The following is a 57,671-nucleotide window of genomic DNA, read 5'->3' on the forward strand; positions in this document are numbered from 1 at the left end:
AGCGAGTAGTAGCAGTAGTAGTGATACTTCATCACAACTGAGTCCGCCGCCAGAGTCGAATACAAATACAAGTACGCCAGGTCTTGGTGATCCAACAAATTATGATAAAACGTCCAGCAGTTCGAACAGTGGGAGTGGTCAATCCTCTGGCTCAGGCTCATCTTCTGATGTTCCGACGCCCAGTCAGTCTATGCCTGGATAGATGGTAAAACAGACTGCCCGGGCTGGTGAGTTATCCTTCCAATAATTTGTGGGGCAAACTTTCTATGCGCCCAGCCTGGGTGACAATCACATAGTTTAATTTTCTTTGCAATTCACTGATGGAGTCAGCACCCGCATAGGTAAGGCCAGAGCGTAACCCTCCCACTATATCAGCAATAATGCCATCAGGATTCTCTTTAAACGGCACTTCAGTGGCAACACCTTCTGCTGTTTTCCATTCATGCATTTGTCCAAGGAATTCTTCCTGTGCTTCCCTGGATGCCATGCCTCGATAACGTTTGACTTTGGTTCCGTCATCCTTTTGAATAACTTCTCCTGGTGTGGGGGCAGAGCCGGCTAACATGCCACCTATCATCACAAAATCAGCACCAAAGGCCAGTGCTTTGACAATATCACCCGAGGTTTTGATGCCACCATCAGCAACGATGGAGCGATCAGCACGTGAACAATCCTGAATACAGGTTAGCATCGGTACGCCAAAGCCGGTTTTAATTCGTGTGCTGCATACCGAGCCTCCTCCAATACCCGCTTTAATAATATCAGCACCACAAGACGCAAGATAATCTGCCCCGGCATAAGTGGCGACATTCCCGGCCATAATGCAGCGACTTCCTAATAACTGACGTAAGCTTTTTAAGGTTTTGCCAACGTATTTGGCGTGTGCGTGCGCCACATCAACACAAAAAAAATCGGCTCCTGCATCTCGCAGTGCTTCGGCTCTTTGTAATTCCGTTTCAGTACATCCAACCGATACAAAGACAGGCCCCTTGCATTTCTTAAATTCCTGAATATTTTCTTCTATGGTCATGAATCGGTGCAAAGCGCCCATGGCTCCTTTACTGTGCATAAAATTGGCCATATTGCTTTCGGTAATCGTATCCATATTGGCACTAATGACAGGAAGATTTAAAGTGAGTTTGCCTAACCGGTCGGTACTGGTTGTTTCAACAACCCGTCTTGATTCATGATGGTTGTATGATGGGACGAGCAGAACATCATCAAAAGTGATCGCTTGATCAGTCATTATTAATCCTCATAAACAAATACTATAAATGCTCAGCCGCATAAAATGCCAGCCTTGAGCGCTCTCCCCGAGTCAACGTCATATGAGCGCTGTGTTCCCAACTTTTAAACCGATCTACAGCAAAAGTGAGTCCGGAAGTGGTTTCAGTTAAATAGGGGGTGTCAATTTGCTTGATATCCCCCAGACAAATAATTTTACTACCTGGGCCTGCTCTTGTAACCAACGTTTTAATTTGTTTTGAAGTCAGGTTTTGCGCTTCATCAATTATAATATATCGATTTAAAAAAGTTCTTCCCCGCATAAAATTTAATGAGCGTATTTTAATTTTATTTTGCAGTAAATCCTGGGTTGCTCCACGTCCAAAACTGCCGCCTACTTGCGAGCTGTGGAGTACTTCAAGATTATCCATTAAAGCGCCCATCCAGGGAGTCATTTTTTCCTCCTCGGTACCCGGTAAGAATCCTATATCTTCGCCAACAGGAATTGTTACTCGGGTCATTAATATCTCACTGTAGCGATTTTGATCCATGACCTGGGTTAATCCTGCGGCTATGGTTAATAATGTTTTACCTGTACCGGCTGAACCCTGTAAACTGACAAAATCAATATCGGGATCCAGTAACAGGTTTAAGGAAAAATTCTGTTCCCGGTTTCGTGCTGTGATACCCCAGACTGAATGTTTGGGCTGAGTGTAGTCACGAATGAGTTGAACTATCGCATTAGAACCATCAATTTTTTTGACCAAAGCTTGAAACTGATCATCTTCCGTACTAAGGCAATCGTTTGGATTCCATTGACTGACCAATGGCCCGGTGACTTTATAAAAGGTTTTACCACTTTCTTGCCAGGATCCCATGTCTTTGGCATGACTGTCCCAAAAATTGTTATCCAGAATATGTAATCCTCTGTGCAGTAAATTAACATCATCCAGCACCTGGTCATTGTAGTAATCTTCCGCATGAATGCCTAATATCCCTGCTTTAATACGTAAGTTGATGTCTTTTGAGATAATGATAACTTGTCTTTTGCCATAATATTTTTTTTGCAGACCCAAAGCGGTTGCCAGTATTGTATTGTCTACTTTATGGCCCGGCAGAGTTGAAGGAACCACTTGATCAAATTCATCAGTTTGAAAAAACAATCTTCCACTGCATTTCTTGTTACTGCTATTGATATAAGATGGGATAGGCAGTCCTGAGACAATTTGATCGTGAGTAGCATTACTCATTAGCTCTACTAACATGCGGTTCGTTTGTCTCACGTTTCTCGCCAATTCGGATGTTCCTGTTTTATGACTATCCAACTCTTCAAGCACCACCATTGGCAAATAAATATCATGTTCATCAAAATGGTAGATGGCAGTAGGATCATGCATCAAAATATTAGTATCAAGCACGAACAGCTTAAGTCCGGTATTGGTATTATCCATAGGTTCACCCTGTCAGCTAAAGTATTCTTCAATTCAAGTGGAATCAGTCTCCTGCGTAGGCAAGGAGTGCATTGAAATCCTTGAATTCTATGTTCATTGTGCTGAGCTATGCTGGTTCCGTCAAGAACTATATTATGAAGAGTTTGTTTTTAAGTTAAATGGGTATGCCTTCCATTTCCCGTTCTGTTTTCAATTCTTTATTATTGAAAACAATCAATGCAATGAAGGCCATAAAAAGTAAAAATAATCCAACGGGGAACAGGCTGTTATGATTAACCAGGCGACCTGAATAAGTGCCAAATGCAGCAAAGCACAATAATATTAAACTGCGAATAGCAGACGCTGAGCCTCTGTAATCATCGAAACATTGCAGGGCTCTGGATGTGGTTGCGCCCCATAGCAGGGCTGAGCTTAGAATATAGACACCGATGGTTATGGCATTATAGAATTGGTATTTGCTCCAATGAAAGTATTCTCCTATTAACAACATCAGGCTGCTCATTAAAGCCAGTTGAATTCCCAATGCTATGATTTTATCAATCCCAAAGCGATTAAATAAGCGGGAGGCCAGTAAAGATCCACAGACAAACCCCATGGAAGCAATCATTAACAAGATCCCCATTTTGTCAGGGGAAATATGGGCATGCGAATAATAAAATGGAGCTACAGTCAGAAAGCACCATTCACCACAGTTTAATAACCCAAATAGTGCTATGTAGGAAATAAACGTTTTGTTTTTTATAATTCGAATGTAAATGCCTAGTGTTTCCCTCAGGCCAGGAGTTGTTGTTTTTTGCACTGGGATATTTCTGGGTAAAAACAGCATAATGACGCATAAGATGGAAGAGTAAAATGCGATACAATAAAGATTTGAACGCCAACCATATAACACATCCAATTTTCCTCCCAATGCGGGTGCAAAGAGTGGAATCACTGCAGTCAGTGTCCCAATCCAGGTCATGATGCGGGCTCCCTCATCTTTGGGGAAAAGATCCTGGACTAAAGCCCAACCTGCAACAGGGACAACAACCGCTCCTGTACCCTGCAAGAATCGACAGACCAGCAACCACTGAATTGAATCGGCTTTCAAACTGAAGATTGAGCCAATAAAGAAAATAAACATCCCAAGAAATAATGTTTTTCTTCTGCCTAACTGGTCGGCAATAATTCCCCAAACAAGAACCGTAGAAAATTGCCCTGTCATGAAAATAGAAATGAGCATTTTCGCTTCATTTGATGACACGGCGAGTGAGTGAGCAATGTGGGGCAAGCTGGGTAACAAAATATCTGTACTAATTAAAATTAGTACGCAAGAGGCAACAACTATAAAAAGTTGCAGGTTGCGGATAAACATATTGAACTCTTTGGAAAAGGGTGAATTTGATGTATTTATCCGCAACAATAATAGCAAAAACTAATTAAATATTCTATAAAAAGTACTTTTTTAAAACATGAATCACCAACAGGGATAGTTCTTGTTTATCCTGCCAAAGATCGCACTGCATTTAGAACTTCTTCTACGTGCCCTTTAACAGCCACTTTACGCCATTCGTGTGTCAAGATGCCTTGTGTGTCTATAATGAAAGTACTACGCTCTATCCCCCTGACTTGCTTGCCATACATGGATTTCATCTTGATCACATCGAACATTTGGCATAATGTTTCATCGCTATCGCTGATTAACTCAAAAGGGAAATTCTGTTTGCTTTTGAATTGTTCATGAGATTTTAAACTATCTCTCGAAATACCAAAAATAACCGCATTTAAATCTTTAAATTGTGAGTAGGCATCTCTAAAATCTTGACCTTCAGTCGTACATCCAGGGGTGGCGTCTTTGGGGTAAAAATAAAGTATAATGATTTGTCCTTTGTAATCTTTAAGATGTCCTTGCACGTTGTTCGTGGCGTTAAATGCAAAATCGGGGACAACCTCACCTATTTTCATAAACCATCTCCTCAAGTATTCTTTTTCATTATTCGCGAACGATCTCTTTGCCATTCTCTGTCTTTGATTGTGTCTCTTTTGTCATGCTCTTTTTTTCCTTTAGCCAGAGCGATTTTTATTTTAATTTTATTCTTTTTCCAATACAAAGAAAGAGGCACTATGGTATAGCCTTGTCTTTCAACACTTCCGATGAGATGGTTTAATTCTTTTTTATTCATCAATAGCTTGCGTGTCCTGACCGGATCAGGAATAAAATGAGTGGATGCAGTAGGAAGAGGCTGTATTTGAGCTCCTAACAGGAATGCCTCACCGTATTTGATTATCACGTGTGCATCTGACAAATTGATTTTTCCTGCCCGCAGACTTTTTACTTCCCAGCCTTCCAAAACCAAGCCTGCTTCGTATTGATCTTCAATAAAGTAATCAAAACCAGCTTTTCTATTTAATGCTATGGTGGAATCTGGTTGTTTTTTGGTAGTCATAATTCATCTGATTTATTGAATAAAAAACAGTATAACGGATGTATTATCCCATTTAACTGCTTTTCTTAATTTTGTTGCTTTGAACAGCCTTTGGCAAAATAAATATATTCTATATTATTTCTGTTCTCTTTCGTACTTATAATCCTGAGGTAATTGCGGGTAAACGCGGTCTAATTTTTGATCCACTGCGACGCGGTCATCAAAAACAAAACATTGACCTTCCCAAAGTGATTCACTTTCAGGAATAGATTCCAGATAGTTTAGAATTCCGTCATGAAGCTGGTAAACATGTTGAAAGCCCAGCTCTTTCATATAGGCTGTCGTTTTTTCGCAACGAATTCCTCCAGTACAAAACATGGCTATTTTCTTGTCTTTTTTATCGATTAAATTGCGCTGAACATAGTCCGGAAATTCCCTGAAATTTTCAATGTCGGGGTTAATTGCATTCTTGAAAGTACCCAGCTCGTATTCATAATCATTGCGAGTGTCCAATAAAATAACATCAGGATCTTGAATAAACTGATGCCATTCCTCAGGGTCTAGATAGGTCCCTGCATTATGAGAGGGATCAACTTTCTGAACGCCCATTGTCACTATTTCTTTACGGAGTTTCACTTTCGCTTTATCAAAAGGATTTTTGCTATCAGAGGTTTCTTTAAAATGCAGGTCGGCAAAGCGTGAATCAGAACGCAGGTAATGATAAAAAACAGTCATTTGTTCCCTACTCCCGGCAAATCCGCCATTGACGCCCTCATGAGCCAGGATGATGGTTCCTTTTATGCCTGTTTCATGCATTTTAGTGAGTATGGGTTCTCTCAGAGATTCAAAATCATTGAGAGGAATAAACTTGTAAAATGATGCAATAATAATGTCTTTCACGTTGTAACCTACAAGATTAACAAAAAATCAATTCGCAAAAATTATCATTTACTCACAATTTAATCAATAGGAATGAATTAAATGCATTTCTGGGCAGTTGGGATTGTAACGGTGCAAAGAGCACCATAATTGCAATTGGAGCATGGGCTTCGATTCTTTTTGCAACAGGTAATGTTGCATTTTTGCATATTGGAACTTAAGTATTAAAGAATCGTTGACAATAATTAAATTCTGATCATACTCTAAGGGTTAAGCTGCTATCTTTTGTTTCGCTGGCTTTGATATAAGGAGATTTTTATGGTCCAAAACAACAGGATTTGTCGCTGGCTCTTTATTTTACTACTGTCTCTCCCCTTGGTTGGTTTCACGTCCATTCCAGTAAAATCAATCGTGGTGTTTGGAGACAGCTTGTCTGATAATGGTAATACCACTCATTTGCTTAAAAGCCTGCGTCAGGAAGAGGACCCCGCGTTTTTAGTGGCTCCTTTCAAAATTTTTGTTATCAACAAAATGATAGAGTTTGCTAACGATTATTACGTTCCTCAGATGGTACTTGATGCAGGAATCTCTGCAGTGACTGATTTTTTTGATCATGATTTGGCTCCTTATGTTGCCAATTTGGTGAGCAAAGTAAAATTAGTCCCGGTTCTGCCTGGCAAGCCTTATTGGAAAAATCGATTTTCTAATGGCCGTGTCTGGATTGAGTACTTGGCAGAAATGCTATCCATACAAAAAAGTGATGAAGAAGTTTATCTCAACAAGGCATTTGGAGGGAGCTGGTCTGCCACTTATGATTATCAATTAACGGTTTGGAACTTGATACGGCATCCATTAGGAACAATCAAAAATTTGATAGTAGGAAAGTTGATTCCTCCAAGTCTTGGCTTGATAGTGCAAGCTTATTTGCTGGAACATGAGCAATTAAGTGATGAAACGCTCTATTTTATTTATTCAGGAAGCAATGACTACATTAATGTCCTGTTTTTTGAGGACAATTACAATACTGAAGTAATGAGTACCTATATTGACAATGTATTGGATGGTATGAGTTCTGCAGTTCTGAAGCTGGCTAATGCCGGAGCGAGACGTTTTGTTATTATGGGAATTCCTCATGTGGGGGATACTCCCAAGTTTGTGAAAACTACGGATCGTGACGTGTTGAATGCAGCGGTAGACCTTCATAATGAGCGTCTTGCAAAACGAATTGATGCATGGAAAGAGCGATACCCAACAGCGGACTTCTTGTTTGTGAATACAGAACAATATCTGAAAAAAGCGTTTGAAGATCCGGAGAAATATGGTTTTTACAATGTGAAAGATGCCTGTATTGATGTGAAGTTCCCCATGTTCAATGCATTCATTCACTCACCATTTGCTCGCAACTACGTATTGCAATACACGCAGGTTCTTCAATATCGAGATAAGCAATTTGCACCAGGTGAAAATAACTATCACATGTGCAATGAACCAGAAGACTATTTATTCTGGGATGAAATTCATCCAACCACGCGAGCACATAACTATCTTGCTTATGAGGTTTGTTTGGCGATGGAAGAACATGGCTACGAGGTAACTTGCAAAATGCCAGAGTCCGCATAATAAAATTTGGTATCATCACCTGAATCATATTATCAGTGATTCAGGTGATTTCATGATGAAGTTGTCAAAATCAATCATTATTTAAGTAAATTCAGAGTGGTTTTTAAGAAATCCTGGACTCTCTAAATGATAATGAAAGTTAATTTGCCTTAGTGATTTGTAAAACTTTATGTCATAATTCCCCTTTTTTATTGATATACTTCATTCATATGAGGGAATATTATTTATAAAATTTAAGGCACCAGGTATTTAGGAAATTAGCTCCATTCTTATGCGCTTTACTCTTTATCTATATGCAGTAGATCAACTAAGAATGAAAAAAGCTTATTTCTACAAAACAGTTGCTGAAAAGAGGAGCAGGTTATGTGCGGGATTATGGGGGCTGTTTCAGAACGGGATATTAGCAAGATTTTATTGGAAGGCTTGCGCCGGTTGGAATATAGAGGATACGATTCTGCAGGTATTGCTGTCATAGATAATCAAGATCGTTTAAAACGAGTAAGAATTCAGGGAAAAGTACAGAATTTGGCGGATGCTATGCAAGAGACAGCTATCGCTGGAAATACAGGTATAGCTCATACTCGTTGGGCGACGCATGGTAAACCCTCTGAACAAAATGCTCATCCTCATTTATCTCATGGAGAAATAGCATTAGTTCACAATGGGATTATTGAAAATCATGAACATTTGCGTCAACAGCTTATTACTAATGGTTATCAATTCACCTCTGAAACTGATACAGAGGTTGCTGCGCATTTGATTCATTATCATTACCAGCAGCATGAGAATTTATTACTGGCTGTACAGAAAGCTGCAGCAGAAATGCAAGGGGCTTTTGCTTTGGGAGTTATTCATCAGAAAAGACTGGAAGAGTTGGTTGCTATTCGCAAAGGGAGTCCTTTGGTTTTGGGATTTGGAATTGGTGAGAATTTCATTGCCTCTGATGCCTTGGCACTCCGATCTTTTGCCCAGTCCGTTATTTACATGGAAGAGGGAGACAGTGCTTGTGTAACCGCACAGGATATTAAGGTCTATGATTCCAATCGAGTACTTGTCGAAAGAGTGGTTCATCCGTTGAATAGTGATTCTGAGATAGTGAGTAAAGGGCCATACAGGCATTTTATGCTGAAAGAAATATTTGAACAATCGAAGGTAATCACAGACACGTTAGAAAGTCGAATTAATAGCATTGATGTGCTAAGGGCTAGTTTTGGCGAGAAAGCATCCCATATTTTCCCAATGGTAAAAAATATTCACATTGTGGCATGTGGAACCAGTTATCATGCTGGAATGATTGCCAAATATTGGCTTGAATCACTTGCCGGGTTACCTACACAGGTTGAAATTGCCAGTGAATATCGATACCGAGATGTTGTTGTCCCAGACAATACCTTATTTATCACTGTATCTCAGTCAGGAGAAACGGCTGATACTCTTGCAGCCCTATTTAAGGCAAAGCAATCGAATTATTTGGCTAGTTTAGCGATATGCAATGTGGCAACCAGTACTTTGGTTAGAGAAGCGGATTGTGTTTTTTTAACTCGGGCAGGTGTTGAGATTGGTGTAGCATCTACCAAAGCGTTCACTACTCAGTTGGCAGCCTTTTTGATGTTGGCCGCAGCGCTTTGTAATGACACTCGCGCACAGGAAGTTTTAAGACAATTACAAGAGTTGCCAGCCTGTTGTGAGCGTGTCTTGCAGATGAATGAAGAAATTGAATCATTGGCTTCTTTGTTTGTAAATAAAGTTCATGCCTTATTTTTAGGGCGAGGGGTGCAATATCCTGTCGCTTTGGAAGGCGCATTAAAACTTAAGGAAATATCTTATATACATGCTGAAGCTTATCCTGCCGGTGAATTAAAGCATGGTCCATTGGCTTTGGTTGATAAGGATATGCCTGTGATTGCGGTAGCCCCCAATGATGAGCTTTTAGATAAGTTAAAATCTAATTTACATGAAGTGAGCGCAAGAGGCGGGCAGTTATTTGTATTTGTTGATGATTCACAAAATTGGAAAGCAAATGGTGCTCGTTTAATCAAAGTTCCATCTTGTGGTGTTTGGCTTGCGCCTATTGTTTACACTATTCCTTTGCAATTGCTGGCGTATCATGTTGCTGTAGCTAAAGGGACTGATGTGGATCAACCTAGAAATCTTGCAAAATCGGTGACTGTGGAGTGAACAAAGGCCAATATTTTTGGAATGAGTTATGGTGCGAGGGACGTATTTCCTTTCATAAAGAAGAAGTAAATCCGGATTTGATTGCCTATGTTTCTTCCTTGAATATCCCTGATAAAGGAAGGGTTTTGGTGCCTTTATGTGGAAAAAGTCTCGATATGCTTTGGTTAGTTCGTCAAGGGTATCATGTGACTGGTATCGAATTGGTTGAAAAGGCTATTTTTCAGTTTGTTCAGGAACACCAAATCACTGTTCAGAAGGAAACGATAGGTCAAGCAAAACTATACCTTGCAGATAACATGAATTTATGGGTTTCTGATATTTTTGCTTTAAACTCAACTTTAATAGAACCAGTTGATGCCATCTATGACAGAGCAGCTTTGGTTGCTTTGCCAAAACAATTGCGATCAACTTATGTCGATATTTGCCTCAAGTGGCTTAAGCCTGAGGGAAGTATTCTGCTAAAGACTTTGCAATATAATCAAGAGGAAGTGCAAGGGCCTCCCTATAGTGTTTCCCCGGAAGAAGTGGCTTCATCCTATCAGCAATGTGCCATAATAGAGTTGTTGAAGTCGCAAAAACGAATTCAGGAGCCTAACGATCATTTATTTAAACAAGGCATTAGTGAAATGAATGATTATGTTTGGTGTATCAGGAAGGGGTAAAACGTAGTGAAGTGGTATACATCAGGACAGTTTGTTTAGATATTAGGTCAATTTCTATATCGCATTATAGTATGTGATGAGTATATAATGAGACGATTTTTATCATGTTTTACGGGGATATGAATGGCACAAGTGATGTTGGCGTCAGCCGCAATTATTGCAGATGAACTTAAGGTCAAAGTATCGCAGGTAGAAACTGCTATTCGGTTGTTAGATGAGGGAGCAACAGTCCCTTTTATTGCTCGTTATCGTAAAGAAGCAACGGGGGGGCTTGATGATGTGCAATTGCGGTATCTTGCGGAAAGGCTAATTTATCTGCGTGAATTGGATGAGAGACGAACAGTCATTTTGCAATCCATTCGTGAACAAGAAAAATTAACACCGGAATTGGAACAAAGCATATTAGCTGCTGAAACTAAAACACGCCTGGAAGACTTATATTTACCTTATAGGCCTAAACGTCGTACAAAAGCGCAAATTGCTATTGAAGCGGGATTAGAGCCATTAGCTCATGCTTTATGGAAAGATCCTGCTTTGGATCCTGAGGAACAGGCTTCCCAATTTATAAATAGCGAAGCAGGCATTGAAAACACTCAAGCTGCATTGGATGGTGCGCGACATATTTTAATGGAGCATTTTGCTGAAGACGCTGAGTTAATTAATGAATTACGAGAGTATTTATGGCAACACGGAATAGTTAAATCAGTAGGAAACAGTAATAAAAAGGATCAAGCGAATAAATTTTCTGATTACTTTGATTATTCGGAAGCGATTAAAAAGATTCCATCTCATCGCGCACTTGCCTTATTCCGGGGGCGGCGTGAAGGTATTCTGCAAGTAAGTCTGGTTTTACCCGATCAGGATGCCAATTATGGAGAGAATAAGGTTGCGGCTTACTTTAATGTCATTGACAGGCAAAGAAAAGCGGATGGTTGGCTTATAGATACGGTCAGGATGACTTGGAAAATTAAGTTATTTACCAAGCTGGAGCTTGAGTTATTAACTCGTCTGCGCGAAATAGCAGATGAGGAAGCCATTAAAGTGTTTTCCAAGAATTTACGTGATTTGCTGCTGGCTGCTCCTGCGGGCCCTCAAGTGACAATAGGTCTTGACCCGGGAATTAGAACAGGTGTTAAAGTGGTTGTCGTGGATGCGACAGGTAAACTGCTGGATTATTCTGTTATTTTTCCATTTGCCCCTCAAAATGAATGGCACCAGTCCATTGCGGATTTGGCAAAGCTTGCTGTGAAATATCAGGTTAATTTAATCAGCATAGGAAATGGCACCGGCTCACGGGAAACAGAGCGATTGGTCGCTGATTTAATTAAAATGTACCCTGATTTGAAATTAACAAAAATGATTGTCAGTGAAGCCGGTGCATCCGTTTATTCCGCTTCTGAAATTGCCACCAATGAATTTCCTGATTTGGATGTCTCTCTGAGAGGTGCTGTATCTATTGCCCGCAGATTGCAGGATCCCTTGGCTGAACTGGTAAAAATTGAAGCCAAATCAATTGGTGTTGGCCAGTATCAACATGATGTGAATCAGGCAAAGTTGGCGCGTTGTCTGGATGGTGTTGTTGAGGATTGCGTGAACGCTGTTGGAGTAGATGTTAATACTGCCTCCGCGGCCTTGTTATCCCATGTTTCTGGACTAAACGATACTTTAGCTAAAAACATTGTGCAATTTCGTGACGAGCATGGTGCTTTTACAAACAGAAATCAATTAAAGAATATCAATCGCATGGGGGAAAAGGCTTTTCAGCAAGCAGCCGGTTTTTTACGCATTATGAATGGAGATAATGCTTTAGATGCTTCTTGTGTTCATCCCGAAGCCTATCCTTTAGTGGAAAAAATTATTTCAGATCAAAAAGTTAGTATTAAGGAAATAATCGGTAATAGAGAATTATTGCAGAGTATTAACGCTGAACAATATGTGGATGAGACTTTTGGTTTGCCAACAATAAGAGATGTTTTACGTGAATTGGAGAAACCGGGGCGCGATCCAAGACCAGAATTCAGAACGGCTCAATTTAAGGAGGGCGTTGAGGACATTAATGATTTGGAGCAAGGAATGGTTCTGGAAGGTGTTGTGAGTAATGTGACTAATTTTGGTGCCTTTGTTGATATTGGCGTTCACCAGGATGGGTTAGTACATATTTCCGCAATGACCAACCGCTTTATTACAGATCCTCGTTCTGTTGTTAAAGCCGGCGATATTGTAAAAGTTAAAGTGGTTGAAGTGGATAAAGAACGCCGAAGGATTGGTTTAAGTATGAGGCTGAATGATGAGCAGGCTCCTGGAGTATTGCAGAAAGCAAACAAACCACAGTCGGCTAGAAAACAAGTAGAACAAAAACAGCCTGAATTTAAAAAGAAGCAAGAACATAAGAAAAAACAAGATAAGATAAAAAAATCGGAGCCGGTCAGAAAAACCGTATTCAATACAGCCATGGCAGATGCTTTGGCCAAACTAAAACGAGGTGGAGAATAAGGATGCAAACACCTAAAGGAGAGTTGACTATCCAAACTTTAGCCATGCCTCTAAATACTAATGCCAATGGCGATATATTTGGTGGGTGGATAGTATCCCAAATGGATTTGGCAGCAGGTGTTTTGGCAAAGAGAATTTCCCATGGACGAGTCGCTACCGTTGCAATTAATTCAATGACTTTTTTAAAGCCCGTGCATGTAGGGGATGTAGTGAGCTGCCACGTTGAATTAGTAAAAGTGGGTAATACTTCTATGACTATCCAGGTTGAGGTATGGGCTTACTCATCGATCAAAATGGAACAATACCAGGTTACTGAAGGGGTATTTGTCTTTGTTGCGATTGATGAGAATGGGAAGCCGAGGCAGGTACCAAAAACATAATGACTAATAAAACTCAAGAATTGCAGCGAGTAATTGCTGATATGGCTGTATTGATTGAGCAAGATGCAGAACCTGATCCTCAATTATATGCCTTTTTTTTTCAACACCCGGAAATTAGCCTTGAATTAATACACCTTATTAATAATTTGAGCGAAGAATTAGTGCATGATGGCCCTCCTATATACTCAGCCTGTGTTTTCGCTCTGGACATTTGTATTGCTCAATTGCAAGCAGCTGCAGAGGCAAATAATAAAAATGCCGCAAAATTATTAACTCAACTAATGAATCATTTAGCCGAGGTTATTGATACACACAAGCATAGTTTAAGCTTTTGGTTACCCGTACTGAATGCATTTTATGAAGTGCATGTTGAGCTAACTAACGATTTAAAAGAGGCATATTATGGCCTGGCGAGCCAAGATGATGATGCGGTAGAAGTAGATGAGCAATTTAATCATTTGGATTCCATAAAAGATTTGATCCATGAATTATCTGATTTAACCTTATTTGATATAACAGAGAATTTTTTTGCACAAAGCTATGCTATGCCGCCCGATTTTTTTGCAGACTTGATTGTCGATTTATATAGTATTGAAGAAGGAAAAGATATTGCATTACTGGCCTTACTCCATCCTAATGTCGAGGTACGAGAGATAGCGCTCTCTACTATCGATCAATTAATGAATACAATTACTTTGACACCAGCATCACTGTCAAGATTACAAATAATCAAACATTGGTATCCAACTCATGACCATGGAATTTTTGATCGTTGGATTAAAACGCAAAGAAAAAAGGGAGTCACATTTGAAACAGAGGCTATTCAAGCAAGAATAACAATTAAAGCAACTGAAGTGGATGGAAGCGGTTCGCAAGGAGTTTTTATCCACGGGAGAAAAAATAAAAAAAACAGGTTATGTGGCTTATTATTAAAGTATGATTTGGGCATTAAAGATGCCTGGATAACTCCAGAGATTTCTGCAGCAGAAGTTACAGATTATTACCATAAAGCTTTTGAAGACAGCGTAACCTTGCGTGAAGTTGATTTCTCTTATTTTCAAACAATAGTGGAGCATTTTTTAGCCATTACTGTTGAAAAAGGTGATATACCTAATTTGCATTTTTTAGAAATACTGGAATTTCTGGGTGTTCGTTTAAAACCTGATAAGCTTGATTTGGACTACGTATTTGAACAATTGAGTGTTCAGATTATTCCTTTTACTCAGGAAAAGATAGCAGAATCTTTAAAACGCTCGAAAATGTGGCTTAAAAACAAGCAATTTACAGAGTCATGGTATATTGAAAATCCCACTATTGATAAAATTGTCAATCATAACAGCAGCTTTGTGGAAGGAGTTAAAGTTTGTCGTTTGGCTGATGCTATGGAGGCAGTATTTTCCGAGGAAATGGAGTTACATCGGGATAAATGGCAGTTTCATTTTTTATGGATAGCATTATGGGTTAAGGCAAAACACAGGAAAAATGAAAAAGTTTGGCAGGATAGTTTTTTGATAGCTTATGCTATCCATCAAGGATATCCATTGAAAGATATTCCAGTAATGAAAGAGATATGCTATCAAACGGTTATCAACAGCATAGAAACCATGCAGGAAAGAAGAACACACTTAAGCCAGGAGTAAATAGCAGAATGATCGAGAAGGATTCTTTTTACCATATCTATGCGTTGAGGTGAATTAATTTTGATTTAATCAGACACCATTTTTTGATTTTAATCAAAACAACAATTAAATGTAATTAATTTCCTGGTAAAGTATAAGGCGGTATTTCAAACGCCTTGGTCAGTGTTTTTAATCTTCCTTCATTCAAGGCCAGGTTTTCGAAAAATCCAAATCTCACTGGTTTTCCCAGTATCTCCTGCTGTTTTTTTTCAGCTGCTCGGCATTTTGTTTCTCCTGAAAGTGAAAAGGGAGTGCACCTCGGACGCGGGTCTTCTTTACGATGTTTTATATATTTATCCAGGCAAAAGACATAGAGCGCAGAATGTACTATTTTTATTTCTCTTTGGGTTAAAATGCTTGCTTGTTTTTTGACGGCATGAGCAAACTCCAAAGCAGCATGATAGGATTTATCTTTTTCAGTTGCAAAATCAGTGTCTAACCAATTGACTGTATCATTCAACAAATCGTACTCTGATTTTGATGTATTTGTTCTGCTTTGAATAAAGGGGTATAGCCAGTGTTCCTTAGTAGTTAATTTAATAAAATCACCACGTGCAGTCGGGATGAACGAGCGTAATTGCGCTAATTCATTAATTTGTCTCAATGATCTTGTATCAATATAATCTTCATTGGTTTTAAAGAATTCAAGACAATCAGCTGGTTTTTGGATTAACCAGTTAAAAATGGCTAACTCAGATCGTCTTTCTTCATCTGTAGTGGGATTACGGAAATAAATAAGGTAAGGGATTAAAGCCAATTGTTCAATGGTGCAACAATGATGAATTAAATAGAAGCCGGATCTTAAAAGGCAGAGGATGTCTTTTAGCTTGGCGAGTTCCTGTGGCCTTCTCGCTTCGATTTGTTTATTTAATTGTGCATAAGGATAAGTATCAAGAGATTGTGGATCTTTATTAGCATAACCTGTCATGCGGCTGCTGCGGATAAGCAAGGGCAAGAGTTGGTCAATTCCTAATGGACTGTGCCCCAACTTTTCATAGTGCTCCTTTAAGTGCTGGTACAAAATGGGATGGTGAAAATCCGTAGGCAGTAATCCGATTTTCGATAATGATCGTTGTATTGTAAGCCAGGGAGTAACTTGAATACCGTTTTGCCATTCGTCATAAGGCGATGAGAGACTAACTAATTTCCAGAATTCACAAATGACGGCTTCTACTTGGTGCATAAGTTCTGGACCAACATCCTCTTTCTCATCAAAATGCTCAATGATCCCTGATAAATTGGAGGCTAATCTAATTATTTCCGCACGGCTGACATTCAGTAAAATCTCTTTATTTAATTCAGCGACCATTTTTTTTAATTCACTAATTTTCATGATGATTCCCTGCCTGAATGATTAGTTTTCTACAGGACTTACGTAAATCCCCGATCTTTTTGTCTTGACCTTGGGGTTTTTCGTAAGTCTCGTCCTAGAGAATATCTGAAAGGAAATTAATCTGGTAGCAAAATTTTTTGAACTTTTAATAAAAAATTTCAGCCATCATGCATCGTGCGCTTCCACCTCCAATGGCTTCTATTGTAGGGATATCTGTTGATATTAATCTGGAGTATTGCTGGATGATTCTTAGTTGCTCATGAGTAAAGTGTCGTTTGGCTTGCTCGGACAAAATTAAAAGGCTCTCGCCTTTTTTGTTATAAAGTTCCAAAACATTACCGCACATGTGCTGTGCTTGATTCCAACTAATGTCAATAATTGTTTTGCCTGTTTCTTTGAAACTTTTTGAAAGTATTGTTTTTTGTTGAGCATCGTTAATAGAGTCTAGGCAAATAATAGCGTAGTATTTGCTTAAACTCATTATGACATTGGTATGATAGACGGGTTTGTTCTGCCTATCTACACTATTAAATACAATAGGAGTGTATCCCAGAATATCAGCTACTTTGTTGACCAGGTTCAGGGATGTTCGTGGGGATAAGGACGCATAAAGAAGGAGGTTTTCTCTATCTAAAACCAGGCTGCCAGTTCCTTCAAGGATTTCACCCTTATCGTTTCTTAAGTCAATTAGTTCATTAACTTCAAATTGAGCATTGTTCAGTACTTCAATTAATCCTTTGATATTGACTTCTGCTTGTCTGTTTTTGGCTAATAATGGATAAATAATCAGGATATTATTCCCTTTTGTATCGGTATGTGTTGAAAACCAGTTATTGGGAAAGACGGCATCCGGTAAATCCTGGCTTTGCGAGAGGGTTAATACTTTTATCTCTTCTTTTTCCAGTTGCAAGACCATAGCAGTAAATTCTGCTAATGCCTTAGTGCTTATGTCTTTGATAGACATGAATGATTGGAAAGAGTTGCTGGTTGATGTTTCATAATTAAAGCAAAATCCTTCCGGTGAAACCATTAATACCGTAGATCCTTTACAAGTCATAAATAAGCCAGCGGGAAATCATGTTGCCTAGAATACTGAGAGTATTTGCAAAAATCCATATCCAATTATTTCATTTTAAATAAAACCTTATTCTTTTCCACCTGACTCGCTGTAAGACCAAGTTTTGCCAATTGATTATAATCAAGATCTATATTGTATCCCATGGTATCAAGCCGAAGATCATAGCTCACTGTTTCAAATAACTTGCTTTTATCCAGAATGCCTTTTAATTATTCAGCCTCAGCAAATAATTGCCTGAAATTGTCTGGTTTAGAAATAACCAGGGTCAATTCAGTGCCACTGCTGTCATCATCAATTCCTGGTAAGCTAGTATCCCAACTCCAGACATGAGGATCCATAAAGGAAGGCCTTAATTTCTCAACAATCTGATTAGCAGTTCGATGACATTGAGAATAATTCTATTAATTTATCCAATCCAGCCGCTTGGCTCTTATTTCTGTTATTCGAAAAAACAAATAAGATCACAAATGGTCTGGTTTTTCTATAGGTTAACCTCTTTAAGTTCATTTTTTAGGCAGTTATATCGAATTCACGTTATTCTAATAAACCTCCTAAATACAATTAGCAATCCTCGTTCACTGATCTCAAAAAACTATTAAATAAACAGGGCAATCCAATAAATTAGAATATTTAAATTGATCAAAAATTATCCAATAAATAAGGATCCCTTAATAATGATCATTTATAATATCATCTGCTCATTCAAATATACTTATGATCATGGCAAGAATAATTGTTACCTATAGTCCTGAAGTTGGTGGCAGCAGTGTTCTTTCGTTGAAAGAATCATTTACATATGTCGGTTCCGAAGTTATTGACGGCGACTACAGAAAAATGATGGAAGACATACCTAAAGAAGCATTTGATAAGTTGTATTCCACTAAAGAAGGCCGACAAAGATTATTTGCACACGCCAAAGCAAAAGCAATGGAATTACTTAAAAATGTTGATGTGTTAGCATTATCTGGTAATAATTCAATGATTGATCCTGAGCTTTTTAATCAAACAAGAGATCCTGATCAAAATTATGATTTTTCCAGAACAATTGCTGAATTGGCATTAGTGCATGTAGCGACAGAAAAAGGTATGCCTATTCTAGGTGTTTGTGGTGGACATCAAGTTATTGCAGTATATGGCGGTGGAGAAATATGCGATTTAAATTCTGACAAATTAAATACACAAAAAGTCATGAATTATGATGCAATCAAACTGCATAAGAGTTCATTAATAGCTCAAATTATTGGTGGAAAACAAGTCCAGAAAGAAATGGATACAGCCAGAAAAGCGTTTAATGAAAGAATGAACCAATATAATAGATTATCAGAAAAAATAAATGCATTGGAAAAATTAAACATAGTACAGGAAGCAGGGAAATTAGATGCATTAGGAAAATTAGAGGAATTAGATAAATCTGAAGTGCAGCTTTTATTAAAGTTGACTGGATTAAATATAGAAGAAGAGTTATTTGATTTAAGAGAATTAGTAGAAGAAATAGGCGAGTCTGATCAATTAAAAACAGAATTACACAATATAAAAACGAGTTTAAATGGATTAGAAGATTCTCATTCTCTTACTTCCCCTCATTATGAAACCGAGTTTTTTGGCGCGCATGAGCAAGTTGTTTCCAAATTAGCAGCGGGCTTTCAACATACAGGTACTGCAAGTGATAATGAATCCATTGAAGCAGCAGAATCAGAGTTTGGTGTTCCGATTATAACCACACAATTCCATCCCGAAGTTGGTGCTAAAGGATTGCCCGAGGCTCATTTCTTTTATCTAAGAACAGAAGCTGAACAAGAGATGAATCTTAATATATTTAGATACCTTGACAAAGCAGGTGATGCTTACAATAAAAAGAAAAACCTAATGGTTGAGCTAAAACAAATCAATCCGAAAAATCAAGACGCATTGCTTCAACCCTCTCAAATTAAAAAAACAAGAAAAGAACGTCAGCAAGAGAAGGAAAAACAAGAGAACAAGCCTTCATCAACAAGACAAACAGAATCTTACTTTATTGAGAGTATACTCTCAATAATTGGTTCATATTTAAGTGCCTTAGGAGAATTCATAAAAGAAGGAATTGGTAAATTTTTAAGAGACATCCTATCAAGTATGTTTACATATGATTCCGTTTCAAGATTGAAAAAAAAGGAACAAAAACAATCAAAACCTGAGGGTTCGAAAATAGATCTCATTGATAGCAAAAATAACTCATATTCTACTGTGTTTCATGATATGAAAGTTAAGTCACCTTCTGAAATATTACGAGAAAATTCTGCAAAGTTATGGGCAAAAGAAGACAATAGTCATGAGAAAACCATCACTAACCAAACTAACATGGATAACTCTAATAAGATAAGAATAACAACAGAACTGGTTCAAGAAGAAGTTGTACAAGAGCTTGATGAGAACCATACTAGTTTGTACAGAAACAATTAATACAATTAATAATAGACAAAATAGGACCCAACGTCTTTATGAAGTCTACCAGAAACGATGGGGGATTGATATTTATCTACTATGCTGCCTCCTTTATAACCAACGTATTGTGCTTTTGCCAATTCTAACACGCTTAATGAAAGTGGTAGATTTTTTTTAAGATCTGGGGTTAATTTTTGCAATAAGAGTCCCCTTTGTGACTTTTTGACCTGTTGGGATAAGGGTATCCAGCATCCCAGATTCTTTGGCAATTAATGTCGCCGCATGTTTTGGATGAATGGTGCCTAATAAATGGATTGTTTGTTGCAAGTTATGTCTTTGAGTTCTATTGAATTGGCTTCCTAAGACGCTTTTCTGCAATTGAATGGAACGATGGCAGAAACTTTATCATATAATTGAGCTCGCTTTAACCAATATTTGCTAAAGTAGCTGCTTGAGCAGGATTTTTCTATAATGCAGAACAGAAATATTAAGAATATTTCAGATAAAAAAAGCCCTGTTTTTCCAAGGATTAAATTATACTTGAAAAAACAGGGCTAATATTAAAAAATTAGACTACTTCAACTTCCTCAGCTTGAGGTCCTTTTTGACCGTTGCAAGCTTTAAACATTACAGTAGCGCCTTCAGCCAGGGTTTTAAAACCACTGCCTTGGATCGCACTAAAATGCACAAAATAATCTTTGCCGCCACTTTCTAAAAAACCGAAACCTTTGGACTCATTAAACCACTTGACTGTACCACGAATTTTTTCTGACATGTTAATTTCCTAAATTGTTACGCATCCATTGTAGCATTATTTTATTAATTGTGCTGTTTTTTTATTAATTTTTTTTTAATTTTTTGAATTAATTTAGATTTTGTATAAAAAATAGGAAATTAAATCAATAGATTGGTAAAATTTCACGCGAAAATGATCGACGTGTTCACTCATTGCTCAGCGATATCAGCTCTTTCGCATGAGAAAGTGTTTGTTCTGTTATAGTGAGCCCACCCATCATGCGAGCGATCTCGGCAATTTTATCGGATGCTTTAAGCAATGAAATATGAGTAAAAGTTTGATTGTTATTACTATGTTTGGTGACTAAAAAGTGATGGTGTGCCGAGGCAGCAACTTGCGGCTGGTGGGTAACACAAAAAACCTGCAATCTTTCTCCAAGTTTTCTCAGCATTTTTCCAACTAGTGCAGCAGTTGAGCCACCAATCCCCACATCGACCTCATCAAATAATAAGGTAGGAGTTGAACCTTTTTGTGCTGTAATCATCTGTATTGCAAGACTGATTCGGGATAATTCTCCGCCAGAGGCAATTTTGTTCAATGAATCAGGTTCCATCCCAGGGTTAGTACATACCTTGTATTCCACTTTATCCAATCCGTGAGCTTGCATTTTTTCTAAAGGAGTGATTTCAATTTCAATCCATCCTTTTGGCATCCCTAACTGCTGAATGCTGGCCGTTATTTCTTGAGCCAGTTTTTTTGCGTGAATTTTGCGTGATTCTCTTAATTTTAATGCGGCGCTTTCATATGCCTTATTGATTTGAGCCAATTGCAAATGCAGATGTGCTAATTTGCTTTCTACATTTTGCAAACTTTCCAATTCATTTTGTAATGTTTTTTCATGCTCCTGAAGCGATTTGCTATCAAGATGGTACTTCCGGGCTAGTTGATGAATAGAGCTGATTCGCGTTTCCACCTCTTGCAATCTTTCCGGATCCAGCTGAATTTTATCTGCGAATTGCTGCATTTCAGTGATTGCTTCTTCACATTGAATCAAGGCTGAATTAATTAACTCAGCCGTGTTTTTTATTTGCGCTTGTTCTTGAGGGAGTTGCTGGATGAGTTGAAAAATCTGGTTTAAACCAGAGCAAATATTCGGTTGATCATCACTATTCAATACCTCATTGATCTGTTGACTTAACTGCAGATACTCTCTGGCATGATGCAAAATTTGATGCTCTTGATGTAAGGCTTCCAGTTCACCATCCTGGATATCCAGCGCTTGTAATTCATCAATTTGAAATTGTAATAATTTAATACGGTCTGCTTGTTGCTCCTGACTTTGTAATGCATTTATTTCTTGTACTATTTGTTGATGTTGTTTATAGAGTGTATTGACATCATTTAACAAGAGGTGGTTATTGGCATAGCGATCAAGTTGTTGTCTATGTGTTGCATGTTGCATCAGTGTTTGATGCTGGTGTTGCCCATGGATATGCACCAGTTTTTCACTTAATTCCTTTATTTTTTGTAAAGGGAAAGGTTGGCCATTAATATAAGATTTGGAACGACCTTCTGCGTAAATAATACGCCTTAGATAGATTTCACCATCATGGCAAGAAATGTCGTGTTCTGCTAACCATTGAGCGGGTTCTGATGATTCATCGAAACAAAATCCAGCTGTGATATCACATTTTTCTTCGCCGGGGCGGACTACAGAAGGATCTGCTTTTTCACCTAATGCTAACAGCAAGGCGTCAATCATGATGGATTTGCCAGCGCCTGTTTCGCCCGTAAAGGTGGTCATGCCTTGTGTAAAATCGAGTTCCAGTTGTTTAACAATAGCAAAATGTTCAATGCGCAATGTCGTGAGCATGTTTTATCCCTGATGCTTTGATTCCCAACCAAGTTTGCTTCGTAATGTATCATAATAATGATAATCAAGAGGGTGTAACAAACGCAATCGATTACCGTTTTTTTTGACTGCTACTTTCTGTCCCGGTTTAACGACACGGGATTCGTGACCATCACAACTGATACGCAAATCGGTTTCATTTGATTTGCTGATATACAATTCAATTTCTGCTTCCCCATCGATAACGAGTGGTCGGGAACTTAGGCTGTGTGAAAACATGGGTACCAGGACGATGGCATTGAGTTGAGGATGCATTATCGGTCCTCCTGCAGACAAGGCATAGGCTGTTGAGCCAGTTGGAGTGGATAAAATCATTCCATCTGAACGATAATGGCTAACCAGCTGCTGATTGATGTAAACGTCAAATTCTATCAAATGCGTTTCACTTCCTCTGCCTAATACGACATCATTGAGTGCATCGCCTTCAAAATAACTGTTTTCCTTATCATATATTTTAGTATGCAATAAGAAGCGTTCTTCTTCATTATATTGTCCATTAAGCACAGGGCCTAAATGGGACTCAATGTCTTGGGGTAAAATATCCGTTAAAAAACCTAACCTCCCCCTGTTAATCCCGATGACCGGTGCATTAACTTTTATCGCCATGCGTGAGGCAGAAAGCAAACTGCCATCACCACCCACGACAATGATCAAGTCGTGTTTTGCCCCCATCTTTTCTCTAGGCAAAACAGGAACTTCTAATTCAAAACTGGCCGCAGTATCTGTGTCCTGAAAGATTTCTATGTCTTGCGTGCTTAAAAAGTCAACCAGTCGATGCAAACTTTCATTCACTTCCTGATTGGCTCTGTGTTGGCGGGCATACAAGATGGCTCGTTTAAATTTTTGTTTCATAATATTTATTATTCTTCATTGGTGGCAGTACGAGAAGCTTTTTTTCTATCGTGTTCCTTGAGAAATTTTTTACGTAAACGGATAGATAATGGGGTGACCTCAACTAACTCATCATCATCGATAAATTCCAGTGCTTGCTCAAGAGATAATTTGACTGGAGGGGTCAAGATAATATTTTCATCTGAACCTGAAGCCCTGATATTGGTTAATTGCTTTTCTTTGGTGACATTAACAACCAGGTCGTTATCTCTGGCATGAATACCTACAATCATTCCTTCATAGCAGACCGATTGGGGTTCTAAAAATAGTCTTCCACGTTCTTGCAAGTTGAACAAGGCAAAAGCCCGCGCAGTTCCAGGGCAATTAGCTATCATGACGCCATTGATACGCTTTCCGATGCGCCCTTTAATCAACGGGCCATAGTGATCAAAGACATGATACATTAATCCAGTACCTGAAGTGCAGGATAAAAATTCATTATGAAAACCGATTAATCCCCGGGTAGGTATGATGTAATCCAGGCGTACTCGGCCTTTGCCATCAGGAACCATATTTTGCATTTCCCCTCGGCGTTCGCCTAATTTTTCCATAATGGTGCCTTGATGGTTTTCCTCAACATCAACGGTTAGATGTTCATAAGGTTCCTGTTGTTCACCATTGACTTCGCGAATAATCACTTCCGGTTTGCTTATCGCCAATTCATAGCCTTCACGTCGCATCGTTTCAATGAGAATCGACAAGTGTAATTCCCCACGTCCAGAAACTCTGAATTTGTCAGGGTCATCGCAGTCCTCTACGCGAAGCGCCACATTATGCAGTAATTCTGTATTTAAGCGTTCACGAATTTTTCTTGATGTGACGTATTTACCTTCTTGGCCAGCCAGTGGCGAGTCATTAACCTGAAAGGTCATACTGATTGTAGGTTCATCTACCAAAAGTGCAGGTAATGCCTCCACCTGATTTGGGTCACAAATTGTGTCGGATATATTCAGGTTCTCAATTCCGGTTATCGCGATAATATCACCGGCACTGGCCTCTTCTACTTCAACACGTTCAAGGCCTTTAAATCCTAGTAACTGGAGTAGTCGCCCGCTGCGCATATTACCGTCTTTATCAATAATTTTTACCGGAGATTTTGCCTTAATTTGCCCTCGAGTAATACGGCCAATACCGATAGTGCCAACATAAGAAGAATAATCGAGAGAGCTGATTTGCATTTGAAACGGACCATTGGCATCGACGCAAGGTGGCGAGACTTTATCTATGATCGTTTGCAGTAAAGCAGACATGTCTGACGAATGGTCTTCCAAATTAAGTTTGGCATAGCCATTTAAAGCGGAGGTATAAACTACAGGAAAGTCCAGTTGGGTGTCATTGGCGCCTAAGTTATCAAACAAGTCAAACACTTGATCCATCACCCAATCAGGTCTTGCTCCTGGGCGGTCAATTTTATTAATAACGACAATGGGGTTTAAGCCACGAGCAAATGCTTTCTGGGTGACGAAGCGGGTTTGTGGCATGGGACCGTCAACTGCATCGACCAGTAACAAAACGCTGTCGACCATAGAAAGAATACGCTCCACTTCACCGCCAAAATCCGCATGCCCTGGTGTATCTACAATATTAATTTGATAACCTTTCCAGTACACGCACGTGTTTTTGGCTAAGATAGTAATGCCGCGCTCTTTTTCAAGCGCATTGGAGTCCATCACGCGTTCAACTTTTGGAGCTCTCTCATTCAGCGTTCCAGTTTGTTGCAAGAGCTTGTCAACAAGAGTAGTTTTGCCATGGTCAACGTGAGCAATAATGGCAATATTGCGAATTTTTTCAATCATAAAAAACCTTTAGTTGGGGAATAGCGAGATTTAATAATTTAAGGTAATAACTGGCAATTGTTCATAGATTTAACATTATACACGAATCGCTCATTAAAGAATATCTACTCGTTAGTCGATGCCGAATTGCCAGACTTTTTGCGTTTTATTGCGGCACCAAATTTTTTTGGGGAAGCCAGTAGAATTATCAAGCAAGTCGGGCTCTTCTATACCTTTGACCTGTTGATAAATTGTTTCAGGTGCCAGTAAATCATCGAATGCCAATTCCCCACTATAAATTCTACCATCATTTATTAATAGCCCTAATTTCATACACAAGAAGGTAATAGTCGCTGTCGCAGCCAGGGCATTGCCCGCTATTTCACCTGTGCTGGCATTGATTCCTGTAGGTACTTCGACGGCCAGGATGGGTACAGTGAATTGTTGGAGGCGTTGAAGAAGAGAGGCTATTTCCGGGCGAACATGGCCACACAACCCTACGCCAAAAAGGGCGTCGACAATTAATTCAGGATTGCCTAAATCAATGTCAGGCGAATAAGGATGTAGAACAATTCCTTGATGATGGCATGAATTCATTTCGTGCCATACCTCTTTATGCATTTGAGGTGGCTTTGACTTACTCAGCTGGTGTCCTACTTGCCATACTGTCGGATTCATTCCCATTTTTTTTGCCTGCTGAGCCAAAACATAGCCTTGTCCACCATTATCGCCACGGCCGCAAAAAATACTGATTTTTTTAACTTTTGGCCACCGGTGCATCAAAAAGTCACAGGCTGCGTTACCTGAGCGCTGCATCAGTTCAAGACAAGACACTTGATATTGGTTTTGCATTAAATCCATCAGTTGTTGAAATTGTGTTACAAGATAAATAGGCGTTTTCATGTTGACCAGATGTCATTTTCCCTTAGTAGAATAATAGCTTATGTAAAGAAATCTTTTCTCAATTGGGTAAGCCTTGTTTTTAGAGCATTGGAGAACTTATCGACTCAGAGTGAGGATAACATCATTCTCCTATGCTATTCACACAGAGATTATTCTCTTAAATGAAAGGCTGCCATCAGTTCCTTGGATAATCGTTTCCCAGCAACAGGATTATTTTTGTAGGCATTTTCCAAATCCTCCATTTGCTCAGAGGTTAGAAAGATATCAATCGCTTGCATGTTTTCTGCTAAATGCTGTGGATTGGAGGTTCCTGGAATGGGAATAATGTCTTCTCCTTGTGCTAATAACCAAGCTAATGATAATTGCGCTGGTGTGTAACCTATTCTTTTTCCAATGACCTCAAGATCATTGACTAAACCGAGATTTTGATCAAAATTTTCGGCTTGGAATTGCGGAACATTAACTCTGAAATCAAAGCCATTCTTCCCTAAAAGATTGGTTTTCTTAATTTGACCACTTAGGAAACCACGTGCTATGGGGCAATAGGCAACAAAACAAATGCCCAATTCGCGGCAGGTCCCCAAAACTGCTGTCGCCGGTGCCCGAATTCGAAGGGAATATTCGGTTTGAACAGCAACCAGTTTGTCCTTGACTTCGGCATGAGCTGCCTGAATGGTATCGGCATCAGTTTCAGACAATCCAATGTAACCAATTTTCCCTTGATCAATCAGATCCTGCATTGCCCTCATTACTTCTTGAATTGGTGTTTGATGGTCATAACGATGTAAATAGTAGAGATCGATGTAGTCGGTATTTAAGCGCTTTAGGCTTTTCTCGCAGGCTGCTTTGATATAGGCAGATGAATTATTGACACTCATTTCATCATCAGAACCTGTCCTTACTACTCCGCATTTCGTTGCAAGTATAACCTGGTTACGGAAAGGTTTTATGGCTTTGCCAACTAATTCTTCATTTTTACCTTTTCCGTAGATATCGGCCGTATCAAAGAAATTAACCTGGTATTGGTCATGAGCATTGCGAATAATTTTAACCGCATCATCAAAGTGGGCGGGTTTGCCATAAAACTCTGATAATCCCATGCATCCAAAGCCCAATGCAGAAACATCAGGACCAACCTTTCCCAATTTGCGATATTTCATGGTCTATCCCCAACGGACATGGTTTGATTTGAGCTGTTCAATAAAGTATAGAATGATTTGGCAGGAAAATATTAAGGATTGTGATTTCATTTCTGAAATGGTAAAGCAGCTTGAATAATAAAAATCTTTTACATAGAATGCATCCGTTCATCTATAGGGATTTGGAAAAGGATTTATTATGAGCTTTAAAGGATTTAAAGTGGTAATGCTGATGTTATTATCAATACAAAGTTATGCCTCTAAATTAGCTTCCTCCAGTGTTTGCGATTCAACTATTGAAAATCCGTGTATTGTTCAAGACAGTAAAACCCAATTTTCACCTGTCATTAGATATAGAGAGGTTTCATCAATCGCTGACGTTTACGGTGGCAATGTCACAGGAATTAACAAGTTTCATTTGTCAGGAAGCGAACAACCAAGTGAAAAGGGTTGGGAGGCGATTGCCGAGTACATTTCCAGAAAAATGGGGGCTGAATCAAAAAAAGTCATAGTGCTTGATCTTCGCCAGGAGAGTCATGGTTATCTCAATGGCAGAGCAATTACCTTGGTTAGCGCATATAACTGGATAAATTTGGCCAAGTCCAATAGCCAGAGTACTTTCGACCAGGAAAACTGGTTGGCTAGCTTAAGATCCAGAAAAATTGTTAACGGTGTTTTAACAGTGCCGCAATATGTGGCCAAACAATATTCTCACGGCAAATCGATGGTGGTGAGCACTGTAAAAAATGAAGAATATTATGTATATAAAAAAGGATTTGATTACTATCGCATTTTTATATCCGATCACCGTGCTCCTTTAGATTCTGAAGTGGATGCTCTTGTGGCACTGATAAAAAATAATCCGGAAGACACTTGGTATCATGTTCATTGCCGGGGGGGAAAAGGGCGCACGACAACCGTTTTCGCCATGTTTGATATGTTAAAGAATGCAGACAGGGTTAGCTTTGAGGAAATTATCGCGCGACAAGCTTCCATTCCGCCTTTTTATAATTTGATGGTGACCAATCGTGAAGTCCCTGAATTAACTCCTTATTATGAGCAAAGATTGCAATTTTTGATTCATTTTTATGAATTTGCTCGTCAATCTCTCATGGGATATTCAGGTACCTGGTCAGAATGGAAGAAGCTTAATATTTAGTGTCCTTTGCAACAAGGACATGTTGAAGGCCTTCATTTGAAATGCAACGAATTTCATGAAGGCTTGGCACTCAATCGTTTTCGGCAAATACCATATCAATCTTAAATTAAGTGTTGGTTTTCTTATGATTTATCTACCCCAAGATAAGAAATCCTTGATTTAATCATAAAAATGCATTAGGAATTATTATATTAGTCATGGAAAACAATTGGTATTTGTTTGCTAGACTAATAGTAAGAGGTAAATATGGGGGGTATTTATGAAACAACTAATATTACATCCCACTGATATTAGCCAATGGCATGCCCTGGTTAATGAAGCGCAAGCAGCTACCAGGCTGATATTGAATGAAAACACCGAAAGTTATCTGGTTTTTTTGCTGATGCGCTTTTCTCAGGGCACAAAACTTATCGAATCTGTTGTTGCACTTGATTTTCTTGAATCCATGCGCAAACCTCGCCAGCTACAAGTCGAATTATTAAGGGATGTGGGGGATAAAAGCTTATTGTTTTGTGGATTATTTCCAGGTATCGCTAAAAAACGCCATGTGAGTTTGAGTTATTTTTCTGACATGGGGCAAGCGGCTTATTTGACTGTTGGAGAGCTTGAGGAGAATCAAACGGCCAATTTGTATTTGCAGTTAAGTGAGCAATTTATTACTTTGCAGCAAGTACTACAAGCCATGAGAGGGGAGTATATGCAGTTTAGTCAGTCAACATGTGGAGTTCTGGCAGATACTGATTTGACTATGCAGTAAACACAGGCTCGTTTTATTTGCGAAATAGCAAAGTAACGTCGATTGAATCAAAAGTGTATTTTTGATTGCAAAAATCGCAAGTGATCTCTATTTGTCCTTTTTCTTTAATTAATTCATTCGCTTCTTCTTCTCCCAGGATAGCAATGACTTGTTTCATTTTCTCCTGGTTGCAGCGGCATTGGAAACGAGTAGTGCGGCTTTCGAATATTCTTAATTCTGTTTCATGATAAAGACGATAGAGTAGTGTCTGATTGTCTATGGTCAGCAATTCATCTTCAGTAACTGTTTGTCCCAGCTGAACGGCATATTCCCAAAATTGCTCTCTTTGAATGGTATCTTGACCTGGCATGAGTTGTAATAGCATACCTGCAGCCATCTCTTCATTGACAGCCAACCAGACGCGAGTAGCAATTTGTTCTGATTGGGCAAAATAAGCCATCAGATTTTCGCTCATGGAAGTGGATTGAATAGGTATCAGGCTTTGATAGGCTTGAGTTTGGTTGTCCTGACTTATAGTAATGACCATTCGACCTTGAAGAAACGCGGTCGCATAATCAGCAATTTCAAGACCCTCTGCACATTTTGCAAAGCCTCTTATATTTAAATTATGATCGCATTGAACAAGTAATAGGGATAATCTTTCGTCACCTTGAAATTGCAGGCTTAAATTTCCTTCAAATTTAATACTGCTTGTCAGGAGTAAACAAGAAACTAACGCTTCACCTAAAAGGTTTTTTACCATCGGTGGGTAATCGCGTTGGTTCATAATATTTTGAAATGTTTTTTCAATATGAACGACTTCGCCACGGATATTCGCATGTTCAAAAATAAAACGCTGTAAGGTGTCTGCTTCTTTCATTTCAAACCTATAACACAAATTTGCCTATTCTATCATAAAATGTTCATCTCAGGCTTTTTCTGAATCCAGTTATTTTGAACAAAATCTTATAGGGGAAGTAGTAGTTTCTATAACCAGCGTATCTTAATTATTTTTCAATTTTCCTGGAGAAATTGATTTCATCGACTATCCTTAAAAAACCCCCTTTTTAAAATTGTAAGGAGTTATTATGAAAAATAACAGTTTACTTTTCCCCTTGTTTAAAACAATAGACAAATTACTGTTTGGTATAGAAGAAATTAAAGAAATAGAAAAAGAACCAGAGTATATTCTGTGTGACAACGAAGACGAGTTTGATGTAGAGCGTTCTATCAATTAATTCTTGCCTGAAAAAGAAAGCCTGGGTGATAATGCCTTTTTTTTGAACGGGAATAGGTATGTTGAATAGCCAACAAATGGCTGCGGTGAAATATATTGATGGGCCTTTGTTGGTACTTGCTGGGGCTGGAAGCGGTAAGACCAGAGTTATTACCCAAAAAATTGGTTATTTAATTAATTCATGTGGTTATAATGCCAACTCCATTTGTGCCGTTACTTTCACAAATAAAGCTGCGAATGAAATGCGTGCGAGGGTTTCTGCCTTTTTACCCGCTGCAAACAGGCGGGGATTAAAGGTTGCGACATTTCATACACTAGGCTTAAGCATCATCAAGCGTGATGTTGCTCGATGCGATTTGAAACCAGGATTTTCTATTTTTGACAGCGAAGATTGTTTACAAATTTTGCGGGGTTTTTTACCTGTTAATAAGGCAACCGATAGAGACTTTATCCTCAAAATTCAACAACAAATTTCTCTTTGGAAAAATAATTTATTAAATCCTGAATTAATACTTCAAAATCCTCCGGAAACTCTTTTATGTGACGAGGCTTTAACAATTTATCCACGCTATCAAGAAGCATTAAAGGCATATAATGCAGTGGACTTTGATGATCTTATTCGGTTACCTGTCGGTCTATTGAATGATCATGCTGATGTGTTGGAATATTGGCAGAATAAAATTCGCCATTTGTTGGTAGATGAGTATCAGGATTCAAACACTAGCCAGTATCTTCTGGTAAAAAAACTGGTAGGGGTTCGTGCTCACTTTACGGTGGTAGGTGATGATGATCAGTCGATTTATGCCTGGCGTGGCGCCAAGCCAGAGAATTTGGCACAGTTACAAAAAGATTTTCCTCGGTTAAAGATTATTAAATTAGAACAGAATTACCGATCAACCAGCCGAATTTTACATGCTGCCAATCATCTGATTGCGCATAATCAACATTTATTTGAAAAAAAATTATGGAGTGATTTGGGGCATGGGGAATTATTAAGAGTTGTTAGCTGTAAGGATGAGCAGGATGAGGCGGAACATGTGATCGCGGATTTAATAAGCCATAAATTACGTAACCGGACAAGTTATAACGATTACGCTGTCTTATATAGAGGAAATCATCAGGCGAGAATATTTGAAAAGGTGTTAAGACATCACGGTATTCCTTATCACATTAGTGGAGGCCAGTCCTGGTTTGCCAAGTTAGAAGTCAGGGATATTTTTGCCTATCTTAAATTGCTTTGTAATGAAGCAGACGATGCCGCTTTTTTACGAGCGATTACTACTCCCAAACGTGGTATAGGAGAAACCAGTCTCGATGCTCTGGGGCGCTATGCTCAGTCCAGAGGAATAAGTTTATATCATGGGTCAGATCATTTGGCCTTGTCTGAGTTCGTTGCAGAGAAACAGAGAGTTATTTTCCATGATTTCAAATTGTGGATGGAAGACATTAAAAAACGCATTAGTTCGGGTTCCGTTCTGGAGCATTTAAGGCAAATGGTGGAAGATATTGGGTATGAAGCTTATATTTATGAACAATGCGATTCTCCCGCCAAGGCACAAAAAAAAATGGACAATGTATGGGAGCTTTTAGAATGGGTTAATCGCTTGTTGAGTAAGGAGCCTGAACAATCCCTCATTGATGTGGTGAATAAATTAATATTAATCGATATACTGGAGCAATCCGATGAATCTTCAAGTGATGTAGTCCAATTAATGACATTGCATGCCTCCAAAGGTTTGGAATTTCCTTTTGTTTATTTGGTCGGGATGGAAGAAGAATTATTACCTCATCGAGTGAGCATTGATGATGATCAAATTGAAGAAGAAAGACGATTGGCTTATGTAGGGATCACACGTGCGCAGAAGGGGTTATGCTTTACTCTAGCCAAGCAGAGACGTCGTGCTGGAGAACTGCAAGATTGTGTTCCAAGCCGATTTTTGGATGAATTGCCTCAAGAGAGTTTGGAGTGGTTTGGGAAAGGCGGCGAGCGTTGTGAAGAGCAATCAAAAAAACTGGCCAAATCTCATCTGGAAGGACTGAAAAACTTGTTGAGTTAAGAGTACATCATATTTTATCTCTGGTAAGGAGTATCATTAACTGAACTCCTTACTGCTTTTTAAGGTACTTATTGGTAATCACTATCATTGGCCATGAGAGAGATTGACGCGTTCTGGAAGTTCTTCAATGAAAATTTGTGTGCGGGTTTTTTCCCCTTTTTGGCTAAATAGTCTATGTTGATTGTAGTCTGATTGCTTTTTAGCTTGTTCCAGAGTTTCGCTCAATGTTTCACCTTTTTCAGGATGATGTATTTTTTCTTTTAATTGATTGAGCGCGACGATCTTTTTATCGGCCAATTCGCGACCTATAACGATGTCTTTAAGATGCTTTCTTTGAAATTTCTCTATTCGAGCAACCGCATGCTCAACTTGCCATTCCTGAGATGGGCGTTCGGCATTAGCATTTAATTTAACATCGAATTCTTTGGCGACTCCCCATTGTTTATTCCATGCTTCTCTAAGACTTAACGTGGGAGGTATTTTGGCAGAGGGCAAATTCCTGGTATGATTTTCCTCAGAAGGATTGAGTTTGCTGGCAGAAAAATCCCAGAGTGCTGCCAGGCCATATAGGGGTGAAGCAACAGTTTTTAATATCCAGGTAGGAATATCCATATTATGATCATGTCCTGACTCAGGATCCAGGCGATCTTTCAGGAGTTTTTCAAATCGCTGACGGTTATGGTGTTCGTATTCTTCATCATGTTCTTCTTCATGACTGTGTCCAATAAAATAGTGGGCATCTTCAAAACCTTCGCTAATAATGGCAACGAGTGCGGAGAGAATCTGCGGTACTCCCGGCATACGATCCGATGTGACTGCAACGCTGATCAAATGCCCCATAAACAGAAGAATACGCAGAGGGGTGATGGTTAATTTTAAAAGAATGCGAAAGGGGTTAACTATTTGTAACCAATTTTCGGTTTCACGTAAGTGTTGATATCCATTGCTTATTGTTTCGTAAATTTTTTGGAATATGTTCTTATTGCTACGAGTTGCTTCATCGACCATATCCAGTGATTCAGCCGTGTTTTGTATGTTAAAGACGATAGCCGAAGCACCAGTTATAATCGGATTGATAACCCCCATAATAAAACTGGGCATTTTTTTCATCCAGTCAAATAAAGGGCGGGCGTTTGTAGCAATCGTCCACCATGTTCCAGCAGTACAGACGGTTAGGGCCAGTGCCAGTCCAACAAGAAAAACAGCAGTAGTTGCTATAAACACATTGCGTAAAGTTAAACCTTGACTTAAGTCATCGCGAATTTTGTTATACCATTTGACAACCGTATTATTGTTGATCATATCGGTAACAGCATTATAGGTCAGCATTCCATAAGCAGCCCCTGCGACGATAGCCATTGGAAGGATTATAATGGGCCACAATGCGAATGGAATGGCGGCAAAAAACGGAATTACTGTAAAGGCTTCAACAATAAGATAGGTGCTTCCCAGCCCCATGAAAAGGCCAGCAACCACACTAAAACCTTTAACAATATGAAATTGAAAATGACGCTTTTCCCATCGTTTTATCCATTCGTCTTGCTTATTTAAAGCAAGCCAGTCAAGTAGGTCCTTCGTGTATTTGGATGGGGTTGGGGATGGATTGTTTTTATCTGAAAACAATTGCAGGGCAAACCACTTTTCCATGTCCGAGAGTGTTTTTTCAATTTGGCGCTTTCTTTTTTTACTGTCTTGATTGAGTTCTTTATGACCAAATTCGCCCAATAATTCTAACTGTCTTTTATAATCTTTGAAAAATTGCGGGCAATTTTCTTCGTCGGTCTTTGGAAAATGAGTGAGCAAATACTCTTTGGCCAGGTAATTCTTAAGATAGTTAAATTTAAACAGTTTATTAAGAGCGCCTTTTATGTTTTGTAAATAGATTTCACCCTCATAAGCTACTGATAATGCAAAACCGGCGAAAGCTAAAGGCAGCGCGGGCAAAAGAGCATACATGCCTCCAAAGCTTAAAAAGCCAAGTATCAGGCTTGCTCCTGTCGTCAGTAAAAGAAGAAACAAGTAATAAGGGATTTTTTGGGGCTTGATAGGTATATTTTTTATATTCATTGTAGTATATTTGCTCATTGATGCGTAATGCAGAACTTTATACCAAATGAAAATGATTATCAATAGCATTAATGTCAAAAAAGATATTTTTTGTCTTTGTTGCAATTCAACAATAAAGTTTGTTTGCAATATTCGTTTCATCAGGTAGTATCAAAAACGATTTAAATAACTTAGGAGAGGATATGCGTTTTAACCAATGGATGACCTGTATCACATCAGGATTAATACTCGCCAGTAATTCATGTTTTGCAACGACGTCGCCTGTTCATGAGCAATTGCAAGTTCCACAATGCCTTGCTGCAAAAATAACCATACCCCATAAGGTTTTAGCCGAGAACAAAGAGTTCAAAATTATTGATGTCTCATCATCTGATGTAGAGACTCTGACTATTCTGGCTGATAAAGTAAATTGTGGTCATTTTGTGAATGTGAGTCACAAATTAACAGGAACCTTGGCGGCAAACCAACAGCAATCTGCTCAAAAGTTACTGCAAAAAAAGCTCATTAAACCGTTTGGTGTATTCAAATTACATAAAGACGTTTATGAAATCAAGCATGAAGAAGAAGTCAATGCAGCGTTAAAAGAAGTAGTCTCTGACAACATATGGCAAACTTTGACTCATCTGACTTCCTATTATAATCGCTCTGCAACCAAGGATACAGGTGTTGAAACGGCCAATTGGTTAAAATCCAGATTTGAACAGATGGCAGTTGAGTATGGCAGAACTGACACTTCGACCTTTTTTGTAAAAACCGGGTGGTACAAACAACCTTCTCTGGTTACCGTGATTGGCAAAGACATCCAGGCTCCCGCTATTGTCATTGGTGCTCATATGGATACTCTTGATGGTCGTATGCCTGGCGCTGGTGATGATGGTAGTGGCTCATCAAGTATTATGGAAGCAGCACGGGTTATCATGTCATCTAAAGCGACATTTAAGCGCCCCATCTATTTTATTTGGTATGCTGCTGAAGAAAGAGGTTTGGTTGGTTCACAACACGTCGTTCAACACTTTCAGGAACAATCAATTCCAGTGAAGGCTGTAGTGCAATTTGACATGACAGGCTATCGAAATGATGCCAATGATCCAACGATGTGGGTATTTACTGATTACACAGATAAGAATTTAAGTAATTATTTGGCCAAATTAATTGATCATTATATTCACGTACCGGTAGATTATTCACGATGTGGTTATGGCTGCAGTGATCATGCTTCCTGGAATGAAGAAGACATCCCTGCTGCTTTCCCATGCGAAACCAGTTTCGCTGATCACAATCCATACATCCATACTTCTTCTGATAAAATGGATTTATTGAATTTGGAACATATGACCAACTTCTCCAAACTGGCTGTGGCGTTCGCTATTGAACTCGCTTCCGAGTAACTGTTTTAATGCCTCTCATAAATTTTAAATATTTTTGAGAGGCTATTTTTTAAAGTTAGTTTATTGATATCGATTGATGTTTATTTCATGCCAGGCTGCTGTTTACTAACTTCTTCAATGTTATCGGAGAGAGCCTCGCCATGGCTTTTCCAAAATTTAAAAGTGCCTTTGGTCAGTTTTGAATAAATACCCAGACTTATTATGTGCAGGATACTTTCTAGAAATCTAGCACCACTAAATGAATCTCGGCGATCTTTTAAGGTTGCTTTGTTTTCTTCAGTCAGTATTTGCTCCATATTTTTAATTTTTGTTGCGCTATTTGGGGCTGTGCTGTCAGTGAGAGCGGCTAGCATGTTTGTAACAATCGCATGTTTTTTATTTACTAAATTATTAGCGTCGTCGGTTAGAGAGGGTTTCAAGTGCTCTTTATAATCCGTGCATAATTTGATTAGTTTTTCTAATTTTTCATCGGTTCCGGGAGGCGATTGGAAAAAAGCAATGATTGGGTTCAAAATAACTGCTTTAAGATTGTCTATATCATTTTCGCCTGGGAATTCTGTTCTCACTCTTGTCGAGTTGAAATGCTCCTCTGCTTTTGTTGGGTAGTGAGCCATTTCAAAAGCTAAGAAAGCTTTTTCTAAACTAGAGCCTCTCATAAATGTGTTTCTATCTCCGGGTGGCGATAATTCGATCATTCGAGATGTTAATTGGTGAAGTATTTCAGAATCTAAAGTCAGGCCGATGGTTAATACAAAATCCTTTATTGCATCCATTTTACTATGATTGGAGTCTGAAACCGGAGCATTGGGATCAACATAACCTTCTGATTTTGTAAAAGTGTTTGGATCCAGCAAATTAATCAGTTCTTCGTTAGAGATTGTTCCATTTTTAAGTGAAGCACCGTAGGTATTAATCAGGCGTTGGGTTTGAGTTAAAGGCATGGCAGTGACTCCAAAGATTGGTTATGGCAAATTATAGTACAAAATTATTAAGAAATTATTAGGAGAGTATTTCTATTGCCACAGCCGAATTGCCTCAAAATACCTGTTGCCGAAGCCATGTCCAAATAAGTATGTAAATTGCATCGTTGCCTCAATATTGCTGTTGCCGAAAGGAGGAAAGCAAAAATGCGCATTGCTCCAATGAAAGGTATTGCCTAAGGAGTAGCCAGATTAAGTTGCTTCGTTGCTGCAAGATCGCATCAGGAGCAGTCATTAGATCGGGTAGTTGGCAGCACATCAAGGGCAGTGAATTAAGGAGAAGAAAAAGGATAGATACTGACCCTTAGTTATAATAGGAAACTAATAGCTATTTTGAGTCAGTTCTATAAGGCAATCAATTAGTTTCCGCTGTTTTATTTTTATTAGGGGGTGGGCAACTAAATTCCTCAGTGATTTTATTTTCCCCATCAACTGCCTGTAATATGACTGGAAATTGCCATAAATAATGTAAGTGCTTTAATACTTCATTCGTTGAGCTTCCAAGTGGTACTCTGTTTTGTTGGGAGTACCTTAAAGTCAAAGAACGATCTCCTTGCAAATCAACGGAGTAGACTTGAATATCAGGCTCCAGATAACCCAGATTGTATTGTCTGGATAATGCTTCTCTGATTTGCTGATATCCCCATTCGTCGTGAATGGCATTGATGTATAATTCAGAGTTTCGGTCGTCATCAACAATATGGAACAGTTTTAAATCTCGTATAAGTTTTGGTGACAGGTATTGAGCGATAAAACTTTCATCTTTGTAGTTGCGCATCGCCGTATCAAGGCTTGTGAGCCAATCGGTATTCGCGAGATAGGGAAACCAATTTTTATCTTCGTCTGTTGGGTTTTCACAAATTCGTTTGATGTCTTGCATCATATGGTAGCCAAGGGTGTATGGATTAATACCATTGTAATAAGGGCTATTATAGGCTGGTTGCATGATGACATTGGTATGACTTTGCAGTATTTCCAGCATAAATTCATCGGTCACTAAACCTTCGTCATACAAGGCATGCAAAATAGTATAATGCCAAAAGCAGGCCCAGCCTTCATTCATCACTTTAGTTTGTCCCTGAGGATAAAAATATTGGGCCAATTTTCTTACTATACGCACTATTTCTCTTTGCCAGGGCTCTAATAGAGGGGCATTTTTTTCTATAAAATAGAGAATATTTTCCTGAGGTTCTTCTGGAAAGCGTTTTTTTTGCCCGTTTTTATCGATTTGCTTACTGAAAGGTATGGTTCTCCATAATTCATTAACTTGTGATTGCATGTAGATTTCACGGTTTTGCTGTCGAATTTTTTCTTCCTGGATAGATAAGGGTGCAGGATGCTTGTAACGATCAACACCGTAATTCATAAGGGCATGACAAGCATCAAGCACTGATTCCACAGCATCTATGCCGTAACGCTCTTCACAATCGCTGATGTACTTCTTGGCGAATACCAGATAGTCAATAATAGCATCCGCGGAAGTCCACATTTTAAATAAGTAATTGTTTTTAAAAAAAGAATTGTGACCATAACATGCGTGAGCGATAACCAAGGCTTGCATAGCCATGGTATTTTCTTCCATTAAATAAGAGATACATGGGTTGGAATTAATTACTAGTTCATACGCCAAACCCATTTGTCCTCTTTTATAACTTTTCTCAACACTGACAAAATGTTTGCCAAAAGACCAATGGTGGTAACCGATGGGCATGCCTACTGAAGAGTAAGCATCCATCATTTGTTCAGCGGTAATGATTTCAATCTGGTTTGGATAGGTATCCAAATTAAAGCTTTTGGCGATGCGTGCGATTTCGCGATCATAGGCCTGTATTAACTCGAAAGTCCATTCTGCACCAGTTGATAGAGGCTTTTTTCTCATACCGTTTTCCTTTTAAATAATTCGCGAAATACAGGATAAATGTCAGCGACATTATCAATATTTTCCATAGCAAAATTAGGATAACGTTCTTTTACTTGTTGATATACTTCCCACAAACTTTGATGATGGCGGGGCATAATTTCAATATAGGCAAAATATTGCAATAAAGGCATAATTTTTTCCTGTAGCAACTCCTGGCAGTAAGGAGAGTCCGCATTCCAGTTATCGCCATCGGATGCTTGGGCAACATAAATGTTCCAGGCTTGAGGAGGATAGCGTGCCTCAATGATGGTATTTAATAACTCCAGGGCACTCGAAACAACGGTGCCGCCCGTCTCGCGTGAATAAAAGAATTCCTCTTCGTTAACTTCTTTGGCTGAGGTGTGATGGCGGATAAAAACCAATTCAATTTTTTCGTAATTTTTGGTAAGAAACATGTAGAGTAAGATGAAAAAGCGTTTCGCAATATCTTTTTTAGCTTCATCCATGGAGCCTGATACGTCCATCACACAAAACATCACAGCTTGTGTGGAAGGTGATGGCACTCGCACACGGTGATTATAACGCAGGTCGATTGTGTCTATAAATGGTACGGTCTGTATCTTTTTTTTGAAAAACTCAATGTCTCTTTCAAGCTTCAAAATGTCTAGTTTGTCCGAATTGGCTAATTGCTTCAGGCGTTCAAGTTCTTCTTCAGCCTCTTTTAAGCGCTTTTTATAGGGGGAGGCTAAAGCGACGCGACGTCCTGTTGCTTGTTTCATTGAACGAAGGACATTAATATTATTAGGTATTCCACTGGTGGTTACACCAGCTCTTACTGTTTTATAAGTGCTGATTCTTGCTAATTCCTTTTTTACCAAATCAGGTAATTCCAGATCTTCAAAATAGAGCTCCAAAAACTCTTCGCGGGATAATTCAAAAACAAAATTATCTTCGCCTTCACCGCTATCGCTGGCGTTACCTCCAGCACCTCCAGCACCTCCACCGCCGGGCCTTTTTATCCTGTCTCCGGCGATGAAGTTATCATTTCCAGGTAGTACACGTTCGATATGGCCACCATGGCCTCTATGGAATTGAGGCTCATAAATATCTTTGGCTGGTATAGTGATTTGTTCGCCTTGGTCAATTTCAGTAATACTCCGTTTTCCGACAGCCTCAGAAACTGCTTTTTTAATTTGGCTTTTATAACGGCGTAAAAAACGTTGGCGATTAACCGTGCTTTTTTTTCCAGCATTTTGTCGTCTATCAATTAATTGCGACATAATTGTTAGCTCCACACCTTCTGCAGGTAAGTTTTTTGTTAGTCAGGCTATGAGCGATATCTGAGTTTGGGTTCCATTTTATTCTCTTCAGATAGTTACTTATAACCCTGACTGTATTTCATAACCTGTCACGTTATGAATTATGCTACCTATTATTGTGACTTCCTTACTCTCAAGTACCATTCACAAAGTAAGCGGACTTGCTTTCGTGTGTAGCCTTTCTCTACCATTCGAGAGATAAACTCTTCATGTTTTTTCTTATCTTCTTCAGATGCTTTGGCATTGAAAGAAATAACGGGTAACAAATCTTCAGTATTGGTAAACATTTTTTTCTCAATGACTGATTTTAGTTTTTCATAGCTATTCCATACAGGGTTTTTGCCTCGGTTATTTGCTCGAGCGCGCAGTACAAAATTGACTACTTCATTACGGAAGTCTTTAGGATTGGAGATCCCTGCCGGTTTTTCGATTTTCTCCAGTTCCAGATTTAATAAGGCTCGGTCAAATATCTCGCCAGTATCCGGGTCGCGATAATCCTGATCTTGAATCCAGAAATCAGCGTAGGTAATGTAACGGTCGAATATGTTTTGCCCATACTCAGAATAGGATTCAAGATAAGCGGTTTGAATTTCCTTGCCTATAAAATCGACGTATTTGGTTGCCAAATATTCCTTAATGAAGTTCAAGTAGGTTTCATGTAACTCTTGAGGAAATTGTTCCTGCTCGATTTGGCGTTCCAGAACATACATTAAATGAACAGGGTTTGCTGCCACTTCCGTGTGATCGAAATTGAATACTTTTGAAAGAATTTTAAAGGCAAACCGAGTGGATATTCCGCTCATACCTTCGTCAACCCCTGCAAAATCTCTGTATTCCTGATAGGATTTTGCCTTGGGATCAGTATCTTTCAAACTCTCCCCATTATATACACGCATTTTGGAGTAAATACTGGAGTTTTGTGGTTCTTTTAAACGGGTTAATACAGAAAATTGGGCCAGCATATCCAGGGTACCAGGTGCACAAGGCGCATTGGCTAAAGAACTGTTATGAATTAGTTTTTGGTAAATTTTGATTTCTTCAGAAACACGCAGGCAATAAGGTACTTTGACTATGTTGATTCGGTCTATAAACGCTTCGTTATTTTTGTTGTTTCTAAAGGATTGCCACTCTGATTCATTGGAGTGGGCTAGTATAATTCCTTCAAAAGGAATAGCTGACAGTCCTTCTGTTGCATTGTAATTTCCTTCTTGTGTGGCAGTCAGTAAAGGATGGAGAACTTTGATCGGCGCTTTAAACATTTCCACGAATTCCAAAAGCCCACGGTTGGCTCGACACAAGCCCCCAGAGTAGCTGTAAGCATCAGGGTCGTCTTGGGAAAATTCTTCCAGTTTACGGATATCAACTTTACCGACCAGAGAAGAAATGTCTTGATTGTTTTCATCACCAGGTTCTGTTTTTGCAATGGCAATTTGCTTGAGTCGAGAAGGTTTGACTTTAATAACCCGAAATTTGCTGATGTCGCCATTGTATTCCTGTAATCGTTTGACGGCCCAAGGGGACATTAAATAGCGTAGGTAGCGCGTTGGGATACCAAAGCGGTCTCTAAGCAATTCGCCATCCTCCAAGGGATTAAATAATGACAGCGGAGATTCAAAGACAGGTGAACCTTTTATTGCATAAAAAGGAACTCTTTCCATTAAGTCTTTCAATTTTTCTGCGATGGAAGATTTACCGCCACCAACAGGCCCTAAAAGGTATAAAACCTGTTTTGTCTCTTCTAAACCTTGAGCAGCGTGCTTCAAAAAGCCAACGATTTGCTCAATGGGTTCTTCCATTCCATAAAAATCTTCAAAGACTTCATAATGATGGATTATTTTATTTGAGAAAATTCGTGATAGAACCGGATCATGCCGAGTGTCTATCAATTCAGGTTCGCCTATCGCCATAAGCAAACGTTCTGCTGGGTTGGCATATGCTGTCGGGTCCGTTTTGCACAACTCCAGATACTCGTCCAAACTCATGTCTTCTTCTTTGTTATCAACAAATCGTTTGGTATAACCCGCTAAAAAATCTTGTGTATTCATGCGCCATCCCCTTTTACTTAACCCTGAGAAGGATATAATGTGAGTCTTTTTTTACTCTTTCCTGTATAAAAGCAAAAATTACTTCTTTTAATTCATAGTATAGTAGACTAACCATTTAATTTAATACATAAATCAATAAACTTATTCGTTTTTTTTATAGGAAGCAATGACTATGCCAGACACGACCATTTATTTGAAGGATTATCAATCTCCTTCTTTCACAGTTGAGACTGTGGAATTGAATTTTGATTTGTATGATGACCATGCTTTAGTGAACAGTACCCTTAAATTAACGCGTCAAAAGGATGGCGCATTACATTTGTATGGTGAAGAGTTGGAGTTAATTGCTTTGCACTTAAATGGCCGCCAGTTAGAACCCGCTGAGTATGTTTTGACTAAAGACGCCCTTATTATAGAGCAATGCCCTGATGAAATAATCCTTAATATAGTGACTCGTATTAAACCACAAGAAAATACTCAATTATCAGGACTTTATCGTTCTAATCATTTGTTTTGTACTCAATGTGAGGCAGAAGGTTTCAGACGAATTACCTATTATCTGGATAGACCTGATGTCCTGGCAACTTTTACTACACGTATTACCGCTGATAAAAAGCAATATCCGATTTTATTGTCTAACGGTAATTTACTGGATGCCGGGGAAACTCCTGATGGACGTCATTGGGTGGTTTGGAAGGATCCCTTCAAGAAGCCCTCTTATTTGTTCGCTTTGGTAGCCGGTAATTTAGCTTGCGTTAGAGACAGTTTTATTACTTGCTCCGGGAAGACCGTTGATTTACGTATTTATGTGGAGCCAGGGAATGAAGACAAGTGCTCTCATGCCATGGAGTCATTAAAAAAGGCCATGAAATGGGATGAAGAGGTATATGGCCGTGAGTACGATTTAGATATTTATATGATAGTTGCGGTGAGCGATTTCAATATGGGGGCGATGGAAAATAAAGGGTTGAATATATTTAATTCCAAATACATCCTTGCTCGCTCCGAAACAGCTACGGATCAAGATTTCGCCGATGTTGAAGGTGTAGTAGGTCATGAGTATTTCCATAACTGGACAGGAAATCGTGTGACTTGTCGTGACTGGTTCCAGTTAAGTTTGAAAGAAGGATTGACTGTATTTCGGGATCAGGAATTTTCCCGGGATATGAATTCCCGTGATGTTAATCGGATTATGGACGTTAAAGTATTGCGTAGTACTCAATTTCCTGAGGACGCAGGGAGTATGGCGCATCCAGTAAGACCTGAATCCTATCAGGAAATTAATAATTTCTATACGGCGACAGTATATAACAAAGGCGCAGAAGTGATTCGCATGCAACATACTTTGTTAGGAAAGGAGAGGTTTCGACGAGGCATGGATCTTTATTTCAAACGCCATGATGGCCATGCCGTAACCATTGATGATTTTGTTGCTGCCATGGAAGATGCCAACGGAGTCGATTTAACACAATTCAAACTTTGGTATAGCCAGGCAGGGACACCTGAAGTGCGTGTGTTAAGCCATTTTTCAGAAGGGCGATTAGAAATTACTATGCAACAACATTGTCCCTCTACTCCTGAATGCCATGAGAAAAAACCATTTCATATCCCGGTCCGCATGGCATTATTTGATTTGAAAGGGGAAATGATTCCCATAGAAAATGAGCTTCTGGAGTTAAAAGAGAAAGAACAACGTTTTATTTTTTCCGGGCTAAATGAAAAGCCTGTTGTCTCACTATTAAGAGAATTCTCAGCCCCTGTGAAAATTTATGATGATCTGGCACAGGATGATTTGTTATTTTTATTGCGTTATGAAACGGATGGATATGCCAAGTGGGATGCAGCACAACGTCTGGTTCTTAACTGTCTCAACGAAAACCTGAAATTACCAGCCAGTGAATGGCAAGTGCCTGAAACTCTTGTTGCTGCTTTTCAGCATGTTCTGCACGATGAGTCTCTTGATATGGATCTACGGGCAGAATTGCTGACTCCCCCTGGATTTGAAGAGGTAGCAGCTACAATGAAGTGGGTTGATGTCAGCAAGGTTGAGTCAGTACGAGATTATTTCCGTCAACAATTGGGATTAGGTTTATACACAAAGGCATCTGATCTTTATAAAGCATTATGGGAAGTAGAAGATCATGGCATGCATGGCCAAGCTTATGGACGCAGAAAATTAAGAAATGTCTGTTTATGGTTGATGATGAAAGCAAAAGAATCGGATGCTTTAGAAGTATGCCGAGAACAATTCAAAGCCTCTCGTACTATGACGGATCAAATTGCCAGTTGCAGCCTATTAGTCAATTGTTCCAGGGAATCTCACCGAAATGAAGCCATAGAAGGATTTTATAAACAATGGTCCCATAATGAGTTGGTTCTGGATAAGTGGTTTGCCATGCAAGCGGCATGTGAGCTGCCAGGAACATTGGATCATGTCAAAGAATTAACTCACCATCCTGCTTTTTGTATTAAAAATCCAAATAAAGTTCGGGCACTGGTTGGTGCTTTCTGTATGGCTAACCCTAGAAATTTCCATGCGTTGGATGGTAGCGGATATGTCTTTTTAAGCGAGGTGTTGATTAAACTGGACAAACTAAATCCTCAAATCGCTGCACGATTGGCTACCCCTTTTACTCGCTGGCGAAGTTATGATGAGCCAAGACAAAAGTTAATCCTGAATCAATTAGGGCAGCTTACAAAACTGGATTTATCACGGGATTTGCGTGAAGTTGTAGATAAGAGTCTGGTTGTTGAGGAAAGATAAGGCGAATTGAAGCGTGCTGGATTTTGCTACAGGTAAACTCAGCACGCCTGAAGCGATTTTTATCTTCTTATTTGCTCGAATGGAGCGCATAAAACTCTTTAATTAACTTTTCAGCTTGACTATCAGGATTCAATTTAAGATAAACGTGGATTGATGTGCTTGTTGTGTGAGAAAAGTTTATAATAAGAAAACCAATGAAACCTATAGCATAAAGGAGTTTTTGTGCTTCATCGTTTTGCAGTGATAGGTAATCCAATTGCACATAGCTTGTCTCCTCTTATTCATCAAATGTTTGCCCAACAAACCCAAATTGAATTGATTTATGAAAAAATCCTGGGGGATGATATCAAGTTTGAACAGCAAGTATCTGATTTTTTTATCCAGTGTGGCACGGGACTTAATGTCACTTTACCTTATAAAAAACGTGCTTATGAATTAGCTACAGTACACACACAGAGATGTACCCTGGCTGGTGCAGCAAACACTCTTTGGATGGAAGAAAATCAAGTTTATGCTGATAATACCGATGGTATTGGTTTGATACGTGATTTATCCCGCTTTCTTGAGTTAAAAGGTAAAAAAATTCTGATCCTGGGCGCTGGCGGAGCTGTAAGGGGGATTATTTCACCTTTATTGGAAACGAAACCGTTAAAATTAATTGTTGCTAATCGGACTTTGGCAAAAGCGGAAGAATTACAGCACCAATTTCCTCAAGTTAATGTCACAAGTTTAGATGAATTATCGGAGTCCTTTGATTTAATCATCAATGCCACTTCTGCGAGCCTGTCGGGTCAAATCATTGTATTACCTGAAGAAGCGTTATCCCATAAACCATTTTGTTATGATTTGGCTTATAATCAAAAAACAAGCACTACCTTTGTGCAATATGCTCGTAATGGAGGGTGTGAAGCAGCTGATGGATTAGGTATGCTAGTTGAGCAAGCTGCCGAAGCATTCTTTATATGGAATAATATCATGCCTTCTACCAAGGAAATCTTAGAGCAATTGCGATCCTTTTAAATTGGACGCTTGTATAACGGTTTGATGTGCTTTTGCAACCAAACTCTGGCTAACTAAAAAAAGCGCTGACTTCTGCGGCTGCTGCAATGGTGTCCTGATATCCTAATTCCAGTAACTCTCGAGTAAATTCTTTTTCAAAAAGTAAAAAGCTAAGCAGATCACCGGAATGACTCGTGGCCCCCATAATATTTAATAAAAATCGAAGCAATACTGGCATGCTGGCGTAATGGCTTTGGGCTACTGAGGCCATTGCCCGGCTTGGGCGTAAATGCAGGGTTGAGATTGGTCTCCAGGGAGAGCGTCGTTTTTTCCACATGGATAAGAGTGTCGCTATTTCATTCATACGATTGACCATCTCAATGTCTCTATCCAGATTATCCAGAAAAAGCCCATTCATCATATTGCCTAGAATATGAGCGAAAGCAATTTCACCATTGCGCAAGGTCTCTGGATCAGTAAACTCGGGCAATTCCCTGGTACCTAAGATGAGAATTCTATCCACTTGAAAACGAATAGCACCGCGAAGGGGGGCGACCAAGCCTATGCTTCCATCACCATAATGGAATCCATTGAGGCTGACAGGAGGAAAGAACAATGGTAAGGCGCTTGATGCCAGAATATGCTGGGCGTTGATCACGGCACGCTGGCTGCTATGACGGGGATAATTCCAATCTTCAAATTCTGAATGATTATGAGCGTAGAAAGAGATGGTTTGATGTGTTTCATAACAGGCGCTTAAGACTTCGAAAGTATCGAGGTATCCTTCTTGTATATTTTGTTCAATTCGTGTGAAATCAATGCTTTCTTCCAGAAATTGCCGTAATGGTGTTGTATCAAGCAAATGCCCTGATTGACGTTGTTTGATAATCAAGGTGCTTAAATTACGCATTACGGATTTACTCAATTCGTAATTACTGGCCTTGTAGATTTGTTGGCAATGAATTTCACCCCAAATGGCTTCGAGTTTATCCAAGGCAGCAGGAAAATCATTCGCATTTTCAGCAAGTACGGCCGCATTGACACTGCCTACGCTGACACCACTTACCAAGTCAAAAGGTAGCGTTTTGGTTTGTAAAATATGACCGATTGCCTTGAGTACGCCTGCTTGATAAGCGCCTCGAGCACCACCACCTGCCAAATATAGAGCTTTTTTAACCATCATGTTTTATTTTATTTATTATAATTTGAAATATAGTTGAAATCTGGGCTAATTAGCAAGAAAGAATTATCGATGTCATCTTTTCTTAATTATGAATTGATATACTTAAATTAAATCGATACTTTTCTTGAGTCATTATCATGGGAATTACAAAAGACGAAAGATTCAGAAAATTTGAAATAGAAAAGACTCTTCAGCTGTTGCAGTCGATGCAACTTCCTATTGAATATCCGTTGACTCCTTTAGATAAAGCATCACTATTAAAAAAAGCAACAAAACGGATTCCTTTGCTGTCAAAATTTTTAAAAACGATTGATGACACAGGTGACGTAGCTGTCAAAATTGGTGAGCGAATCACTAGTATATCCCATACCCCGGGCAAAGAATCTTTAGCTCACGGTTTTGCCTTTGGCGGTGTGGCCATGGCCGGGTTTGATTTTCTGCGCATTCCTATTATTTATTTATCAGCTTATTTGGTAGACGAAGAGGTGCCTGTTAATTTGAGTAATAATGCAAAATGGCTTTATTCCGCAGTATTGTTAGGATTGACAATAACCGCATTGGCAGTTCCGGTAGCAGCTCCTTATATAGCTTTTGTTGCAGCAGGCTTAAGTTTCGGTGTAGGTACGTTTTTATTAGGAAAAACTCTTTACGAACGCTATCAACTAGGCAGGGAAAGGAAAAAGTTAAAAGCGGAGATAATAAGAGAAGAGGATGAAATGCTGAAAATTCAGGATAAAGCCAAGCATTTAGAATCCCTTTTACAAAGCGCTGACAATGAAGAACAGATAGCAGCTATTTTATATGAAATATCAGTTGTCCAGGAGGACTATAACAGGCAGAAAAAACAAATTCAGGGTTTAAAAAACGACGAGTTGCAATTAGAACAACAAATCAAAAATTTAGATACAATGAAGGTTGTTGACAGGACTGTCGCGGTTGCTTTATCTGCGCTTACTATTGCAGCCTTGGCTGTGACTTTATTTTTCCCGCCAGTTGGTGGAGGAATGTTGGCTGGAATAGCCATTTTGGGCGGAGCGTATTTCGTGGCCAGGGTAAGCGCGCCATTAGTTAAAGCAACCGCTATCTGGCTCTACAATAAATTAAAATCGACCCCAAGTGAGAGTACCGAATCACAGGATATAGATAACAAACCAACTTTAAGTCATGAGGAAGAAGAAAAAATAGAAGATTCTTTGCAAATCGATAATGAGTTTATTTTACCGCCAATAGATGCTGAGACGCCGATTTCTGCGGATTCAGAGGAGTATAAACCGGTACATGAATCAACTGAGGATGTACTGGTGGGGTTATCAGTCAATATCGACAGGCTCAAGGAAAAGGTAAGAACGGGAAAAAAAGAGGAAATAGAGGAAGTGTTCCCAGAGGAGCTTCAGCATTTTTCATCTCTATCCTCTTCTCCAAGAACGTTGGGTTCCAGAAAACTATCAGCAAAAGAGAATGATGATGAGGATGGAGAAAGCGAGTCAGATATAGAGCATCCTGACATCCCTAAAATTTAAATCTGCATTGCAAAAAAGAAGAATTTCCTTTAAGTTAAAAAAAATTACTATCAAGGAATGAAAATTCATGCTGAATTTATTTCGTGAGCAACCTCGTGCATTTCACATGATTTTTATGTTGGAATTGTGGGAACGATTTGGATTCTATACCGTTCAGGGAATTCTTACTCTTTATTTTATTCGCTACCTGGGTTATAGCGATTTAGAGTCTTACTATACCTTTGGTGCTTATTCTGCTCTGGTGTATGGGATGGTGGTTATTGGTGGATATTTAGGAGACAGGATTCTTGGCACCAAACGAACCATAGTGCTTGGGCTCGTTGTTCTGGCTCTGGGTTATTTTTCTCTTGCGGTCACGGATAAGCAGCATGTGTTTCTTGCGTTAGGTTTGATTTGTGTGGGTAATGGGTTGTTCAAAGCGAATCCATCGAATTTGTTATCCAAATGTTATGATGACAATGACCCGCGATTACACGGTGGTTTTACCCTTTATTATATGGCTATTAATTTGGGCAGTATGGTTGCATTATTCGTCGGACCAGCAGTATCAAGCGCTTATGGTTACTCTTATGCTTACATGATTAGTGCAATCGGTTTGATTCTGGGTATTGTGAATTATTGGTATCAACGACAACATGTAGCTCATGTCAATACAAAAGCGGACCTTCGTAAAATAACGGTTCTCCACTGGGTAATAATAGTAGCCGGTGTTTTAATGCTTACTGGAATATCCGCGTACTTATTACAACATGTCATGCTTGCCAAAAATTTGTTGTGGGGTATTACTCTGTTCGTAGTGTGTATTTATATCTATTTAATGCGCAAACAAGGTCATGCTTCTTTCATGAGAATGCTAGTCGCTTTGGTTTTAATGATCGAAGCAGTTATATTTTTTACTTTATACCAACAGATGCCTACTTCATTAAATTTGTTCGCTGTCAATAATGTAATACCTACTTTCCTTGGCATCACTATTGATCCGCAGAGCTTTCAAGCTCTAAATCCAATATGGATTGTATTAATGAGTCCCGTATTAGCTTATTTCTATAGAAAATTGCATCAGCATAATATTGTATTTTCTATACCTTATAAATTTGCATTCGGCATGACTATGTGTGCAGTGAGCTTTTTAATGCTGTATTTTGCCCGTTATTTTTATGTTGGAAATGGCATGGTTTCTTCCTGGTGGATGATTTTCAGTTATTTATTCCAAAGTCTTGGCGAGTTATTAGTATCGGCCCTGGGTGTTGCTATGGTTGCTGAATTAGTGCCTGCTACTAATGCAGGGTTTGTTATGGGAATGTGGTTTTTAACTTCCGCAGTGGCGGGGTTTATTGGCGCAACGGTTGCGTCTTTTACAGCGCTCCCTGAGAACATCAAACCGGGGGTTGAGTCCTTATTGATTTATTCCGATGTATTTGCCTGTATTGGCCTTGTTACTTTATTGATTGCTGTCGTTATGTGGCTAGTATCACCTCGGCTAAGCCGCTATATTGCAGTTCCTTCCTTAAAAAGAGATAATGACATAGAGACAGTAGAATACTCTACAACGTATATTCCCAGTCATTAGTTTGTTTGTTTCCCTTTTCGGCAATTTGGTTGGTTTTAATATCACCAATTGCCGTTTTTTGCTTTTGCCATATATTGTTATTGTGTTCTTGAGTAGAAGATAACCAGAAATTTTTTATCACCTGTTTTTGTCCTATTACATATCTCTTAATGTTAATTTAATAAAAAATGTATAAAATATATACTTTCAATCAATCTTTCCTTAATGATTACCGGGTTAAGGTTCTCAGGTTCTATGAGTTAATTTGCTTGGAGAATAAAGTGGGGCTTGAAAAAAAAGTTAGGCTAAGTCAGCGTTCTCTGGAATTATTAGACGACTACTTAAATTTGGGGGATTCTGAGTCTTCCAATTTAGCAAATGGGAATTCGTCGATTGATTTTTCATACTTAATTCATCTACTAACCAATGATCTTTCCAGCTCATCCAAAACCTCAAAAGCCATAAAAAAGAAAAGGGAGTTTATAGCGGCTGCTTTGTATGCTGAGTTATTACGTGACCTAAATACTTCATTGAATGGAGCGGATCAGGAAATTAAGCCTGTAGAAAAAGAACCTCCTGCCTCTAATAAGTTGAAATTCTGGCTTTTGGCAATAGCTGGAACATTACTAGCCGCGTGTGAGGGTTTTGACAGCATTGCAACTATGATGGCTGTATTACCTTTCCCTGCCTGGGTTGTCCTTTGTGCAGGCATTTTGTTTTCCGCTTTATCCGTTGTTGTGTTTTATGGGTTTGATTTAGTCCAGGTCTCTCAAAACCTGGAAATAAAATTAACTGATACTCCCAAACTGTTGGATTTATACCTATTGCAAATGGAAGAGATTAAGGCCATCAGAAAAAAAATTGATAGTTATTCTCTCGCTTCGATGTCTACGGATGAATTGAGTGAATTACATCTAACCCTTGTTATGCTGCAAAATCGTGTTAAATGTTTAGTGAAATCAGGTAAGCAATTTGATTTAGCACTGAATAGCCCCAAAATGGATGTTGCTAAAACAATTGTTTCTGGAGTATCTGGAATACTCTTTTTTGGGGGAGGTTTTTTTGCCGGGCAATCAGTAGCGACCTTCATGCTGGCTCTGGTTATGACTTCTGTTACACCTACATTCTGGCCAGTTTTATTATTTAGTGTGATTGTCGGTTTGGCTGCCTTTAGTTTGTACTGGTATGTACAACGCGTAGGAGTAAATAAACTGGTTAGCGAATGGTTTGGTTTGGATGAGGATAAAATAGAAAAATTATGTGGAAAGTCCAAGATGGACAGAGAATTGAAAAAGCTAAACAACCTTGATGAAAAGGTAATGACTACTGCGGATTTGCTCTCGAAAGTGGCTAGTTTGGAGAATAAACTAATAGGAATAGGTGAACAAATTGCTGAGATGACGGCACGCTATGCTCCTGAAAAAAAACCGGAAGTTGATACTGGACTAAAGACAAGTTCTAATGTTTATTGCTTTCATTTTAATTCCGCAAATCCGAAGAAGGCGAGCGTTTGCGATGAGAGATCCCTTGATGATGCTGTTTCTGATTACGGGTTGAGCCAGAATCATAATGATTCAATCCATAGCCTATGTTAGCTAAATGCAAAGGCATGTAGATTAACAGGGAATTTCCTTGTAAATAATCCGGATTGGCTGACATATAAAATTCTTGTAATTCACTGCTCTCTTCATTAATTCTTGAGAGTTGACTTCTTAAAGGAACCAATGGGGAGCTGACAACCATAGGATGATTATTGGTTGAAATCCAGCTATTTTGTTTTTTAAGGGCATTTAGAACGGTCAATATTTGATCCGGGACCCTTTGTAAGGGTTTAGGATATATGAGGTCACTCAACTGATAAATAAATTCGTAAGTTAATGGATTGTTGGCAAATGCTATATAAACCAATTCCTCTTGAGGATTAGCTAGCTTGTATTTTATCGCCTGAGTGAGGCCAGCACTTTTAATGGACGCGTGAATTTGGTATTCAGGATTTAGATAAAGATAAGCGATATAACAAGTCACTTGTTTTTTCCCCAGATCAATAGATTGTCTGCAGTTACGACTGAACCCGGCTATTTCTTTATTTTCTCCATAGAGAACTGTTAACTCCCCATACAAATCAGGCTGTATGATTAAACGTATAAATTCTTCCTGGTTGGCCAGGTGATAGTATTTGGAGAGGAAACGATATAATTTATTTATTAATTTTAAGGAGATTTTTTTATCTTCTTCATCTACAACATAAGAGTGAATGGCTTTAACATCGTGTTTGTTCATTGCTCTCTCCATGAAACATTTTTTTCGCTTTAATGGTTCGCTTTGTTTAATTTGTCCATAAATTATCTAAGTAATAGCGAACAGCAGACAAAAAATTGTGCAACTCTATAAATATAGACTTGTTTTCATTTTTGTCAAATTTAACTGCGAATTTTGTCGTAACTCCATGATTTGACAATATACTTGATACAGCAAAGGATAAAAGAATTACAATAGGTTCTCATTGAAATCTCAAATAAGGTTATAAAGGAGAGTTAATGACTGCTTATATTTTCAAGGTGTTTTTAACAAAAGGTATGGTAATTTTACGATGAGCTTCCCAAGATGCATCATCTAACCGGTTGAGGAGCTCATATAAATCATGCATGTTTCGAGAACAACGGTTTAATAAAAAATGCCCTACACTTTCAGGAAGTTCAAATCCGCGCTTTGCTGCACGCATTTTGAGTGTATTTATTTTTTCATCGTCATTTAATTCATTCAACTGAATAACTAATCCCCAACTTAGTCTGGAGCGTAAATCCGCAAGTTTAATATCACATTTTATTGGCGGCTGATTACCCGATATAATTAAAAGCGAACGTTCAGAGTCTTTTATCTTATTATATAAATGGAATAAAGCTTCTTCCCAGGCTGAATAGTTAGCGATGGCATTAATATCATCAATACAAATTAAAGTTTGATCTTCTAATCCTTCAATGCTTTGTGGTCCCCATTCTTTTAAAAAAGCCAAAGGAAGGTAAATGGCTGATTGGGTTAAATTAATAGCTTGGCAACAAGCTTGCAGTAAATGGGATTTACCGCTTCCTTTAGGGCCCCAAAGATAGAGCAACCTATCGGCCTTGAAAGAAAGCATTTGAATTAATTGTTGTTGCAACAAGGTATTATTTCCCCAATTAAAGTTATCCAGGGTTGCTTCATCATTCAATTTTATTGCCAGAGCCAGCTGTTTATTCATTTTAACGATTCTTTGGGGGACCAGGCTTTTCTGCTCCAGGTCCAAACATAATCAAGATAGGAAGTAACCGTTGTAAAGGCAGTTAAATAGATGAGTATATCAACTAAATCATAGGGGAACCTAAAGTAAGCTAATTCAAACAAACATAAAGTGACTAAAGTTAATTGAAAACCTGTATTGAGCTTACTGAGACGAGTGGGCTCAAAATCCAATTTGCGCTGTATAAAATAATACCAAGCCAACACCCCCATTGAAATAGTGAAGTCTCTTAAAAAAACAAGCAGCACTAACCACCAGGGTAAGGAGTCTAAGAGAGCTAATGAGATGAAGCTGGAGGCAACCAACAATTTATCAGCGAGAGGGTCAACAAATGAGCCAAAAAAGCTTTGCCATTGAAAATGCCTGGCTAACCAACCATCCAAACCATCAGTTAATCCTGCTGCGATAAATAGATAAAAGGCCTTAACGTATTCATGATGAAATAAATACATTAGAAAAGGAGCTATTAAAACTAATCTTAGCAATGTTAAGGTATTGGGAATATGTTTTAGTATCATCTGTTATACGATAATTAGTTCCTCCTCTTTCTTTATTTATTGCCGAGGAGGGAATATATTGTGCCAACAATACTCTATTATTTGAGTGTTTAAAATGGCGTATGTGAGTTAGTTTATACAATACCATTGTCGCTGTCACCTTATTGAGAAATCAATTGGGATTTATTGATTCATAGTATCCGCATCTCAGCCCTGAGAAATTCTCAAATTTTGAGATTGAAATAAGGGCGCATGGGTTTGTAAGGCTACTCCTGCTATGATTTTGTAATTAATGATTAGGCCTCACTTAATGGATTGTATTCCTTTATTGTAGTATTTGGATTGAGGTTGGAATGCAGGCTTAATAGCAATTCAGGTTGATGCTCCCAGTCATCATGAAACAAGAGATGTTGCTGCCAGCTTAGAATACGAGAATCAATGTCTTTGGATAAATCTTTAAATACAGTTTGTATGACTTGGCGAGTTAACCCCCATAATTTTTTTTCAGAAATCTGATACTCATCACGTAAACAAACAATCAAGTGATGTAGATGATTTTTTAGTGTTCCCTGAACGAAAAGGGCTCTAACCTTATTAAGATCTTTTGTATAGATAGATTGGCCTGGCAAGTCAGGTTTTTGAACGTTCTTAAATAATTCATGATGGCATATCTTAAGGTTGTTTGGCTCTTTTATAATTATCCCCTGAGGTTTATTACCATCGAAGATGACTAAAATATTGTGTTGCTCCACTTCTAGTGCTAATCCATATTTTAGCAATAGATGCAATTGTCCAAATAACATCTTATGACAATACTCAGTGAAATAAGCCATTGGGTGTAGTTCGCTTGCTTTAATAATTTCAATGATTAATGGTGTATTGGTACAAGGTGAATCAGTTAATAAGGCAGGTAATGGAACTACTCTTTGGTCCTGCCTTATTTTGTGGAGTGGGTTTTGATATAAGCCAAACAATAATTTTTTTCGATTGTATTCAGAGTGAGTTTGATCATAGGCGCTGATGCTCTCCAGGTTTTTACAGATAAACAAGGTGTTTTGGTAATAGTTTGATTTGGCTAACAGGGAGTCAAGCCAGTTAGTGAGCGATACCATATTATCCGAATTATCGAGTTTTCCAGCCAATGAGGTGTTTAAAGTAGTAGCCAGTTTGAGTGTATATTGAGTGGATTTTGTTGGCATCATAATATCAGGTGATGCAGAAGGTATTAGAGTTTGGTGATGTGGTAACAGGATGAGGGATTTACTATCAATTAAAGAAGAAAACGCCATTTGTAATTGATTCCGCCACTGCCAAGGGTGAACAGGAATTGGATAATAATCATCAGGATTTATGTGGCTAAATAACAATTTTTCTCGCCAATAAAAATATTCTTTGGGAAATTCTTGAGAAATTCGGTTGGTATAATCAAATTTTGGATTGATTGACTGGGTTTTTGTTTTATTTAATGCACACCAATGTACACAGACTTTAGCCTGAAATTCGGGAGAATTTTGGAGAACTTCTCTTCGCGTAAATCCTATTTTTGCTCTGAATGCCGGGTGATAGGGATGCCCTAAACTGCCCCATTGCTCCAAAAATAATAGTGTTTGATACGGAGACAGTTCATTATTTATCCATGTCCATAGACTCTTGCAGTGTATGGCTTCATTTTTTAATTGGGTGTTCCAGTTTTGCCTATAGGCGTAAGCCAAGGCTTCATTAGCAATCGATTCATCTAATACTGCTCTGATTTTTCGCCATTGAAAGAACGTACTTTGCGGCATTGAATTTTTCAGTTTTATTTGCAATTGGTCAATGAAATCATGGACATGATGACTGGCAATTGTCGATTGAATTAATTTTTCCTTAATGGACGCGTGTTGTAAACGGTTCAGGGTATTTTTATGAGCTAAGGTAATAAAATAATCCACACTATTTTGTGGTAGTCCTATGCCAATTTCAAATAGTAAAAAGCGTAATTGATGGCTGAGTTCATGAAAATTACCGTACGCCAAGGCCATTATTATCTCCTGAAAGGATTGTTTTGTTCTAAATTAAATATAAATGATAATCATTCTCATTTGCAAGGGGTGGCGGTAAATAAATTACTATTAATTGATGATAAAGTTTGATTTTGGAGAAAAAGTTTCTGTATTCTGAGTTAAATGATAATATTTTCTACTTTGATTATGTAAATGAGCAAGTGGTATGAATTATAGACCCGATATAGATGGATTAAGAGCCATCGCCATATTATTGGTCTTAATTTATCATGGGGGTCTCTCTCTTTTTCCGTCAGGGTTTATCGGTGTTGATGTATTTTTTGTTATATCAGGGTTTCTCATCACGTCTATTATCCATGAATCACTGAATCGGAATGATTTTTCATTCTTCGATTTTTATAATCGCAGGTTATGGCGATTACAGCCTGTTTTTGTTGCTCTAATAGTGGTGACAACTCTACTAAGTCTATTGCTTTATTTACCTGATGATTTAATTGAATTTAGTCGTAGTGCACGTAAAACATCATTATTTATTTCCAACCTGTTCTTTAATAAAACAACCACCGGATATTTTTCACCCGATACTCATCAACTTCCTTTGTTGCATACCTGGTCACTTTCAATCGAGTGGCAATGTTATCTGATATTGCCACTGATGATGTATGCCTTATATCGTTTTCTAAATAAAAGGCAGGTTATCTATGTTGTGTATGGGTTAGCCATTGTATTTTTTCTGCTGGCTTTGCACTACTCACAGGTAGCTCCTGCCCAAACCTATTATCAATTTTCCAGTCGTATTTTTGAGTTTTTAATCGGCTCTTGTATCGCTTTAAGCCCTCGAATTGAGTTCTCAATCAAGAAGTCCATTTTAGTTATTTTGGGTTTATCGGCCTTATTTTTTATTATTTATACTGCGACACTGGATAATATTCTTCTTGGATATCCTAATTGGCATACACTTTTTGTGTGTCTTGCAACGGGTTTGTTGATAGCATTAGGTACAAATTTTCCTTCACTTGTTATTGTAAAAACTCTCTCTTTTCGGCCATTAGTTTTTATAGGAGTATTATCTTATTCCCTTTATATTTGGCATTGGGTCGTCTTTTCAATGTTAAGGTACCAAACTATCGAAGAGCGGTCTGAGGTTTTATTTATAGCCTATAGCATTGTTTTTATTTTAGCTTATTTATCCTGGCGATATATAGAAAAACCAACGAAAAGATTCAGGTATATTCCTTTTCGTTATACGGTTGTGATTTTATTGCTGATCCCTGTTTTATTTTCTCATTTAAGCTCTTTAGTTATTAAATCTCATTCTGGATATCCACAACGATTTAATCAGGAGCTGGTTAGGGTTTATAAACAATTAAAGAATTACGAAAGCCCATACAGAGCGTTATGCATAGATAATACCAGGGCAGACAATGAGTCGAAATGCAAAATTGGAGCGAAAGAGCAAGGTGGCAAGACCGGCCTTATGATAGGTGATTCTTTTTCCAATCATTATTGGGGGTTTATAGATGTGTTAGGGAAAGCAGCCGGTGTTTCAATATTGGCTCAAGGGACCTCCTCTTGTATTTCCTTGCCAGGCATATATCTTTATGATTGGTGGCATTTTAAAGATACCATATACCAGGACTGTTATGAGCAAACGGAAAAATACTATCGCATGATCAAAGAGAATCGTTATGATTATGTGATCATAGGTCAAGTATGGAACAATTATGTTTCAGCTCATATTATCAATCAATTAGGTGATGACTATTCTGCAGAATTAACCAAAAAGCGTTTGGCAGATGCTTTGGACAAAGCACTTGGAGTGATAATATCTTCCGGGGCAAAGCCTGTATTAATCGAGTCAACCGCATTAA

Annotated in this window: 43 protein-coding genes and 3 pseudogenes (1 of these 46 running past the window's edge); 19 read left to right on the forward strand and 27 right to left on the reverse strand. The window is 38.6% G+C overall.

Features of this window, described 5'->3' with window-relative positions; translation table 11 throughout:
* Positions 1-202 (forward strand): annotated as a pseudogene (locus CC34_RS1000000117560) (hypothetical protein); the annotation flags it as partial.
* 30 nt (positions 203-232) lie between these two features.
* On the opposite strand, the gene CC34_RS0112120 reads toward CC34_RS1000000117560, so the two are convergent.
* The 6 genes from CC34_RS0112120 to trhO form a co-directional block, all read right to left on the reverse strand.
* Positions 233-1,246: a guanosine monophosphate reductase gene (locus CC34_RS0112120; protein ID WP_027222966.1), complete on the reverse strand. Its 1,014-nt coding sequence runs from the start codon at positions 1,244-1,246 to the stop codon at positions 233-235.
* A gap of 22 nt (positions 1,247-1,268) precedes the next feature.
* Positions 1,269-2,675, reverse strand: coding sequence for a PhoH family protein (locus tag CC34_RS0112125; protein WP_027228753.1), 1,407 nt, complete (start codon positions 2,673-2,675; stop codon positions 1,269-1,271).
* A gap of 154 nt (positions 2,676-2,829) precedes the next feature.
* The gene (locus CC34_RS0112130; RefSeq protein ID WP_308471473.1) at positions 2,830-4,068 is read right to left on the reverse strand and encodes an MFS transporter; all 1,239 of its coding nucleotides are present in this window, start codon (positions 4,066-4,068) and stop codon (positions 2,830-2,832) included.
* A gap of 86 nt (positions 4,069-4,154) precedes the next feature.
* Entirely contained in the window at positions 4,155-4,619 is a 465-nt protein-coding gene (locus tag CC34_RS0112135) for a peroxiredoxin (RefSeq protein ID WP_028379581.1), read from the reverse strand.
* An 11-nt stretch (positions 4,620-4,630) separates the two neighbouring features.
* Positions 4,631-5,101 carry an SsrA-binding protein SmpB gene (gene smpB / locus CC34_RS0112140; RefSeq protein WP_028378997.1) on the reverse strand — a complete coding sequence of 157 codons (471 nt, stop codon included), beginning with the start codon at positions 5,099-5,101 and terminating at the stop codon, positions 4,631-4,633.
* A 114-nt stretch (positions 5,102-5,215) separates the two neighbouring features.
* A complete protein-coding gene (gene trhO, locus CC34_RS0112145; protein WP_028379582.1) occupies positions 5,216-5,980 on the reverse strand; it encodes an oxygen-dependent tRNA uridine(34) hydroxylase TrhO in 765 nt (254 codons plus the stop codon).
* A gap of 297 nt (positions 5,981-6,277) precedes the next feature.
* Between trhO and plaC the strand changes: the two genes are divergently transcribed.
* The 6 genes from plaC (at position 6,278) to CC34_RS0112175 (ending at position 14,932) form a co-directional block, all read left to right on the forward strand.
* Positions 6,278-7,579, forward strand: a complete 1,302-nt coding sequence (plaC, locus tag CC34_RS0112150) for a lysophospholipase/glycerophospholipid:cholesterol acyltransferase PlaC (RefSeq protein WP_028378999.1) — start codon at positions 6,278-6,280, stop codon at positions 7,577-7,579.
* 363 nt (positions 7,580-7,942) lie between these two features.
* Entirely contained in the window at positions 7,943-9,757 is a 1,815-nt protein-coding gene (gene glmS / locus CC34_RS0112155; RefSeq protein WP_028379583.1) for a glutamine--fructose-6-phosphate transaminase (isomerizing), read from the forward strand.
* Entirely contained in the window at positions 9,754-10,419 is a 666-nt protein-coding gene (locus CC34_RS0112160) for a thiopurine S-methyltransferase (RefSeq protein ID WP_028379584.1), read from the forward strand. Before glmS ends, CC34_RS0112160 begins: the two co-directional genes overlap by 4 nt.
* Positions 10,420-10,542: 123 nt before the next feature.
* Positions 10,543-12,912 (forward strand): Tex family protein, encoded by a 2,370-nt coding sequence (locus CC34_RS0112165; RefSeq protein ID WP_028379585.1) that lies wholly within the window; start codon positions 10,543-10,545, stop codon positions 12,910-12,912.
* A gap of 2 nt (positions 12,913-12,914) precedes the next feature.
* On the forward strand, positions 12,915-13,292 hold the full coding sequence (locus CC34_RS0112170; RefSeq protein ID WP_028379003.1) for an acyl-CoA thioesterase: 378 nt from the start codon (positions 12,915-12,917) through the stop codon (positions 13,290-13,292).
* Positions 13,292-14,932: a lpg2832 family Dot/Icm T4SS effector gene (locus tag CC34_RS0112175; protein ID WP_028379004.1), complete on the forward strand. Its 1,641-nt coding sequence runs from the start codon at positions 13,292-13,294 to the stop codon at positions 14,930-14,932. The genes CC34_RS0112170 and CC34_RS0112175 overlap by 1 nt, the downstream gene beginning before the upstream one ends.
* 115 nt (positions 14,933-15,047) lie before the next feature.
* Here the strand turns inward: CC34_RS0112175 and CC34_RS0112180 are convergent, their stop codons facing one another.
* The 3 genes and pseudogenes from CC34_RS0112180 to CC34_RS1000000117565 form a co-directional block, all read right to left on the reverse strand.
* The gene (locus CC34_RS0112180) at positions 15,048-16,304 is read right to left on the reverse strand and encodes a hypothetical protein (protein ID WP_028379586.1); all 1,257 of its coding nucleotides are present in this window, start codon (positions 16,302-16,304) and stop codon (positions 15,048-15,050) included.
* 145 nt (positions 16,305-16,449) lie between these two features.
* Positions 16,450-17,361 (reverse strand): arginine deiminase-related protein, encoded by a 912-nt coding sequence (locus CC34_RS0112185; protein ID WP_229309820.1) that lies wholly within the window; start codon positions 17,359-17,361, stop codon positions 16,450-16,452.
* A 77-nt stretch (positions 17,362-17,438) separates the two neighbouring features.
* Positions 17,439-17,777, reverse strand: a pseudogene (locus CC34_RS1000000117565) (AcrB/AcrD/AcrF family protein); the annotation flags it as partial.
* 313 nt (positions 17,778-18,090) lie between these two features.
* On the opposite strand from CC34_RS1000000117565, the gene ceg34 reads away from it, so the two are divergent.
* Positions 18,091-19,821, forward strand: a complete 1,731-nt coding sequence (ceg34, locus tag CC34_RS0112195; protein ID WP_028379007.1) for a Dot/Icm T4SS effector Ceg34 — start codon at positions 18,091-18,093, stop codon at positions 19,819-19,821.
* Positions 19,822-19,925: 104 nt separating this feature from the next.
* On the opposite strand, the pseudogene CC34_RS1000000117140 reads toward ceg34, so the two are convergent.
* The 7 genes and pseudogenes from CC34_RS1000000117140 to CC34_RS0112230 all read right to left on the reverse strand — a co-directional run.
* Positions 19,926-20,136: pseudogene (locus tag CC34_RS1000000117140) on the reverse strand (efflux RND transporter periplasmic adaptor subunit); the annotation flags it as partial.
* A gap of 235 nt (positions 20,137-20,371) precedes the next feature.
* Positions 20,372-20,578 carry a cold-shock protein gene (locus CC34_RS0112205; protein ID WP_010948512.1) on the reverse strand — a complete coding sequence of 69 codons (207 nt, stop codon included), beginning with the start codon at positions 20,576-20,578 and terminating at the stop codon, positions 20,372-20,374.
* Between the two features lie 166 nt (positions 20,579-20,744).
* On the reverse strand, positions 20,745-22,412 hold the full coding sequence (recN, locus tag CC34_RS0112210; protein WP_028379587.1) for a DNA repair protein RecN: 1,668 nt from the start codon (positions 22,410-22,412) through the stop codon (positions 20,745-20,747).
* A 3-nt stretch (positions 22,413-22,415) separates the two neighbouring features.
* Positions 22,416-23,303, reverse strand: a complete 888-nt coding sequence (locus CC34_RS0112215) for an NAD(+) kinase (RefSeq protein WP_028379009.1) — start codon at positions 23,301-23,303, stop codon at positions 22,416-22,418.
* Positions 23,304-23,311: 8 nt separating this feature from the next.
* Entirely contained in the window at positions 23,312-25,138 is a 1,827-nt protein-coding gene (gene typA, locus CC34_RS0112220) for a translational GTPase TypA (RefSeq protein WP_028379010.1), read from the reverse strand.
* A 111-nt stretch (positions 25,139-25,249) separates the two neighbouring features.
* Positions 25,250-26,020 (reverse strand): NAD(P)H-hydrate epimerase, encoded by a 771-nt coding sequence (locus CC34_RS01000000116585; RefSeq protein ID WP_230963970.1) that lies wholly within the window; start codon positions 26,018-26,020, stop codon positions 25,250-25,252.
* A gap of 149 nt (positions 26,021-26,169) precedes the next feature.
* Positions 26,170-27,180, reverse strand: coding sequence for an aldo/keto reductase (locus tag CC34_RS0112230; RefSeq protein ID WP_028379011.1), 1,011 nt, complete (start codon positions 27,178-27,180; stop codon positions 26,170-26,172).
* Between the two features lie 178 nt (positions 27,181-27,358).
* Between CC34_RS0112230 and CC34_RS0112235 the strand changes: the two genes are divergently transcribed.
* On the forward strand, positions 27,359-28,318 hold the full coding sequence (locus tag CC34_RS0112235; protein ID WP_028379588.1) for a phosphatase domain-containing protein: 960 nt from the start codon (positions 27,359-27,361) through the stop codon (positions 28,316-28,318).
* 259 nt (positions 28,319-28,577) lie between these two features.
* Positions 28,578-29,075: a hypothetical protein gene (locus CC34_RS0112240; RefSeq protein WP_028379589.1), complete on the forward strand. Its 498-nt coding sequence runs from the start codon at positions 28,578-28,580 to the stop codon at positions 29,073-29,075.
* A 13-nt stretch (positions 29,076-29,088) separates the two neighbouring features.
* Here CC34_RS0112240 and hslO read toward each other — a convergent pair whose 3' ends face one another.
* Complete coding sequence (gene hslO / locus CC34_RS0112245) at positions 29,089-29,934, reverse strand: Hsp33 family molecular chaperone HslO (protein ID WP_028379590.1); 846 nt, start codon at positions 29,932-29,934, stop codon at positions 29,089-29,091.
* Positions 29,935-30,142: 208 nt separating this feature from the next.
* Between hslO and CC34_RS1000000117570 the strand changes: the two genes are divergently transcribed.
* Both CC34_RS1000000117570 and CC34_RS0112255 read left to right on the forward strand, forming a co-directional pair.
* Entirely contained in the window at positions 30,143-30,292 is a 150-nt protein-coding gene (locus CC34_RS1000000117570) for a hypothetical protein (protein WP_162839344.1), read from the forward strand.
* A 58-nt stretch (positions 30,293-30,350) separates the two neighbouring features.
* Positions 30,351-32,348 carry a UvrD-helicase domain-containing protein gene (locus tag CC34_RS0112255; RefSeq protein WP_028379015.1) on the forward strand — a complete coding sequence of 666 codons (1,998 nt, stop codon included), beginning with the start codon at positions 30,351-30,353 and terminating at the stop codon, positions 32,346-32,348.
* 84 nt (positions 32,349-32,432) lie between these two features.
* On the opposite strand, the gene iroT is transcribed toward CC34_RS0112255, so the two are convergent.
* Entirely contained in the window at positions 32,433-34,415 is a 1,983-nt protein-coding gene (gene iroT / locus CC34_RS0112260) for a T4SS effector ferrous iron transporter IroT/MavN (protein WP_028379591.1), read from the reverse strand.
* Positions 34,416-34,597: 182 nt separating this feature from the next.
* On the opposite strand from iroT, the gene lapA reads away from it, so the two are divergent.
* Positions 34,598-35,803 carry an aminopeptidase LapA gene (lapA, locus tag CC34_RS0112265; RefSeq protein ID WP_027228756.1) on the forward strand — a complete coding sequence of 402 codons (1,206 nt, stop codon included), beginning with the start codon at positions 34,598-34,600 and terminating at the stop codon, positions 35,801-35,803.
* 80 nt (positions 35,804-35,883) lie between these two features.
* On the opposite strand, the gene vipE is transcribed toward lapA, so the two are convergent.
* From vipE to CC34_RS0112285, 4 genes are all read right to left on the reverse strand, one after another.
* Positions 35,884-36,744 carry a Dot/Icm T4SS effector VipE gene (vipE, locus tag CC34_RS0112270; protein ID WP_027228757.1) on the reverse strand — a complete coding sequence of 287 codons (861 nt, stop codon included), beginning with the start codon at positions 36,742-36,744 and terminating at the stop codon, positions 35,884-35,886.
* A 394-nt stretch (positions 36,745-37,138) separates the two neighbouring features.
* On the reverse strand, positions 37,139-38,662 hold the full coding sequence (locus CC34_RS0112275) for a SpoVR family protein (protein ID WP_027228758.1): 1,524 nt from the start codon (positions 38,660-38,662) through the stop codon (positions 37,139-37,141).
* Positions 38,659-39,924 (reverse strand): YeaH/YhbH family protein, encoded by a 1,266-nt coding sequence (locus tag CC34_RS0112280; protein WP_027228759.1) that lies wholly within the window; start codon positions 39,922-39,924, stop codon positions 38,659-38,661. The genes CC34_RS0112275 and CC34_RS0112280 overlap by 4 nt, the downstream gene beginning before the upstream one ends.
* A 152-nt stretch (positions 39,925-40,076) precedes the next feature.
* Positions 40,077-42,008, reverse strand: coding sequence for a PrkA family serine protein kinase (locus tag CC34_RS0112285; protein ID WP_027228760.1), 1,932 nt, complete (start codon positions 42,006-42,008; stop codon positions 40,077-40,079).
* Positions 42,009-42,180: 172 nt separating this feature from the next.
* Between CC34_RS0112285 and pepN the strand changes: the two genes are divergently transcribed.
* Both pepN and aroE read left to right on the forward strand, forming a co-directional pair.
* Positions 42,181-44,772 carry an aminopeptidase N gene (gene pepN / locus CC34_RS0112290; protein WP_027228761.1) on the forward strand — a complete coding sequence of 864 codons (2,592 nt, stop codon included), beginning with the start codon at positions 42,181-42,183 and terminating at the stop codon, positions 44,770-44,772.
* Positions 44,773-44,994: 222 nt separating this feature from the next.
* Positions 44,995-45,792 (forward strand): shikimate dehydrogenase, encoded by a 798-nt coding sequence (gene aroE / locus CC34_RS0112295; protein ID WP_028379592.1) that lies wholly within the window; start codon positions 44,995-44,997, stop codon positions 45,790-45,792.
* Positions 45,793-45,841: 49 nt separating this feature from the next.
* On the opposite strand, the gene CC34_RS0112300 is transcribed toward aroE, so the two are convergent.
* Positions 45,842-46,954, reverse strand: coding sequence for a patatin-like phospholipase family protein (locus tag CC34_RS0112300; RefSeq protein WP_027228763.1), 1,113 nt, complete (start codon positions 46,952-46,954; stop codon positions 45,842-45,844).
* Between the two features lie 137 nt (positions 46,955-47,091).
* Between CC34_RS0112300 and CC34_RS0112305 the strand changes: the two genes are divergently transcribed.
* The 3 genes from CC34_RS0112305 to CC34_RS0112320 all read left to right on the forward strand — a co-directional run bounded on the left by CC34_RS0112305 (position 47,092) and on the right by CC34_RS0112320 (position 51,618).
* A complete protein-coding gene (locus CC34_RS0112305; protein WP_027228764.1) occupies positions 47,092-48,474 on the forward strand; it encodes an AAA family ATPase in 1,383 nt (460 codons plus the stop codon).
* A gap of 67 nt (positions 48,475-48,541) precedes the next feature.
* Positions 48,542-50,044, forward strand: coding sequence for an oligopeptide:H+ symporter (locus tag CC34_RS0112310; protein WP_027228765.1), 1,503 nt, complete (start codon positions 48,542-48,544; stop codon positions 50,042-50,044).
* Positions 50,045-50,211: 167 nt separating this feature from the next.
* On the forward strand, positions 50,212-51,618 hold the full coding sequence (locus tag CC34_RS0112320) for a hypothetical protein (protein WP_129317183.1): 1,407 nt from the start codon (positions 50,212-50,214) through the stop codon (positions 51,616-51,618).
* Here CC34_RS0112320 and CC34_RS1000000117145 read toward each other — a convergent pair.
* From CC34_RS1000000117145 to CC34_RS0112335, 4 genes are all read right to left on the reverse strand, one after another.
* A complete protein-coding gene (locus CC34_RS1000000117145) occupies positions 51,503-52,303 on the reverse strand; it encodes a hypothetical protein (protein ID WP_071974656.1) in 801 nt (266 codons plus the stop codon). The genes CC34_RS0112320 and CC34_RS1000000117145 overlap by 116 nt on opposite strands.
* 265 nt (positions 52,304-52,568) lie before the next feature.
* Positions 52,569-53,261 carry a DnaA regulatory inactivator Hda gene (gene hda / locus CC34_RS0112325; RefSeq protein ID WP_027228767.1) on the reverse strand — a complete coding sequence of 231 codons (693 nt, stop codon included), beginning with the start codon at positions 53,259-53,261 and terminating at the stop codon, positions 52,569-52,571.
* Positions 53,258-53,818, reverse strand: a complete 561-nt coding sequence (locus CC34_RS0112330) for a CDP-alcohol phosphatidyltransferase family protein (RefSeq protein ID WP_028379023.1) — start codon at positions 53,816-53,818, stop codon at positions 53,258-53,260. The genes hda and CC34_RS0112330 overlap by 4 nt, the downstream gene beginning before the upstream one ends.
* Before the next feature lie 275 nt (positions 53,819-54,093).
* Positions 54,094-55,818: an IucA/IucC family protein gene (locus tag CC34_RS0112335; RefSeq protein ID WP_027228769.1), complete on the reverse strand. Its 1,725-nt coding sequence runs from the start codon at positions 55,816-55,818 to the stop codon at positions 54,094-54,096.
* 187 nt (positions 55,819-56,005) lie between these two features.
* Between CC34_RS0112335 and CC34_RS0112345 the strand changes: the two genes are divergently transcribed.
* Positions 56,006-57,671 carry the 5' portion of an acyltransferase family protein gene (locus CC34_RS0112345; protein ID WP_028379024.1) on the forward strand. 311 nt of this gene lie beyond the right edge of the window, so the window shows 1,666 of its 1,977 coding nt (coding positions 1-1,666); the start codon lies at positions 56,006-56,008; its stop codon lies beyond the right edge, outside the window.

Origin of the sequence: Legionella pneumophila subsp. fraseri (genome assembly GCF_000586315.1) — a bacterium.
GTDB lineage: Bacteria > Pseudomonadota > Gammaproteobacteria > Legionellales > Legionellaceae > Legionella > Legionella pneumophila_B.

Coding starts and splice junctions, on each gene's coding strand:
- pepN (WP_027228761.1), top strand. CDS start 42,181: ATGCCAGACACGACCATTTATTTGAAGGATTATCAATCTCCTTCTTTC.
- recN (WP_028379587.1), bottom strand. CDS start 22,412: ATGCTCACGACATTGCGCATTGAACATTTTGCTATTGTTAAACAACTG.
- CC34_RS0112330 (WP_028379023.1), bottom strand. CDS start 53,818: ATGATACTAAAACATATTCCCAATACCTTAACATTGCTAAGATTAGTT.
- CC34_RS0112280 (WP_027228759.1), bottom strand. CDS start 39,924: ATGTCGCAATTAATTGATAGACGACAAAATGCTGGAAAAAAAAGCACG.
- iroT (WP_028379591.1), bottom strand. CDS start 34,415: ATGAATATAAAAAATATACCTATCAAGCCCCAAAAAATCCCTTATTAC.
- CC34_RS0112170 (WP_028379003.1), top strand. CDS start 12,915: ATGCAAACACCTAAAGGAGAGTTGACTATCCAAACTTTAGCCATGCCT.
- CC34_RS0112185 (WP_229309820.1), bottom strand. CDS start 17,361: ATGACTTGTAAAGGATCTACGGTATTAATGGTTTCACCGGAAGGATTT.
- CC34_RS0112240 (WP_028379589.1), top strand. CDS start 28,578: ATGAAACAACTAATATTACATCCCACTGATATTAGCCAATGGCATGCC.
- CC34_RS0112135 (WP_028379581.1), bottom strand. CDS start 4,619: ATGAAAATAGGTGAGGTTGTCCCCGATTTTGCATTTAACGCCACGAAC.
- CC34_RS1000000117145 (WP_071974656.1), bottom strand. CDS start 52,303: ATGAACAAACACGATGTTAAAGCCATTCACTCTTATGTTGTAGATGAA.
- CC34_RS01000000116585 (WP_230963970.1), bottom strand. CDS start 26,020: ATGAAAACGCCTATTTATCTTGTAACACAATTTCAACAACTGATGGAT.
- CC34_RS0112215 (WP_028379009.1), bottom strand. CDS start 23,303: ATGAAACAAAAATTTAAACGAGCCATCTTGTATGCCCGCCAACACAGA.
- glmS (WP_028379583.1), top strand. CDS start 7,943: ATGTGCGGGATTATGGGGGCTGTTTCAGAACGGGATATTAGCAAGATT.
- CC34_RS0112300 (WP_027228763.1), bottom strand. CDS start 46,954: ATGATGGTTAAAAAAGCTCTATATTTGGCAGGTGGTGGTGCTCGAGGC.
- CC34_RS0112255 (WP_028379015.1), top strand. CDS start 30,351: ATGTTGAATAGCCAACAAATGGCTGCGGTGAAATATATTGATGGGCCT.
- vipE (WP_027228757.1), bottom strand. CDS start 36,744: ATGCCTTTAACTCAAACCCAACGCCTGATTAATACCTACGGTGCTTCA.
- CC34_RS1000000117570 (WP_162839344.1), top strand. CDS start 30,143: ATGAAAAATAACAGTTTACTTTTCCCCTTGTTTAAAACAATAGACAAA.
- hda (WP_027228767.1), bottom strand. CDS start 53,261: ATGAATAAACAGCTGGCTCTGGCAATAAAATTGAATGATGAAGCAACC.
- CC34_RS0112125 (WP_027228753.1), bottom strand. CDS start 2,675: ATGGATAATACCAATACCGGACTTAAGCTGTTCGTGCTTGATACTAAT.
- CC34_RS0112335 (WP_027228769.1), bottom strand. CDS start 55,818: ATGGCCTTGGCGTACGGTAATTTTCATGAACTCAGCCATCAATTACGC.
- CC34_RS0112120 (WP_027222966.1), bottom strand. CDS start 1,246: ATGACTGATCAAGCGATCACTTTTGATGATGTTCTGCTCGTCCCATCA.
- plaC (WP_028378999.1), top strand. CDS start 6,278: ATGGTCCAAAACAACAGGATTTGTCGCTGGCTCTTTATTTTACTACTG.
- lapA (WP_027228756.1), top strand. CDS start 34,598: ATGCGTTTTAACCAATGGATGACCTGTATCACATCAGGATTAATACTC.
- CC34_RS0112275 (WP_027228758.1), bottom strand. CDS start 38,662: ATGAGAAAAAAGCCTCTATCAACTGGTGCAGAATGGACTTTCGAGTTA.
- CC34_RS0112175 (WP_028379004.1), top strand. CDS start 13,292: ATGACTAATAAAACTCAAGAATTGCAGCGAGTAATTGCTGATATGGCT.
- CC34_RS0112310 (WP_027228765.1), top strand. CDS start 48,542: ATGCTGAATTTATTTCGTGAGCAACCTCGTGCATTTCACATGATTTTT.
- CC34_RS0112180 (WP_028379586.1), bottom strand. CDS start 16,304: ATGAAAATTAGTGAATTAAAAAAAATGGTCGCTGAATTAAATAAAGAG.
- CC34_RS0112285 (WP_027228760.1), bottom strand. CDS start 42,008: ATGAATACACAAGATTTTTTAGCGGGTTATACCAAACGATTTGTTGAT.
- CC34_RS0112235 (WP_028379588.1), top strand. CDS start 27,359: ATGAGCTTTAAAGGATTTAAAGTGGTAATGCTGATGTTATTATCAATA.
- CC34_RS0112320 (WP_129317183.1), top strand. CDS start 50,212: ATGTATAAAATATATACTTTCAATCAATCTTTCCTTAATGATTACCGG.
- CC34_RS0112165 (WP_028379585.1), top strand. CDS start 10,543: ATGGCACAAGTGATGTTGGCGTCAGCCGCAATTATTGCAGATGAACTT.
- typA (WP_028379010.1), bottom strand. CDS start 25,138: ATGATTGAAAAAATTCGCAATATTGCCATTATTGCTCACGTTGACCAT.
- CC34_RS0112205 (WP_010948512.1), bottom strand. CDS start 20,578: ATGTCAGAAAAAATTCGTGGTACAGTCAAGTGGTTTAATGAGTCCAAA.
- hslO (WP_028379590.1), bottom strand. CDS start 29,934: ATGAAAGAAGCAGACACCTTACAGCGTTTTATTTTTGAACATGCGAAT.
- smpB (WP_028378997.1), bottom strand. CDS start 5,101: ATGACTACCAAAAAACAACCAGATTCCACCATAGCATTAAATAGAAAA.
- CC34_RS0112230 (WP_028379011.1), bottom strand. CDS start 27,180: ATGAAATATCGCAAATTGGGAAAGGTTGGTCCTGATGTTTCTGCATTG.
- CC34_RS0112305 (WP_027228764.1), top strand. CDS start 47,092: ATGGGAATTACAAAAGACGAAAGATTCAGAAAATTTGAAATAGAAAAG.